General features: G+C 65.6%; 51 protein-coding genes and 2 pseudogenes (2 of these 53 only partly in view). 28 read left to right on the plus strand and 25 right to left on the minus strand.

The window, feature by feature from the left end; all coding sequences use genetic code 11:
- The 3 genes in view from ACFWAY_RS07315 to ACFWAY_RS07325 are tightly spaced (at most 5 nt apart) and all read left to right on the plus strand, a layout consistent with a single transcriptional unit that may run on beyond the window.
- A protein-coding gene (locus ACFWAY_RS07315) for an enolase C-terminal domain-like protein (protein WP_378510303.1) crosses the window boundary here: on the plus strand, positions 1-820 show its 3' portion. The gene continues 518 nt to the left of window position 1, outside the view; the window shows 820 of its 1,338 coding nt (coding positions 519-1,338); the start codon falls outside the window, past its left edge; it ends in the stop codon at positions 818-820.
- Positions 817-2,280, plus strand: coding sequence for an aldehyde dehydrogenase (NADP(+)) (locus tag ACFWAY_RS07320; protein ID WP_378510304.1), 1,464 nt, complete (start codon positions 817-819; stop codon positions 2,278-2,280). Before ACFWAY_RS07315 ends, ACFWAY_RS07320 begins: the two co-directional genes overlap by 4 nt.
- Before the next feature lie 5 nt (positions 2,281-2,285).
- Entirely contained in the window at positions 2,286-3,467 is a 1,182-nt protein-coding gene (locus ACFWAY_RS07325) for a fumarylacetoacetate hydrolase family protein (protein ID WP_378510305.1), read from the plus strand.
- Positions 3,468-3,557: 90 nt separating this feature from the next.
- Here ACFWAY_RS07325 and ACFWAY_RS07330 read toward each other — a convergent pair whose 3' ends face one another.
- Positions 3,558-3,845: a WhiB family transcriptional regulator gene (locus ACFWAY_RS07330; RefSeq protein ID WP_378510306.1), complete on the minus strand. Its 288-nt coding sequence runs from the start codon at positions 3,843-3,845 to the stop codon at positions 3,558-3,560.
- A gap of 77 nt (positions 3,846-3,922) precedes the next feature.
- Here ACFWAY_RS07330 and ACFWAY_RS07335 point away from each other — a divergent pair, with 77 nt between their 5' ends.
- Complete coding sequence (locus tag ACFWAY_RS07335; RefSeq protein ID WP_378510307.1) at positions 3,923-5,236, plus strand: IS256 family transposase; 1,314 nt, start codon at positions 3,923-3,925, stop codon at positions 5,234-5,236.
- Here the strand turns inward: ACFWAY_RS07335 and ACFWAY_RS07340 are convergent.
- The 5 genes from ACFWAY_RS07340 to ACFWAY_RS07360 form a co-directional block, all read right to left on the minus strand.
- Entirely contained in the window at positions 5,204-5,440 is a 237-nt protein-coding gene (locus ACFWAY_RS07340; protein WP_378510308.1) for a hypothetical protein, read from the minus strand. The genes ACFWAY_RS07335 and ACFWAY_RS07340 overlap by 33 nt on opposite strands.
- Before the next feature lie 172 nt (positions 5,441-5,612).
- Positions 5,613-7,124, minus strand: coding sequence for a gamma-aminobutyraldehyde dehydrogenase (locus tag ACFWAY_RS07345; protein WP_378510309.1), 1,512 nt, complete (start codon positions 7,122-7,124; stop codon positions 5,613-5,615).
- Between the two features lie 116 nt (positions 7,125-7,240).
- Entirely contained in the window at positions 7,241-8,728 is a 1,488-nt protein-coding gene (locus tag ACFWAY_RS07350) for an alanine/glycine:cation symporter family protein (protein ID WP_378510310.1), read from the minus strand.
- A gap of 3 nt (positions 8,729-8,731) precedes the next feature.
- Complete coding sequence (locus ACFWAY_RS07355; protein WP_378510311.1) at positions 8,732-9,625, minus strand: dihydrodipicolinate synthase family protein; 894 nt, start codon at positions 9,623-9,625, stop codon at positions 8,732-8,734.
- Between the two features lie 45 nt (positions 9,626-9,670).
- On the minus strand, positions 9,671-11,065 hold the full coding sequence (locus ACFWAY_RS07360; protein WP_378510312.1) for a protoporphyrinogen/coproporphyrinogen oxidase: 1,395 nt from the start codon (positions 11,063-11,065) through the stop codon (positions 9,671-9,673).
- Between the two features lie 294 nt (positions 11,066-11,359).
- On the opposite strand from ACFWAY_RS07360, the gene ACFWAY_RS07365 reads away from it, so the two are divergent.
- Entirely contained in the window at positions 11,360-12,148 is a 789-nt protein-coding gene (locus tag ACFWAY_RS07365) for a GntR family transcriptional regulator (protein ID WP_378510313.1), read from the plus strand.
- Between the two features lie 3 nt (positions 12,149-12,151).
- On the opposite strand, the gene ACFWAY_RS07370 is transcribed toward ACFWAY_RS07365, so the two are convergent.
- Positions 12,152-13,513 carry an MFS transporter gene (locus ACFWAY_RS07370; protein ID WP_378510314.1) on the minus strand — a complete coding sequence of 454 codons (1,362 nt, stop codon included), beginning with the start codon at positions 13,511-13,513 and terminating at the stop codon, positions 12,152-12,154.
- Between the two features lie 830 nt (positions 13,514-14,343).
- On the opposite strand from ACFWAY_RS07370, the gene yddG reads away from it, so the two are divergent.
- The 4 genes from yddG to ACFWAY_RS07390 all read left to right on the plus strand — a co-directional run bounded on the left by yddG (position 14,344) and on the right by ACFWAY_RS07390 (position 19,699).
- Positions 14,344-15,435, plus strand: coding sequence for an aromatic amino acid DMT transporter YddG (gene yddG / locus ACFWAY_RS07375; protein WP_378510315.1), 1,092 nt, complete (start codon positions 14,344-14,346; stop codon positions 15,433-15,435).
- Positions 15,436-15,652: 217 nt separating this feature from the next.
- Positions 15,653-16,891, plus strand: coding sequence for an acyl-CoA dehydrogenase family protein (locus ACFWAY_RS07380; RefSeq protein ID WP_378510316.1), 1,239 nt, complete (start codon positions 15,653-15,655; stop codon positions 16,889-16,891).
- Complete coding sequence (locus ACFWAY_RS07385; RefSeq protein WP_378450612.1) at positions 16,888-18,303, plus strand: LLM class flavin-dependent oxidoreductase; 1,416 nt, start codon at positions 16,888-16,890, stop codon at positions 18,301-18,303. The genes ACFWAY_RS07380 and ACFWAY_RS07385 overlap by 4 nt, the downstream gene beginning before the upstream one ends.
- A gap of 28 nt (positions 18,304-18,331) precedes the next feature.
- Positions 18,332-19,699 (plus strand): styrene monooxygenase/indole monooxygenase family protein, encoded by a 1,368-nt coding sequence (locus tag ACFWAY_RS07390; RefSeq protein ID WP_378510317.1) that lies wholly within the window; start codon positions 18,332-18,334, stop codon positions 19,697-19,699.
- Positions 19,700-19,975: 276 nt separating this feature from the next.
- On the opposite strand, the gene ACFWAY_RS07395 is transcribed toward ACFWAY_RS07390, so the two are convergent.
- On the minus strand, positions 19,976-20,905 hold the full coding sequence (locus ACFWAY_RS07395; protein WP_378510318.1) for a LysR family transcriptional regulator: 930 nt from the start codon (positions 20,903-20,905) through the stop codon (positions 19,976-19,978).
- A gap of 123 nt (positions 20,906-21,028) precedes the next feature.
- Here ACFWAY_RS07395 and ACFWAY_RS07400 point away from each other — a divergent pair, with 123 nt between their 5' ends.
- The gene (locus tag ACFWAY_RS07400; protein WP_378510319.1) at positions 21,029-22,399 is read left to right on the plus strand and encodes an MFS transporter; all 1,371 of its coding nucleotides are present in this window, start codon (positions 21,029-21,031) and stop codon (positions 22,397-22,399) included.
- Between the two features lie 33 nt (positions 22,400-22,432).
- A complete protein-coding gene (locus ACFWAY_RS07405; protein ID WP_378510320.1) occupies positions 22,433-24,049 on the plus strand; it encodes an amidohydrolase in 1,617 nt (538 codons plus the stop codon).
- A 317-nt stretch (positions 24,050-24,366) separates the two neighbouring features.
- On the opposite strand, the gene ACFWAY_RS07410 is transcribed toward ACFWAY_RS07405, so the two are convergent.
- The 3 genes from ACFWAY_RS07410 to ACFWAY_RS07420 form a co-directional block, all read right to left on the minus strand.
- Positions 24,367-24,645 (minus strand): YciI family protein, encoded by a 279-nt coding sequence (locus ACFWAY_RS07410; RefSeq protein WP_378510321.1) that lies wholly within the window; start codon positions 24,643-24,645, stop codon positions 24,367-24,369.
- Between the two features lie 112 nt (positions 24,646-24,757).
- Positions 24,758-25,933 carry an Nramp family divalent metal transporter gene (locus ACFWAY_RS07415; protein ID WP_378450640.1) on the minus strand — a complete coding sequence of 392 codons (1,176 nt, stop codon included), beginning with the start codon at positions 25,931-25,933 and terminating at the stop codon, positions 24,758-24,760.
- Between the two features lie 364 nt (positions 25,934-26,297).
- Complete coding sequence (locus tag ACFWAY_RS07420) at positions 26,298-27,236, minus strand: dihydrodipicolinate synthase family protein (protein ID WP_378450618.1); 939 nt, start codon at positions 27,234-27,236, stop codon at positions 26,298-26,300.
- 176 nt (positions 27,237-27,412) lie between these two features.
- Between ACFWAY_RS07420 and ACFWAY_RS07425 the strand changes: the two genes are divergently transcribed.
- On the plus strand, positions 27,413-28,471 hold the full coding sequence (locus tag ACFWAY_RS07425; protein WP_378450619.1) for a LacI family DNA-binding transcriptional regulator: 1,059 nt from the start codon (positions 27,413-27,415) through the stop codon (positions 28,469-28,471).
- A gap of 360 nt (positions 28,472-28,831) precedes the next feature.
- Positions 28,832-29,509 carry a GntR family transcriptional regulator gene (locus ACFWAY_RS07430; RefSeq protein WP_378450620.1) on the plus strand — a complete coding sequence of 226 codons (678 nt, stop codon included), beginning with the start codon at positions 28,832-28,834 and terminating at the stop codon, positions 29,507-29,509.
- A 123-nt stretch (positions 29,510-29,632) separates the two neighbouring features.
- Here ACFWAY_RS07430 and ACFWAY_RS07435 read toward each other — a convergent pair whose 3' ends face one another.
- The 5 genes from ACFWAY_RS07435 to ACFWAY_RS07455 all read right to left on the minus strand — a co-directional run bounded on the left by ACFWAY_RS07435 (position 29,633) and on the right by ACFWAY_RS07455 (position 35,764).
- On the minus strand, positions 29,633-30,466 hold the full coding sequence (locus tag ACFWAY_RS07435; protein ID WP_378450621.1) for a fumarylacetoacetate hydrolase family protein: 834 nt from the start codon (positions 30,464-30,466) through the stop codon (positions 29,633-29,635).
- A gap of 40 nt (positions 30,467-30,506) precedes the next feature.
- A complete protein-coding gene (locus tag ACFWAY_RS07440) occupies positions 30,507-31,430 on the minus strand; it encodes a VOC family protein (RefSeq protein ID WP_378450622.1) in 924 nt (307 codons plus the stop codon).
- An 8-nt stretch (positions 31,431-31,438) separates the two neighbouring features.
- A complete protein-coding gene (locus tag ACFWAY_RS07445; RefSeq protein ID WP_378450623.1) occupies positions 31,439-33,442 on the minus strand; it encodes an acetoacetate--CoA ligase in 2,004 nt (667 codons plus the stop codon).
- Between the two features lie 45 nt (positions 33,443-33,487).
- Positions 33,488-35,266 carry an FAD-dependent monooxygenase gene (locus ACFWAY_RS07450; protein ID WP_378510322.1) on the minus strand — a complete coding sequence of 593 codons (1,779 nt, stop codon included), beginning with the start codon at positions 35,264-35,266 and terminating at the stop codon, positions 33,488-33,490.
- 159 nt (positions 35,267-35,425) lie between these two features.
- Entirely contained in the window at positions 35,426-35,764 is a 339-nt protein-coding gene (locus ACFWAY_RS07455) for an FCD domain-containing protein (protein WP_378510323.1), read from the minus strand.
- A 211-nt stretch (positions 35,765-35,975) separates the two neighbouring features.
- On the opposite strand from ACFWAY_RS07455, the gene ACFWAY_RS07460 reads away from it, so the two are divergent.
- The 7 genes and pseudogenes from ACFWAY_RS07460 (at position 35,976) to ACFWAY_RS07490 (ending at position 39,132) form a co-directional block, all read left to right on the plus strand.
- Positions 35,976-36,278 carry an acyl-CoA dehydrogenase family protein gene (locus ACFWAY_RS07460; protein WP_378510324.1) on the plus strand — a complete coding sequence of 101 codons (303 nt, stop codon included), beginning with the start codon at positions 35,976-35,978 and terminating at the stop codon, positions 36,276-36,278.
- Positions 36,279-36,353: 75 nt separating this feature from the next.
- Entirely contained in the window at positions 36,354-36,518 is a 165-nt protein-coding gene (locus tag ACFWAY_RS07465) for a hypothetical protein (protein ID WP_378510325.1), read from the plus strand.
- Between the two features lie 42 nt (positions 36,519-36,560).
- Positions 36,561-37,208, plus strand: coding sequence for a 3,4-dihydroxy-2-butanone-4-phosphate synthase (locus tag ACFWAY_RS07470; protein WP_378510326.1), 648 nt, complete (start codon positions 36,561-36,563; stop codon positions 37,206-37,208).
- Between the two features lie 116 nt (positions 37,209-37,324).
- Positions 37,325-37,552, plus strand: a pseudogene (locus tag ACFWAY_RS07475) (flavin reductase family protein); the annotation flags it as partial.
- Between the two features lie 58 nt (positions 37,553-37,610).
- Positions 37,611-37,859, plus strand: a complete 249-nt coding sequence (locus tag ACFWAY_RS07480) for a flavin reductase family protein (RefSeq protein WP_378510397.1) — start codon at positions 37,611-37,613, stop codon at positions 37,857-37,859.
- Positions 37,856-38,542: an amidohydrolase family protein gene (locus ACFWAY_RS07485; RefSeq protein WP_378510327.1), complete on the plus strand. Its 687-nt coding sequence runs from the start codon at positions 37,856-37,858 to the stop codon at positions 38,540-38,542. Before ACFWAY_RS07480 ends, ACFWAY_RS07485 begins: the two co-directional genes overlap by 4 nt.
- A gap of 314 nt (positions 38,543-38,856) precedes the next feature.
- Positions 38,857-39,132, plus strand: a complete 276-nt coding sequence (locus ACFWAY_RS07490) for a hypothetical protein (RefSeq protein ID WP_378453735.1) — start codon at positions 38,857-38,859, stop codon at positions 39,130-39,132.
- Between the two features lie 23 nt (positions 39,133-39,155).
- On the opposite strand, the gene ACFWAY_RS07495 is transcribed toward ACFWAY_RS07490, so the two are convergent.
- Entirely contained in the window at positions 39,156-39,800 is a 645-nt protein-coding gene (locus ACFWAY_RS07495) for a PAS and ANTAR domain-containing protein (RefSeq protein WP_378453736.1), read from the minus strand.
- Between the two features lie 409 nt (positions 39,801-40,209).
- On the opposite strand from ACFWAY_RS07495, the gene ACFWAY_RS07500 reads away from it, so the two are divergent.
- A complete protein-coding gene (locus ACFWAY_RS07500) occupies positions 40,210-40,587 on the plus strand; it encodes a hypothetical protein (protein WP_378510328.1) in 378 nt (125 codons plus the stop codon).
- Between the two features lie 321 nt (positions 40,588-40,908).
- Here ACFWAY_RS07500 and ACFWAY_RS07505 read toward each other — a convergent pair whose 3' ends face one another.
- The 5 genes and pseudogenes from ACFWAY_RS07505 to ACFWAY_RS07525 form a co-directional block, all read right to left on the minus strand.
- A complete protein-coding gene (locus ACFWAY_RS07505; protein WP_378510329.1) occupies positions 40,909-41,055 on the minus strand; it encodes a hypothetical protein in 147 nt (48 codons plus the stop codon).
- Between the two features lie 102 nt (positions 41,056-41,157).
- On the minus strand, positions 41,158-41,802 hold the full coding sequence (locus tag ACFWAY_RS07510; RefSeq protein WP_378510330.1) for a ScbR family autoregulator-binding transcription factor: 645 nt from the start codon (positions 41,800-41,802) through the stop codon (positions 41,158-41,160).
- 168 nt (positions 41,803-41,970) lie between these two features.
- Positions 41,971-42,378, minus strand: coding sequence for a lipopolysaccharide assembly protein LapA domain-containing protein (locus ACFWAY_RS07515; RefSeq protein WP_378453740.1), 408 nt, complete (start codon positions 42,376-42,378; stop codon positions 41,971-41,973).
- A gap of 314 nt (positions 42,379-42,692) precedes the next feature.
- A complete protein-coding gene (locus ACFWAY_RS07520) occupies positions 42,693-43,301 on the minus strand; it encodes a hypothetical protein (RefSeq protein ID WP_378453741.1) in 609 nt (202 codons plus the stop codon).
- Positions 43,302-44,051: 750 nt separating this feature from the next.
- Positions 44,052-44,460: pseudogene (locus ACFWAY_RS07525) on the minus strand (ANTAR domain-containing protein); the annotation flags it as partial.
- Positions 44,461-44,752: 292 nt separating this feature from the next.
- Between ACFWAY_RS07525 and ACFWAY_RS07530 the strand changes: the two are divergent.
- Positions 44,753-45,343, plus strand: a complete 591-nt coding sequence (locus ACFWAY_RS07530; protein ID WP_378510331.1) for a histone-like nucleoid-structuring protein Lsr2 — start codon at positions 44,753-44,755, stop codon at positions 45,341-45,343.
- A 137-nt stretch (positions 45,344-45,480) separates the two neighbouring features.
- On the opposite strand, the gene ACFWAY_RS07535 is transcribed toward ACFWAY_RS07530, so the two are convergent.
- The gene (locus ACFWAY_RS07535; protein ID WP_378453743.1) at positions 45,481-45,933 is read right to left on the minus strand and encodes a hypothetical protein; all 453 of its coding nucleotides are present in this window, start codon (positions 45,931-45,933) and stop codon (positions 45,481-45,483) included.
- A gap of 254 nt (positions 45,934-46,187) precedes the next feature.
- On the opposite strand from ACFWAY_RS07535, the gene gvpJ (ACFWAY_RS07540) reads away from it, so the two are divergent.
- Both gvpJ (ACFWAY_RS07540) and gvpJ (ACFWAY_RS07545) read left to right on the plus strand, forming a co-directional pair.
- Complete coding sequence (gene gvpJ / locus ACFWAY_RS07540) at positions 46,188-46,550, plus strand: gas vesicle protein GvpJ (RefSeq protein WP_378453744.1); 363 nt, start codon at positions 46,188-46,190, stop codon at positions 46,548-46,550.
- A gap of 479 nt (positions 46,551-47,029) precedes the next feature.
- Positions 47,030-47,434, plus strand: coding sequence for a gas vesicle protein GvpJ (gvpJ, locus tag ACFWAY_RS07545; RefSeq protein ID WP_378453745.1), 405 nt, complete (start codon positions 47,030-47,032; stop codon positions 47,432-47,434).
- Between the two features lie 280 nt (positions 47,435-47,714).
- On the opposite strand, the gene ACFWAY_RS07550 is transcribed toward gvpJ (ACFWAY_RS07545), so the two are convergent.
- Entirely contained in the window at positions 47,715-48,011 is a 297-nt protein-coding gene (locus ACFWAY_RS07550; RefSeq protein WP_378453746.1) for a hypothetical protein, read from the minus strand.
- A gap of 465 nt (positions 48,012-48,476) precedes the next feature.
- Here ACFWAY_RS07550 and ACFWAY_RS07555 point away from each other — a divergent pair, with 465 nt between their 5' ends.
- Entirely contained in the window at positions 48,477-51,779 is a 3,303-nt protein-coding gene (locus ACFWAY_RS07555) for a protein kinase (RefSeq protein ID WP_378510332.1), read from the plus strand.
- 419 nt (positions 51,780-52,198) lie between these two features.
- A complete protein-coding gene (locus ACFWAY_RS07560) occupies positions 52,199-54,142 on the plus strand; it encodes a potassium transporter Kup (RefSeq protein WP_378510333.1) in 1,944 nt (647 codons plus the stop codon).
- Positions 54,143-54,489: 347 nt separating this feature from the next.
- On the opposite strand, the gene ACFWAY_RS07565 is transcribed toward ACFWAY_RS07560, so the two are convergent.
- A complete protein-coding gene (locus tag ACFWAY_RS07565; RefSeq protein WP_378453749.1) occupies positions 54,490-55,170 on the minus strand; it encodes a TetR family transcriptional regulator in 681 nt (226 codons plus the stop codon).
- Positions 55,171-55,904: 734 nt separating this feature from the next.
- On the opposite strand from ACFWAY_RS07565, the gene ACFWAY_RS07570 reads away from it, so the two are divergent.
- Together ACFWAY_RS07570 and ACFWAY_RS07575 are read left to right on the plus strand one after the other, a co-directional pair.
- Complete coding sequence (locus ACFWAY_RS07570; RefSeq protein ID WP_378510395.1) at positions 55,905-56,180, plus strand: hypothetical protein; 276 nt, start codon at positions 55,905-55,907, stop codon at positions 56,178-56,180.
- Positions 56,181-56,338: 158 nt separating this feature from the next.
- Positions 56,339-56,453 carry the 5' end (the start) of a TetR/AcrR family transcriptional regulator gene (locus ACFWAY_RS07575; protein ID WP_378453750.1) on the plus strand. 569 nt of this gene lie beyond the right edge of the window, so 115 of the gene's 684 nt are visible here — the first part of the coding sequence; its start codon is at positions 56,339-56,341; its stop codon lies off the right edge, out of view.

The raw sequence follows: 56,453 nt of genomic DNA on the forward strand, positions 1-56,453 counted from the left end.
CCGCATCGCCGCGCTGCAGGCCGGCGGATACCCCGCCTACACGACCTCCCCCGGATGGCTGGGCTACAGCGACGAGAAGCTGGTCCGTCTGAGCAAAGAGGCCGCGGCCGAGGGCTTCTCGATGATCAAGCTCAAGGTCGGCGGCAGCGTCGAGGACGATCTCCGCCGCCTGGCCCTCGCCCGCGAGGCGGTCGGCGATCTGCCCATCGCGATCGACGCCAACCAGCGATGGGAGGTTGAGGAGGCCATCGAATGGGTCAACCGGCTCGCCCAGTTCGAGCCGTATTGGATCGAGGAACCGACCAGCACCGACGACATCCTCGGCCACGCGGACATCCGCAAGGGCGTCTCACCGACCCGGGTTGCCACCGGCGAAGCCGTCGCAAACCGGATCGTCTTCAAGCAACTGCTGCAGGCCCAGGCGATCGACGTCCTTCAGCTCGATTCGACGCGGGTCGCGGGCGTGAACGAGAACATCGCCACGATGCTGCTGGCCGCCCGCTTCGGGGTGCCGGTGTGCCCGCACGCCGGCGGTGTCGGGCTGTGCGAACTCGTCCAGCACTTCTCGTTCTTCGATTACGCGGCCATCAGCGGCTCACAGGAGGGACGCATGATCGAGTACGTCGACCACCTGCACGAGCACTTCGCCGAACCCGTCCGCATCGTCGGGGGCCGCTACGCCGCACCGACGCGTCCCGGGATCGGAGCGGAAATGTTGCCGGACTCGCGCGCACGCTGGGCGTTCCCCACCGGAGCAGGCTGGCGCGAGGTCAACGGCCGCACCGCAACCACCGACACCGCCGCGGAGGTGGCGTTGTGAGCACGACCGTCGAGGACCTGAATGCGATAGTCGAAGCGGCCCAGGCCGCGTTCGACAAGGCGAGGGCTGCATCACCGGGAACCCGCGCGGCCTGGCTCGAATCCATCGCCGACGCATTGGAAGCGGACGCACCGGGATTGGTGGACATCGCCGTCCGCGAAACCCATTTGGCTGTTCCCCGGCTGCAGGGCGAACTGCGGCGCAGCACCTTCCAGCTGCGGCTGTTCGCCGACGAGATCCGCCGCGGCGAGCACCTCGACGCCACCATCGACCACGCCGACGACGCATGGGGGATGGGACCGCGTCCGGACATCCGCCGCGTCAATGTGCCCTTGGGTGTCGTCGGTGTCTTCGGAGCGTCGAACTTCCCGTTCGCGTTCAGCGTGATCGGCGGTGACAGCGCCTCGGCGCTGGCCGCCGGCTGTGCCGTCGTCCACAAGGCTCACGACGGGCACCTCGAGCTCGCCGCACGCACGGCCGATGTCGTGGTCGCGGCCCTCGACGCGGCCGGAGCGCCCACCGGGCTCTTCGCGCTCGTCACCGGCCGACCGGCGGCGGAGGCGCTGGTGGATCATCGGCTGGTGAAGGCGATCGGATTCACCGGGTCCACCACCGGCGGCCGCGCCCTGTTCGACCGCGCGGCGGCACGCCCCGAACCCATTCCCTTCTACGGCGAACTCGGCGGCATCAACGCAGTCTTCGTCACCGAGAACGCGTGGAACGACCGCCGCGACGACATTCTCGCCGGTTTCGCGCAGTCCTTCACCCTCGGGATGGGACAGTTCTGCACCAAACCCGGACTGTTGTTCCTGCCGGCAGGCCATGCGGAGGAGGTAGCAGCGACTCTTCGGGAACTTCTCGAGGGTTTCGAGCCGAGCAGGCTACTCAGCGAACGGCTGCACGAGGGATATCGCCATGCGGTCGGCCGGCTTCAGGAGAACCCTGCGGTCGACGTCTTGGTGGAAGGAGATTTCGCGCCGACACCATCACCGACCGTGCTGCACACCACCGCAGACGTAGTGCGCAGGAATCCAGAACTCCTGGGGCAGGAGATGTTCGGTCCCGCGAGCATCATCGTCGAATATCGACACGAGTCCGAACTCGTGCCGCTCGCGCAGCTGCTGGAGGGACAGCTCACCACGACAGTGCAAGCCGAACCAGCGGACGACGTCGCCGAGCTGACCGGCCGTCTCGCCGACATCAGCGGACGCGTGCTGTGGAACGGCTGGCCCACCGGGGTGACAGTGACGTACGCCCAACATCACGGGGGGCCCTACCCGGCAACTACCTCGGGGACCACCTCGGTGGGAACTGCCGCCATTCGCCGATTTCTCCGGCCGGTTGCGTACCAGTCCTTCCCACGGTCGCGTCTGCCTGAGCCTTTGCAGGACGCGAACCCTTGGGGGATCGCGCAGAGGGTCGATGGCAGCTGGATCCGGTCAGTCAGGACGGGGAAGTAGCGACGATGGCGATGGAAGACGTGTTGCCTGTTGACGCTGACCGTGCTGTGCTGATCGGCCGCGTATGGGATGTCGAGACCGAAGGGCCCCGTGTCGTCGCTGTACGCGAAGGGGACGTCTTCGACATCCAGGCAGTCGCCGGGACGGTGTCCGACCTACTCGAGTCACCCTCGGCGCTTGCAGACATCGACGAAGCGATGGTCGAGCCGCGTTGGCGGACAGCTGAATTGATCGACGACTCCCTCACCCAGGATACGACCAGGCCCCGGCTACTCGCCCCGGTGGATCTGCAGGTCGTCAAAGCTTGCGGGGTCACCTTCGTGGACAGCATGATCGAGCGGGTCATCGAGGAACGTACCGCCGGAGATCCGCGCCGTGCCGCCGAGGTTCGCGCACTCATCGGCCGAGCCCTCGGAGGCAGCATTGCCACCCTGCGGCCGGGATCTGCCGAAGCCGAGGAAACCAAACGTGTCCTCCTCTCCGAGGGTCTGTGGTCGCAGTATCTGGAAGTGGGCATCGGTCCCGACCCCGAGGTCTTCACGAAAGCACCCGTGCTGGCGTCGGTCGGTCTGGGCACAAAGATCGGAATCCCTTCCTTCTCCTCATGGAACAACCCCGAGCCCGAGCTGGTCTTGGTGGTGAACTCGACCGGCGCCGTCGTCGGAGCCACGCTCGGCAACGACGTCAACCTGCGCGACGTCGAAGGCCGCAGCGCGCTGTTGCTGGGCAAGGCCAAGGACAACAACGCCTCCAGCGCGCTGGGACCGTTCATCCGACTCTTCGACGGCCACTTCACTCTCGAGACGCTCCGCAACGAAACAATCACACTCCGCGTTGACGATGCGCAGGGCCACGTTCTCGACGGACACAACAATGTAGGGCGTATCAGTCGACCATTCGAAGAACTCGTACGAGCCACCTTCGGGACACACCACCAGTATCCGGACGGTTTCGCCCTCTACACCGGCACGTTGTTCGCCCCAACCCAGGACCGGGACGAGGAGGGACAAGGATTCACCCACAAAATGGGCGACATCGTCACCATCCACAGCGATCACCTGGGCACCCTGATCAACGAAGTCGGTGCAACCGAGAACCTCCCCGAATGGTCCTTCGGACTCCGTCAGCTATTCGACTACCTCCACAAGACCACCGCTTCGGTCGTCCTCGCCGCCCGGACTGGGTGACGTCGCCCACCGCAACGCCGTAGACGCAACGGCTGCGGAGTTACAGAATCACCGCCAGATGTTGTACTACCGACTCAGTCGCATCAGAGATCATCGGACCGTCGACGCCTGCGGGTGACGTCTTCCCGGCCCGGGGTGCCTGCCAGAGACCGTCAGCCGCCCTGCGGCCGGGCGGGTTGTGCGCCCACCAGCGGCGGCGTCCGCCTTCACCGATCCAGGCCTGAGGTCGCCACCGTACCGGCGCTCGGACTCCGTGGTGCCACCCCAGATCCCGAACGGCTCGCGCACTGTCTGCGCGTGAGTGCGGCATTCTTCGAGGACCGGGCAGGTCTGGCAGATGAGGAATGATCGAAACCTGTGGATCCCGGGAGGACGCACCTTCCCGGATGATGATCTGTACGCGAACAGGATTCTGATCAAGACCAGCGCGCCAACGCTGGCGGGAAGGTACGCCCGTGCTCACGATAGTGGACCACGACGACGACTCCAACGAGACCCACGATGCAGCGCGTGTGGGCGGGTCGTTGCTCGACGAGATCGTCCGCGACGGCGCCCGGCAGATGCTCGCCGCGGCGTTGCAGGCTGAGGTCGCCGACTACATCGCCCGGCATGCCGGTGAGATCGACGACAACGGTCACCGACTGGTGGTTCGCAATGGCTACCACGCCGACCGGGAGGTGGTCACCGCCGCCGGCGCGGTGGCGGTGAAGGCGCCGCGGGTCAATGACAAGCGCATCGACCCCGATACCGGTGAACGCAAGCGGTTCTCCTCGGCGATCCTGCCGGCATGGGCCCGTAAATCCGCGCAGGTGTCCGAGGTACTGCCGCTGCTCTACCTGCACGGGCTGTCGACCAGCGACTTCGGGCCCGCCCTCGAACAGTTCCTCGGCACCGGTGCCGGCCTGTCGGCCAGCTCGATCACCCGGCTCACCGCTCAGTGGCAGGACGAGGCGAACGCCTTCGCCCGGCGGGATCTCTCGCAGGCGGATTACGTCTACCTCTGGGTCGATGGTATCCACCTGAAAGTGCGGCTCGAGCAGGAGAAACTTTGCCTGTTGGTGATGATCGGGGTCCGCGCCGACGGCCGCAAGGAGCTCGTCGCCCTCTCCGACGGGTATCGGGAGTCGACCGAGTCGTGGGCGGACCTGCTGCGGGACTGCCGGCGGCGCGGGATGCGGGCCCCGGTGCTGGCGGTCGGGGACGGTGCCTTGGGGTTCTGGCGGGCCCTGCGCGAGGTGTTCCCGGAAACCCGGGAGCAGCGCTGCTGGTTTCACAAACAGGCAAATGTACTTGCTGCGCTACCGAAGTCGGCTCATCCCGGTGCGTTGGCGGCGATGAAGGAAATCTACCTCGCCGAGGACATCGACAAGGCCCACGTGGCGATCAAGGCCTTCGAACTCGACTACGGCGCGAAGTACCCGAAGGCGGTGAAGAAGATCACCGACGACGCCGACGTGCTGCTCGAGTTCTTCCGGTATCCGGCCGAGCACTGGATACATCTACGCACCACCAATCCCATCGAATCAACCTTTGCGACAGTGCGATTGAGAACCAAGGTGACCAAGGGGCCGGGTTCGCGGGCCGCGGGGATGGCGATGGCCTACAAGCTGATCGAGGCCGCCCAGACCCGGTGGCGGGTCGTGAACGCACCGCACCTGGTGGCGCTGGTGCGGGCCGGTGCGCTGTTCCACAAGGGCAAGCTCCTCGAACGGCCCGTCGAGATCACCCCGGAACCGTCACCGGACACGCCGGTATCCGAGGTCGCCTGACACACCCCGATCCACAGGATTTGACGATTCCTCCTGGCAGATACGGGTAGCGAAGTCTTCCCGGTATCTGCGGGCCTGCCGCGTCTCGCCCTCAGGGGAGAAGAACAGATCGGTTCCCATGCTCCGGCACGTGGCGTTCATCTGCCAATCCCACAGATCGGTCGACGGCGCGTAGAGGTGTGTGGTCAGAGCGGTGGTCTTCATGACTACTCCGATTGTGTCCAGATGGTGTGAGCGGCAGCAATGTCGACGGATGGTCTTCGGCCCCCTCTTGGTGGACTACGCCGGGCATACGGCTGCGGCGCCCGCCCCACGGAGAGAACAGGGCGGGCGCCGCAGGACGATCGACGCCGGGCAGGACGGGCCACAGTGTGAATTATCGACCGTGGTTGTGCATGACGTGCTTGGTTCGCGAGTAGTCGTCGAGTGCATAGATCGACAGGTCGCGTCCGTAACCGGATCCCTTGAACCCACCCCACGGAACTTCGTTGGCCAGCACGAGATGGGAGTTGACCCACACCGTTCCGGCGTCGATCCGCGCGGCGACTTCGTGGCTGCGCCTGGCGTTCTCGGTCCAGACCGATGCCGAGAGGCCGAACGGGACGTCGTTCGCGCGGCGGATCGCCTCGTCCTCGTCGGTGAACGTCTCGACGGTGACCACCGGCCCGAAGATCTCCTCGCGAGCGCATTCGGCGCCATCGGGGACGTTGACGAGCACGGTCGGTGCGACGAAGTACCCGGGTCCGTCCAGTGCAGCTCCACCGATTGCGGCGGTGATTCCCTGCTGCGCAGCACGTTCCAGATATGCGGTGACCCGCTCGAAGTGCGCCTTCGATACCAGGGGCCCGATTTCCACGTTGTCGCCTGCTCCTGGCTCGCCGACCACGAACGTGCTCACCTGTTCGACCAGCTTCCGGGTGAACTCCTCGGCGACCGACTCGTGTACGAGGATCCGGCATGCTGCGCCACATTCCTGGCCCGAGTTCCAGTAGCTCGCCGCACGCAGCGAAACCGCGGCGTCGTCGAGATCGGCGTCGGCGAAGATCACCACGGGTGCTTTGCCGCCCAGTTCGAGATGGACGCGCTTGAGCGTGTCTGCGGCCCCGCGTGCGACGGCTTTGCCGCTGCCGACGGATCCGGTCAGGGCGATCATGTCGACGTCGGGATGCTCGGTCAGCCGCGCTCCCACGGTCGGTCCGAGTCCGGACACCACATTGAACACGCCCGCGGGAAGCAGGTCGCCGACGAGCTCGGCGAATTTGAGTGTCGTCAAGGGGGTCTGCTCGGACGGTTTGATCACCACCGTGTTTCCGGCCGCGAGGATCGGAGCGATCTTCCACGCCGCCATCAGCAGTGGATAGTTCCACGGGGTAACGACGCCGACCACACCGATCGGTTCACGCAGGATGACCGACAGGTGGTTTTCGGCGTAGTCTCCGGCAGCCATCGACGTGGTCGCACGCAGTGCGCCTGCCATGAACCGGAAGGTGTCGACGGTGCCTGCGACGTCGTCGTTCGATATTTCGAAAGGTTTCCCGGTGTTGGCGGATTCGAGCCGCGCAAGCACCTCGGCGTTCTGCTCGATTCTGTCCGCGATGCGGTGAAGCAGAAGGGAGCGTTCCTTGGGAACGAGTCTGGCCCAGTCGTTCTTGGCTGCGACCGCGACTGCGACTGCTCGGTCGACGTCGGCCGCGGTCCCTTGGGGTACCGCGGCGATGACCTGTTCGGTACTCGGGTCGACGATGTCGGTGCGGGCACCGAAGTTGTCGACGGCGTCGAACGCTCCTGCGATGTAGTGCTGGGTCGGGGGCAGGTCGTCCCGGACGTTCAGGGAACCACCGGGTGCTCGGCTGACGGCGACATGTCCGGTGAGGGTGGTGTTGGGCATCTGGATGATCCTCCAAAATCGACTGGGTAGTAGCGGGGCGGCGCGAGAAGCGCCGGCCCGCACCGGGGTTGCGCTGGGTAGTCAGCTTTCGCGTGACGGACAGTTGCGGAACCGCCTCAACGAGAGACGCTGTGTCCGGTGACGGTGTTCGATTCCCAGAACTCGGCTCCGTCGATGCCGAGCGCTGTGGGATCGAAGGTGGGGTCGAGTCCACGCTTCTTCTGTTGTTCGTAATCGCGGTAGACCCGGTAGACGAGCGGGAAGAGCAATACCAGGCACGTGAGGTTGACCCAGGCGATGAGCCCGAGCCCGATATCGCCGATCGCCCAGACAAGTCCTGCGTTCACGACGGAGCCTACGAACACGATCGCGAGCGTGCCGAGTTTGAGGACCAGCTTGGATACCGGCCCCTTCCGCCCGTTCAGCAGGAACAACAGGTTCGAGTTGGCCACGTAGAAGTACACGATGAGGCAGGTGAAACCGAACAGGAACACGGCTACCGCGATGAACGCTGCGCCCCACCCGGGCACCAAGGTGTCGATGGCCTTCTGGACCCAGTTCGGACCGGCCTCCACCCCCGGAAGATTCTGGACGAGGTAACCGCCCGAACCATCGGAGACGTTGTACTGCCCGGACACCACCATCATCAGCCCTGTTGCCATGCAGATCAGCAGCACGTCGATGTAGATGCTGAACGTCTGGACGAGACCCTGCTTGCCGGGGTGAGACGTCCGTGCCGCCGCCGCGGCGAACGTCGCCTCACCGATTCCGTTCGCCGATGCGAAGACTGCCCGGCGCACGCCCCATGCAACTGCAGCGCCCGCGATGCCGCCCAGCACGGGGTCGATACCGAACGCCGAGTTCACGATGAGCGTGATCGTCTCCGGCACGTTTTCGATGTTCGCGGCGATCACCGCCAACGCCAACGTCAGGTATCCGATTGCGAGAATCGGTACGAGAGTCTGTGTGACCTTGACGATGCGTGTGGTGCCTCCGAAGATCACCAGAGCGATCAGCACGGTGATGAGCACTGCCGGCACCCACGTCGGTGTTCCGAATGCCAGCTCCGCGCTCGAGGCAATGGTGCTGACCTGGAATCCGGGGAACATGAAGCCGTAGCCGACCAGGCCGAGGAACGCGACGAGGCCCGCGACCTTGGGAAGCTTCAGTCCGTACTTGATGTAGTACGGCATGCCGCCGATGTCCTCGTTGGCCTTCTTCCGGTCCTCGTCCTCGACCTGACGTTTGAACACCTGCGCAAGGGTTGCCTCGGCGTACCCGACGGTGCAGCCGACCAGACCTGTCACGGCCATCCACAGCAGGGCACCCGGTCCACCACCGCCGACTGCTGTTGCGACACCGGCGATGCTCCCGACACCCACACGGCTGGCGAGCGCGAGGACAAGCGCCTGGAAGGAGGACAGTCCGCCTTCGCCTTCGCTGGTTTCCCTCAGCTGCCGGATCATGTCCGGGATGCGTCGGAACTGAATGCCTCTGGTGGCGACGGTGTACGCCACCCCGAGGCCGAGGACCACGTAGGCCATCGGTCCCCAGATGGCGTCCGCCACAGTCGTGAGCATCTCGGCCCAGTCCAGGCCTGCCATGATTTACGCAGTCCCCTCTGCGAGCCCCTTCAGTGCCTGTCCGATCTTCTCGACCTGCTCTGCGGGGAGTTCTGCGGTGGGCCGGCGGGGCGCTCCTACCGGTTCTCCCTGCAGAGCGAGACCAGCCTTGACGGCGGAGATGAAGGGAACGGAGATCATCGCGTCGATCACCGGGTACAGGTCGCGCCACTTGGCGAGCGCCCCGTGCAGGTCGCCCTCGCCGATGAGCCGGTTCACTGCGACGATCTCGTCCGGAACGACATTTGCGGCACCCGCCATGACCCCGGCAGCGCCCTCGACCAGGGCGCTGTAGATGTAGGAGTCCCAGCCGATGAAGGTGCCGATCACGTCGCTGTGGTGGTGGATCAGCTGCAGTGCCTGTTCCCAGTTCGCGCTCGAGTCCTTGATGTACCGAATGTTGTCGACCTCTTCGGCGAGGGAGCGAACGGTGCCGGGATCGAGGTTCACACCCGTGACCGCGGGGATGTTGTACAGCATGACCGGCAGCTCCACGGCGGACGCGACGTCCTTGATGTACGCCACCGTCTCTTCGGTCGAGAGCGGCTCGTAGAACGGTGTGATCAGCATGAGCACGTCGGCGCCCGACTTTTCGGCGGCGCGAGAGAGCCGGATGGCCTCTGCGGTCGTCGTGGCACCGGTCTGGGCGATGACGGGTACTCGGCCGTCGGTGTGCTCGATGACCGTGTCGACGAGACGCCGGCGCTCGTCCGACGACAGCGCCCCGACCTCACCGGTCGATCCTGCCGCGACGACTCCGTCGACGCCTGCCTTGATCGAGCGGTCCACCACGAGCTTCAGCTTGTCCGTGTCGATGAGCTCGTCGGCGTCGAACGGGGTGGTCAATGCTGTGAGGACACCGCTGAGTTGCTTGGACATGAAATGACTCCTAGATCGTTGACAAGTGTTCTGGTGGTGGGAATGTCAGGCGCTGGCGGGGTGCACGGTGAGCAGCTCGGGTTGACGGGTCTGACGGTGGGTGGCAAGCACGCTGACGACCTCTTGAGCGGCGGAGAACCCTGAGGTGACCGAGGTTTCCGTGTAGAGCGTTCCGAGATAGTCGCCGGCCAGGAAGACTCGGCCGGCTCCGCGTGTCAGCGTGGGCTGAAGCTTTGCGCGACCGGGGAAGCTGTACGGTGACGCGTTCTTCCACCGTGCGGCCTTGGCTTCCACGACGGTGTCGGAGAACCCGGGCCCGAGGATCTGCTCGAGGTCGGCGAGGTGAGTGTTCACCACTTCGTCGTCGCTCTTGTCGAGCAGTGCGCTGCCCAGCGCCGCAGGCGAGAACGTCATGAAGCTGCCGCCGGGCTGCCGGACGGACTCGGTGCCGCGCACGATACTTGCCTGGTTGAGCGCGATGGCGAACGAACGCTTGGGGGCGGCGATGGCATAGATGTCGTCCCACGGACGCTTCGTCGTTTCGTCGGTGAGAAACGCCGAGCTGACGTGGGGGCCGTACTTGATCTGAGCGAGCGCGTCGCGCAGCTCCTGCGGCAGATCGACACCGACCCGGTGGGACACGTCCGCGGTCGTGGCCAGCACGACCGTTCGCGCCTCGACTTCGTGGTCGCGTCTGTTCTGGCGGTAACGAACGATCACCGAGTCCTTCTTGTGCACGACCTCCTGCACCGCGGCACCCAACTGGACGCGCTCGCCCAGCGACGCGGCGAGGGCTTCGGTGAGGGTGGACGGCCCGCCGACGATGCCGCGGCTGAGGCCCTGTCCGAAGCCGAGCACCAGGCTGAAGTATCCGATGCCTGCGCCCGCCGAGATCTGGTCCATGTTTCCAGCGGACCGGGTGACGGTGGTCTTGAACAGCGCGGCCGCGTCCTCCGGCAGGTCCCCGACGAAGTCGAGGAAGGATTCGTCGTTCGCGAAGTCGTAGATCCGCTGCTGGCGCATCGCTCCGGACTCACCGGCGCGCTTGCGTACCACTCCGGTGTACTTTCCGACGCCCGCAACGATCTTCATGCCGGCGCGCATGGTCGCCACCCGAGCCGACAGCGACATCGGGATCCGGAACGGATAGGTGGCGATGTGTCCCTTGCGAAGGAACTTCCCGTTCATCGAGAGGGCCTGCAGCGACCCGGGGATGTCGACCGACATCACCCCGGCCTCGTTGAGCAGGGCTTCGGTGGACGATCCACCGCCGGCGAAAACGTGGCCACCCCAGTTCAGCCAATACGACCCGCGACGTTCGGAACGGATACGTCCACCGACGCGCTCATCGGACTCCAAGACAAGTGTGTCCCAGTGACGCAACCGCCAGCCCGCCGACAGACCGGCCAGGCCGGCACCGACTACAACTACATCTCGCACTTCGATATCTCCTTCACTGGGGCCATGTCTCGCGCCGGGAGTGGTGGCGGTTCGTGGCAAGTTCGTGATTCGGGACGCGCACTCCTGCCGTGCAGTGGTTGCGTGGGAAACACGCAGTCCGGACGCGTCGTTGTCAGGGATAAAACAGTGATGCCGGTCATACCCGCTCCAATGAGGATAAAGTGTGATCACAGATCACACAAGCGCTGATGTGATCGGAGGCGCATCTTGTTCGGGAGCCCGACAGCAGTGGTCGGGGGCTACGTCGAGATCAGGGCGAAGGGCGAGAGCCATATGACTGGGATGGAACCGGCTACTCGTGAGGGCGACCGCGCTGCGATCCGTTCCACCCAGCATTCGGGAGAGCCCTGCTCAGGCCCCGCTAGGATCGCAGCCGTGACCGTTCCGCAGAAAGTCGAGCCGACTCTCCTGACGGATCAGGTGTACGCGATGATCCATCAATCGATCATGAATGGCGATATGCCTGCCGGGACGAGATTGCGCATCCGCGACCTCGCGGCCCAGGTCGGCACGAGTGTCATGCCGGTTCGAGAGGCCATCCGCCGGCTCGAGGAGGCAGGTCTCGCGGAGCGGGTCCCGCACCGGGGTGCTGTCGTGAAGGGACTGAGCTTCGCAGAGCTGGTCCATGTCTACGACGTCCGACTGTTGTTGGAGGTCGAGGCTGCCCGACTCGGGGCCACTCGAATCACCCGCGCCGACGCCGAGCGAATGAAAACCGAATTCGAGGCGATGAGGGTCGCGATCGTCGAGGGCCGCGTCGTCGAATTGTTGGAACACGACGAGGAACTGCTGTCGATTCTCTATCGTGCGAGTGATAACCCGGTGCTCGTCAACACGATTCGCAATCTGTGGCACCACTGCAGGGCATACAAGATCGTCGGTGCCCGGGGCACCCTGGACTCAGGGAACGTCGAGTCGTTGTCGGTCTTCCAAGAGCGCTTGGTCGAGGCTGCGCTTCGAGGGGACGACGTCGCGGCTGCGAGCGTCAACCACGATTCGCTCGTCAATGCGACGGATCGAATCCGGGCTCTCCTCGAAGCGCAGCACCGAGAGCAGGCGTAGAGGTTACGACTGGGACGCTCGTGCGGGCGATACCGGTGAGCTGGTGATCCCGAGCGAGGCGCTCTCGGTCAAGGACAGTCCTCGGGTCTCCGGTGCCCAGAAGTGGGACAGAACCGCTCCGAGCAAGGTGATCACGGCTGCGATGAGCATGGTCGCGCCGATGCCCAGGCCGCTGAGGGACAGTGGTACGAGGAATGTTCCGACAGCTGCACCGATGCGGCTCAGAGATGAGGCCATGCCTACCGCGGTGCCACGGATCTCGGTGGGGAAGAGCTCGTTCGGGTAGACCCACTGCAGGATCTGCGTGCCGCCGATCAGTACGGCGTATGCGGCGAAGAGAACCATGATGATCGTGGTAGGTGCCTCGGGGAACGCTCCCATCAGCAGTAGTGCCAGACCGGCCCACAGGAAGCTGTGAATGAGGAGGGGACGGCGTCCCATGCGGTTGACGAGGAACAGGGCGATGATGCATCCGACCAGGAACAGGATCGTGATGACGGCGGAACCGATATGCGCCGCGTCCTCTTCCAGTTCGAGAGCGCCGAGAATGGCAGGTGCAAAAGCGTAGACGGCAAACAGGGGGACGATCGAGCAGGTCCAGAACAGCGTGATGAACGCCATCCGCTTTCCGTATCCGGAACGGACGAGCTCCTTGACGCTGACGCTGTTCTCATCCTCCGCGGGGAGGTCGGCGACGGAGACGCCGGGGCCGAACACCTTGCGCAGCACCTTGTTGGCTTCGTCGATCCTGCCCTTGCTTACCAACCAACGCGGTGACTCGGGAGTACCTACGCGGGCCACGACGATCAGCACTGCTGGCACCGTGGCGCTGGCAAGCATCCAGCGCCAGGCGTTGTCGTTTCCTGTTTCGGCAAGTATCTGGCCCACTACGTACGCTGCTGCAGCGCCGACGAACCACATGGCGACGAATGCGCCGAGGAACGGGCCGCGGTACTTGCGAGGGGTGAACTCCGTCAGCAGCGACGTGGCGATCGGGTAGTCCGCGCCGACGGCCATGCCGATGAGAAGGCGAAGCACGATCAGCCAGATCACGTCCTGGACGAAGAACTGTGCGACCGAAAACGCGGCGATCGCGATCAAATCGACGGTGAACAAGACTTCTCGCCCGAAACGGTCGGTCAACCAACCGCCGGCGAATGCACCGAGGAGAATACCGATCAGCGACGATGCGCCGACCAGTCCCTGCTCCACGGCTGACAGGCCCCACTGATCCGCGATCTGGATCATCGCGACACCGATGATGGACAAGACGAATCCGTCCAGGAACGGTCCTCCCGACGAGAACACGGCAAGCTTCTTGTGAAACCTGGACAGTGGCGCGTCGTCCAGTGGATTGGTGGCCATATCGAGCTCCTCGTTGACGTTTCTAGTCGGTCCTGGCTTGACGTGAGACCCCTGTAGGACAGCTGTGTTCGGGGTGTTCGGTGTGAGAAGAGATGAGTCGAGCCTCGAACGCGGCGGTCCTGCGCTGGCGGCGTCTGCACCGCGAGACGCGATGAGGATCGAACTCCCTCCAAGCCTGCGATCGTGGTTCGGAATTACACACCGATGCGATGTGCGTCTCGTCACACAGAATAGGATGAGATCACAGATCACACAACCCCCTGATGTGATATTTGTACTCGGGGTCCGCCGCTTTTGGCCTCTCTACCTCGCACGATGCTGGTACTCATGTACGATGCGACTGATATATCAACATTTGAGGATCGAGATGAGCCGGGCCTATATGAAGGCCCAGTCCATGACGCCTGCCGCCGGCTGCGCGGACGCGCCTTCGGCAATCGCCACTCTTGCCCGCCCGGATTCAAGGGCGCCAGGCCGCACCGCCAAGCGGTCGACAGGGCAGTCGGGCAGGTGGGGGTCCACTGCGCACCGCGTGAGATCGGATCTCGACCAGTGGTTTTCGGGCACTCGAGGGTGAAATCTGTGCGAGTTCAAGCGGTCTGAACGTCCCGTATCCCCGACAGTGGTATGTCTCACTCGACGAAGACCTTGTCCAATATGTGATCACAGATTACATTTGTGTTACCGCAGTGTTAGCGGGCGGGTGCCGTTGACGTGCCACCACGACCTGCGGTTGCGGTGGTGGTTCATGTCCCGGCGGCTGGCGAAAACGCCCGAAACTCGATGGTTTCACCGAAAGTTCACGAGCACGTAAAAGGAGGAGTGTTGTTGTGAGAGTGACCAAGTCGAGCCGAAGTGCCACCGCGGCGGGGCTGTTGGCGATTGTGTTGTGGAGTTCGATGGTCGGAATGATCCGACTGGTCACCGATAGCCTGGGGGCGATCGGGGGCGCGGCGATGATCTACTCGTGCTGTGCGATTCTGCTGTCGGTGACTGTCGGATGGCCCAAGTTCAAAGACTTCAGTCGGACGTATCTCGTCACCGGTGCCGTGATGTTCGCCGCGTATGAGGTGTGCTTTGCCCTCGCAATCGGACTGGCGGACACTCCGAGGCAGGCAATCGAAGTCGGAATCGTGAACTACCTGTGGCCGAGCCTGACGGTGGTGTTCGCGATCGTGTTCGCCGGACAGAAGGCTTCGCGCCTGACCCTGCCAGGCATCGTGCTATCGGTAGTCGGCATTGCCGTCGTTCTCGGCGGTGACGCCGGACTGGACGTCGCAGGCACTGTCGACAACGTGCGCTCGAATCCTCTGAGCTACGCGCTCGCGTTCGCCGGCGCAGTGATCTGGGCGGGCTACTGCACGGTCACCAAGCTGTTCGCAAACGGGAACAACGGCATTACTCCGTTCTTCGTGCTGACGGCCGTGTCGTTCTGGTGCATGTACCTGTTGTCCGGTCGCGAGCCGATGCACCTCAGCTTCACCGCGATCGCGGCGACGTTGGTGGCGGCGTGTGCGATCGGCTTCGGCTACGCCCTGTGGAATGTCGGAATCCTGCGCGGAAACATGACCTTGCTCGCCGCTGCCTCGTACTTCACGCCTGTACTGTCCGCCGCATTCTCATCGTTGATGTTGGCCACGGCACTCGGTCTCACGTTCTGGGTGGGAACTGCTGTGGTGTGCCTCGGGGCAATCCTGTGCTGGTTGGCGACGCGCGAACCGAAGGCAACCGTCGGAGTTCCCGAAGAGGACGGTTCGCTCGACGAGCAGAGCATCGACGAGGAGACTCTCGACGAAGAGAGTATGGAAGAGCCCACCGTCGTTCGTTCACTTCTCGGCACGCGAGTGGAATGCGTGGTAACCATCGCCAGTGATCACCGTTCGGCACCTCGGGTGCCGATCGACGTCGGGTCGGGAAGCTAGCGAAGCTGCGGATATTGCCTCTGCTCCAGCCGATTTCACCGGGAGTACCGATTCCTCTTTCGATGATCGGTTGGCTCGAAGTGCGCGGTGCGGGTAGAGCGGCACCGTAGACCTCGCGTGCCGAGCGTTCGACTCTGCGCGATCGTAAGTAGTGCCCCCATGCGGTTGGATCGCCCATCGTGGTGTCGACATCGTCGACGCACCGAGGAGCAGGCACGTGAGCAGTTCAACGATCGAGGCCGAGGCAGTGACCGACCGCGAACTCGAAGATCGGTTCCATCCGATCTTCGACCGGATCGCCGAGGGCGCGCTGGGGCGGGAACGGGATCGCCGGTTGCCGTTCGACGAGGTGGGTCTCCTTCGCGACGCGCGGTTCGGTGCCCTGCGCGTCCCCGTCGAGTTCGGCGGGTTCGGCGCGTCGGTCCGACAGCTGTTCGGCCTGCTGGTCGATCTGGCTGCCGCGGAATCCAATCTGCCCCAGGCGCTTCGGGTGCACTGGAGCTTCGTCGAGGACCAGCGTCTCGTCGCCCCGACTGACAACCGCGAGCGGTGGCTGCGTGCGGCCGCGGAGGGAACACTGGTCGGCAACGCCATCACCGAACCCGGGGTAGGAGCCGCCGACCGGTACCAGACGACGCTGCGCCGCGGCGACGACGGCACCTGGGTCCTGGACGGCGTGAAGTACTACAGCACGGGCAGTCTTTACGCCGATCACATCCTCGTCGCGGCCGACCGCGACGGCGAGCGGGTGTCGGTGCTGGTGGACGCGGACGCTCCGGGCGTGACCCAGACCGACGACTGGGACGGTTTCGGACAGCGGCTCACCGCAAGCGGTACGACCACGTTCTCGGGGGTCGTGGTGCCCGAGGAACGGATCCTCGGGCCCGGATACGGCGCGCCCGGCCGCACCTACGCGACGTCCTACCTGCAACTCGTGCAATTGGCCGTTCTCGCCGGGATCGCCCGCCGCGCGGAGACGGACACGGCGGAGTGGGTTCGGGCCCGCACCCGCACGTTCACCCACGCGGCTGCCGACCTGCCTCGGCACGACCCGCTCGTGCAGCAGGTGATCGGCAAGCTGTCCGCCGCCGCGTACGGCGCCCGCGCGACCGTGCTCGCCGTCGCCGACGAACTCGACCGCCTGCTCGACGCCGGCGGTGAGGACCCTGAACTCCTGGACCGCGCCGAGGCCGCCGCAGCCCGCGCGCAGTCCGTGGTGATCGGCCTCGTCCTCGACGCGACCGCGCAGTTGTTTGAGGTGGGGGGCGCGTCCGTCACCTCGTCGGAACTCGGTCTCGACCGGCACTGGCGCAACGCACGCACGATTTCGGCACACAACCCTCTGATCTACAAGCAGCAGTCGGTGGGGGCGTACGTCCTGAACGGTGATCCGCTGCCGTACGCCTGGAGCGCCGGGCAGCGGCAGAGCGTGCGCGACGCGGACGCGCCGGCATGACCCGGCAGATCCGCTTCAACGCGTTCGACATGAACTGCGTCGCCCACCAGTCGCCGGGACTGTGGCGGCACCCGGCCGACCAGTCGCACCGCTACACCGACCTCGGCTACTGGACCGACCTCGCCCGGCTCCTTGAACGCGGGCTGTTCGACGGCCTGTTCATCGCCGACGTGCTCGGCACCTACGACGTCTACGGCGGCACCGACGAGGCCGCGCTACGGCAGGGCGCCCAGATCCCGGTCGCAGACCCGTTGCTGCTCGTCTCGGCCATGGCAGCGGTCACCGAACACCTTGGTTTCGGCATCACCACGGGGACGGGATTCGAGCACCCGTATCCGTTCGCGCGCCGGCTCTCGACCCTCGACCACCTCACCCGGGGACGGATCGGGTGGAACGTCGTGACGGGTTACCTGCCGTCCGCGGCCCGGAACTTTGGTGACGCCGACCAACTCGACCACGACACCCGGTACGACCAGGCCGACGAGTACCTCGAGGTGCTCTACAAGCTGTGGGAAGGCTCGTGGGAGGATGACGCCGTTGTGCGCGACACCGAGCGCGGCGTGTACGTCGATCCGGAGAAGGTGCACCACATCGGCCACCGCGGAACGCATTTCACGGTCCCGGGCATCCACCTGTCGGAACCGTCGCCGCAGCGGTCGCCGGTGATCTACCAGGCGGGGGCATCGCCGCGCGGTATCCGGTTCGCCGCCGAGAACGCCGAGGCGATCTTCGTGGGGCCGCCGTCGAAGCGGGTGCTGAAGGACACCGTCGCACGGATCCGGCAGGCACTCGTGGACGCCGGCCGCGACCCCTATTCGGCGCGGATCTACGCGCTGTCCACCGTCATCACAGACAGCACCGACGCGGCCGCGGCCGCGAAGCAGGAGGAGTACCGGCGATACGCCGACCTCGAGGGCGCGCTGGTCTTCACGTCCGGCTGGATGGGGATCGACCTGTCGCGGTACGACCTCGACGACCCGATCGGAAACGTCGAGAGCAATGCCATACAGTCGGCCGTTGCCGCATTCCAGGAGGCCGCGGACGACGGCCGCGAGTGGACCGTCCGCGACATCGCGGAGTGGGCGAGCATCGGCGGCCTCGGGCCGCGGTTCGTCGGCTCCGGCGAGACCGTCGCGACGCAGTTGCAGGAGTGGGTGGCCGACACCGACGTCGACGGGTTCAACCTGGCGTACGCGATCACGCCGGGATCGTTCGAGGACGTCGTCACCCACGTCGTGCCGGCGCTGCAGGCCCGCGGTGCCTACCCGACCGGTTACACCGACGGGACCCTGCGCCACAAGCTGTTCGGAAAGGGCGACCGGCTTCCCACCGACCACCGGGGTGCGCGGTACCGCCTCGGCGGTGACCTCTCGACGCGGACCGACCGCTACCGCGCGTACACGAACTCCTGAACGACCACCACAACCACCGGGAGCACCCATGAGCACACCCCGCACCGCCGCCGCCGCCGCCGTCGTCGGAGCCGGACTGGCCGGCACCACCGCCGCGCTCGGCCTCGTCGACGCCGGTTTCACCGTCACCCTCTACAGTGACCGCGACCGCGACGCCTTGCGCAACGACGTCCCGGCCACCGGCACCGCCGTCTACTTCGGCAAGTCCCGCGAGGCCGACGCCCGCATCATCGAGGACCTCTACGCCGACGGTCCGCACTCGACCGGGATGAGCACCCGTCTGCACACGGGGGAGGGCGACACCCGCGCCGATGTCCTCGAGTTCGACCCCGACTTCCGGTACGTCGCGCAGGGCGTCGACGTGCGGTTGCGGGCCGACGACCGGCTCGGCCGCTTCCTGGACCGCGGCGGCCGCTTCGAGGTCCGGGCGGTGAACCCCGACGACCTCGATGCGATTGCCGCCGACCACGACCTGACACTCGTGGCGACCGGAAAGGGCGGGCTGTCCACGTTGTTCCCGGTCGACACCGAACGGACCGTGTACAGCGAACCGCAGCGCCGACTGCTGCTGGTGACGTTGCAGGGCCTGGGACACGGCCCGGACACCTTCGGCTACCGGTCCGCTGCGGGCGGCGCGCACAATCTCTTCAACCTGCACACCGATTTCGGTGAGGCCTGGCTCGGCCCGTACCTGCACAAGGACGCCGGCGCCACGTGGAGCTTCCTCGGCTTCGCGAAGCCGGGCAGTCCGTGGGAGGAGCGGTTCGCCGCGGTCACCGACGTGCACTCCGCGCGGCAGACCGTCGTCGACTTCTACCGCGACTATTTCCCGCACGACGCCCCCGAGATCGAGCAGTTGCAGGTGATCGAGTCCGACCCGCATTCGTGGCTGAAAGGGGCGGTCACCCCGACGGTGCGGCGCGCGGTCGGGACGACCAGGAGCGGCCACGTGGTCGCGGCGATCGGCGACACCGCGATCGCGTTCGATCCCCTCGCCGGGCAGGGGGCCCAGAACACCGCCGTGCAGGTGGCTGCGCTCGTCGACGCGGCACGCGGGCACGACGGCGAGTTCACCGCCGACTGGCTGTCCGAGCAGTTCGAGAAGCACTGGCACACACGGGGTCACGCGGCCGCCGAGGTCACCCGCCTGTTCCTCGGCGACCCGAAGTACGCGGTCCACGCCGAATTGCTGTTCCCGGCGGCGACCGTCAGCGAACCCGTCGCCGCGGCCCTGTTCGGTTTCCTCTCCGAACCCGACACGCTGATCGGTATCGACACCCGGGAGGACATTCTCGCGTTCATCGCCGCCGTGGCCGGAGAACCTGCGGAGGACGTGCTGGCACGGTTCGCGCCGAGCGACGGATTCACCGCATCTCCCGCGGCGGCCCGAGCCTAGGCAGCTCCTGTCTGTTCCCACACGATGGCCGCGGCGCCAGTGGTGGTGGTCAGCTGCTGACCGCCACCACCGGTCACCGAACGGCCAGGTTAGCCAGGGGCCCCTGCGTCGGATCGACATCGACTTCCTCACCGTTCGTTCGCCGACGATCTCGCGCGCCGCATCCCTGCGCGCGAGCGACGCTCGTTCCCGGCGCCGGGCACCCCCCCCACCGAGGACGAGCCCGCCCTCGTGGCGCAGGCTCTCGCTGACTTTCTCGCGCTGTGAGAGCCGGTGTCATGGTCGGTCGGGAGGGTGCAGTAGGTCGGCGATGGTGATTTCCGCCGTCGGCGTCAGGACGTTTCGGTGATAGTCGGAGATCGAATCGACGAGTGCCGACACTGCGGGCGCGGCGAAGTGTTCGGGATCCCAGCCCGCATAGAGGGTGACGGCGAGGATGCCTTCGGGGACTCGGATCGGCACACGGATGAGGTTGAAGAGGGGTTGGTCGGTCAGTACGGCAACCCCCTGGCCCGATGCGGCGAGTGCTCTGGCCACAGATGTCACCGATACAACTCGGGGGTCGACGTAGGCGAGGCCTTGGCGGGCGGTGGCGGTATCGAATGCGAGTCGGGCGGCGTTGTTGCGGTGCATCAGGATGAGCGATTCTTGAACGAGGTCGGCTAAGGGGACTTGGGTCTGTCCGGCCAGGGGGTGTTCCGGTGATGCCAGTGCGCACACCGGGGCGCGGCCGATGACACGGGTCTCCATCGACCCGGGTGGAGGGAACGTCGAGATGCCGATGTCGGCATCTCCGCGCTGGACCACGTCGTACACGGTGCGGGTATCCCGCTCGATGATGTCGTTCAGTCCTGACCGCAGGTATCGACCAGCGAGATACGGTCCGAGGACGTCGGCGATGGTGGTCGCCGGCGCCGCGATCGTCAGCGGGATGTCGTCGCCTCGGGCGAGGTGCCTGAGTACCGAGCTCGCTTGGTCGGCCCGTGCCACGAGGTCGCGCGCGAGCGGCAGGAAACGTTCGCCTGCGACACTCAGACGCAAAGCGCCCGGTCCGCGGCGAAACAACTCGACACCCAGCTTCTGCTGCAAATTGTGGAGTTGCCGGGAGAGCGAGGGTTGCGCCACTCTCACCGCGCGGGCGGCCGCCGTAACCGACCCGTGGTCGACGACGGCAAGGAAATATCGAAGTACACGAATCTCCACCATGCCTCCTAGGCATTGGCCTGCTGCGAAATGGATATTGGACGGTTATAGCAGCACTCTTCACACTTATCTCCACGCACGTGATTGTGAGCCGGCTCATGGCTCCATTTCTTTCGAGGAGAAGGCATGAACGCTACATCCGGCCCGGGTTCCGAGGCCGTCCCGAACCTTCGCGGGGCTCGGAGAGCAGGCTTCGGCGCGTTGATCGGCACCACGGTGGAGTGGTACGACTTCTTCATCTTCGGTACCGCGGCCGCACTCGCTTTCGGGCAGGTGTTCTTCCCGTCGGCATCGCCAACCGTGGGACTGCTCGCCTCGTTCGCGACGTTCTGGTCGGGTTTTCTGGCTCGCCCCCTCGGGGGTGTGATCTTCGGCCATCTCGGCGATCGGATCGGCCGGAAGAAGACGCTGATCACCACCCTCGTCCTGATGGGTCTGTCCAGTACCGCCATCGGACTATTGCCCGGCTATGCGTCGATCGGCATCGCCGCCCCCGTTCTGCTCATCCTGCTCCGGATGGTTCAAGGACTCGCGTTGGGCGGCGAGTGGGGTGGTGCGGTGTTGATCGCCGCCGAGCACGCGCCGCCCGGCCGACGCATGCTGTTCGGTGCTTTCGCGCAGCAGGGATCGCCCGTCGGCAACATCTTGGCGACCCTGGCCTTTCTGGGCGTCAGCACACTCCCGGCGGACGATTTCGCCGCCTGGGGTTGGCGGATCCCATTCCTCTTCTCGGCTGTACTGCTTCTGGTCGGGTTGATCATTCGAATCGGTGTGGAGGAATCGCCGGAGTTCCTTGCGGCGAGGGAAAATGGGGAGATTTCCGAGGCGCCGGCACTCGAAACCATCCGAACCGCTCCCGTCCCGCTCCTTCTCGGAATCGGAGCCGCGGCGATCGGTGTCGGTGGGGCCTACTTCATGGGCACGTTCATGGTTGCGTGGACGACCACCGACCTGGGTGTCAGCCGATCGACGATCTTGTCGGCCTTGCTGCTGGCAACGATCGTGCAGTTCTTCGTCCAACCCATCGGCGCACTCCTGGCGGATCGCTTCGGGGGTACTCGAATCATGGTGACGGCGCTGGTCGCCACGGTGATTTTGACTCCACTTGTCTATGCGCTGGTCAGCACAGGGGAGATTGCTCTGATCTACGTCGGCCTCGCTCTCGGTGCTCTGACGAGTCCGGCCTACTTTGCGGTGTTGGCCGGCTTCCTCGCGCAAGCGTTCGACGCCCGGATCCGCTATACCGGTATCTCTTTGGCCTACCAATTGTCGGCAACGTTGATCGGCGGAATGGTGCCGTTCATCGCTCAGTGGCTCCTCGCCGGCAGTGGCATCGCCATGGTGGCGGGGTACCACGTGGCCCTCACCTTGCTCACCTTGGCGTGTGTGGTCCTGCTCGCCCGGCGAATGCGAACTCGGCCGGCCCCTCACTCGGAGCGCACAGATGTCAGCCTCAACGTCTCGGCCGACCGTCATGTCGTTGCGGAAGTCGACTGAACACCACCACCATCACGAGCTAAGGACCATCTCATGGACACACCCGCACGACCGCGCATCGTTCGCGGACGTCGAATCCTCACCTCCGCTGCGGAATCCGCCAACGCGATCGCGATGATCGGTGACCGCATCGTTGCGCTCGGCGACACCAACGAACTGCTCCGACAATTCCCCACCGCCTGGGTCGATGACAGGGGAGACACCGTAATCTCACCCGGATTTCACGACGCACACCTGCACCTCGCTATGGCCGCCGAGAACGAACTGAAGCTCGACGTGTCACCCTCGCAGGCATCCACGCTCACGCAGCTACTCGATAAAATCGGTGCTGCGGCCAAGGACGACCCTGGACAAGGCTGGGTCCGCGCGGTGGGCTACGACGATGCAAAGATGCCCGAAGGTCGCGTTCTGACCCGCTGGGACCTGGACACCGTCACCGGGAACGTTCCCACGATCGTCCTCCACGTCGCCTGTCATTGGGGAGTGGTCAACTCCGCAGCGCTTGCCGCGGGAGGCATCACGGACAACTCGGAGCCGCCCAGCGGAGGTGACTTCGGACGGGACGGAACTGGTCGGCTCAACGGCATTCTCTATGAGCGTGCTCTCACCGATTTCGCCTACGCCCAGGGTGATGTGGACGGGAGGACGGTCGTACCAGAGTTAGGATTCGACGAACGGATAACAGCGCTAGGGAATGTGATTCGGCGTTGGCACGCAGCAGGGTTGACATCGGTCTGCGACGCATTTTCCGGGCCCGCGGACATTCGTCTGTTCGAGGCCGCTCGCGAGCAGGGCCTGCTGACGATGCGTGTCGGATTCCTTCTCGCCGCCGAGCACTACGACTCGGTACACCGGCTCGGCCTACGCTCGGGGTTCGGCGACGACCACCTGCGCTTTGTCGGAGTGAAGGCGCTCGTCGACGGTGCTGTCGGCGGACGAACCCTCCTTCTGGAAGAGCCGGACCGCGACACCGGGCATCACGGCATCCAGGTGCTCACCCGTGAGGAGCTCGCCGAGGTGGTCCAGAAGGTGCACGGTGACGGCAACCGAGTCTGCGTCCATGCCAACGGCGACCGCGCCATCCGGCTCGTCCTCGACGAATTCGAAACCGCGCAAAAGAAAATGCCGCGACCCGGACTGCGGCACCGCATCGAACACTGCAGTGTGGTGGACGAGGACATCTTGCGACGCATGAACGAGCTTTCCGCGATCGCGGTCCCCTTCGGCAACTACGTCCACCAACATGGCGGCCATCTCATCGACTGGTACGGCGAGGACCGGGTAGAGCGGATGTTTGCACACCGGGCGTTCCTCGATGCCGGAGTAGCCGTGGCGGGGTCCTCCGACTTCCCCTGTGGAGCAGTCGAACCCCTCCTGGCGATGCAGAGCATGGTGACTCGAACCGGGTGGGACGGTGCCCTCGTCGGGTCATCGCAACGTGTCTCGCCGACCGAAGCCCTCGCGATTTACACAGCAGGATCAGCGGTTGCCACCGGCGAGGAAGACCGCAAGGGCACACTCGCCGCCGGCCGGCTCGCTGACTTCGTTGTTCTGGAAGAGGATCCGCTGGAAGTCCCGCACGACCAGATCTCGAAGATCGGTGTCCAATCAACGTTTGTCGGGGGCGTGGAGGTGTACACGCGAGACTGAGACGACGCGCCGGCGGGGTGAGTTGACCATTGCGCTCACTTGCCCCACCGGTCTGGTCGGGGATCGGTACCGGAGTGGGCATGTTGTTGCTGTTCCGTGGACTGCGTCGTGGGGCGATGAGCGTGGTGGCTCCGATCGGAGACGTGCGGCATGGCGTTGCCCGCTTGCATCGGCACTCACGCCGGACCCGCGCCGACTGCGGCCTGCTCTCGATGGCCTCATCGCAGCGTCCGGCATTGCTGTGCACTATATTTCGCTGAATCAGGCGGGGCGCGGTCAGGATTGTGCCCCGTCGCCGCTGGCCGCCAATCGTCGTTCTACAGACGACCCATCACCGGCGTCCATTCGACGATTCGATGTTCGGGTACGAGGCCGTGGATGACGAAGGGATCGTGCGTGAAGAGTTGTGCGACCGCGTCGGGTGTGTCGGACTCCACGAGGATGAAGGCACCGCTGTCATCGGCGTAGGGGCCGCAGGTGATGACGGTCCGGTGCACGACCAATTCGGCGAGCCATGCTCGGTGTGCGGATCGGTACGTGTCACGGCCAGCAGCGGTTTCGGCTGAGTAGGTGTAGTCGACGACGAAGTGTGGCATGGTTTCTGATTCCTCGGGGGTGGATGCAGCAGTCGGTGCGCAGGACCTGAGTCTCCTTGCACGGGACGACGGCGGCACACTGCGGTGGGCAGTGTGCCGCCCCATGTCGGTGTCAGCCGAGCAGTTCGTAGATCAGCAGGCCGGACAGGGACAGGATCGAGATGAATCCCAGGGCGCCGATGATGTTTTTCCACCAGGTGTTGCGGAGATTGCCCATCAGCTGGGAGTTGTTGCTCATCACGAGGAGCAGGAGCCCGAGGAACGGTGCGATCAGGACGGTCAATGCCTGGGCGAAGATGATCAGCTGGACAGGGGATTTCGTGAACAGGATCGTGATCAGGAGTCCGAAGGCGAGGATTACGGCGCTGGTGCGTTTGGCTGTCAGCGTGCTGGGCGACGGTCCTTTGCCGAGCGCGTCGGAGAGCATGGTGCCTCCGGCGGTGGCGTTGGCGACCATGGCGGAGAACGCGGCACCGGAGAGACCGAGCGCGAAGATTGTCGATCCGATCGGGCCGGCGATGGGTTCGAAGATCTTGGCCAGGCCTGCGAGGGTGGTTGCTTCGGTGTTCTGTTGGCCGAGGACGGCCGCGGCGACGATGATCACGAGGGAAGTCATGATACCGGGTGCCACGATGCCCGGGATGGTGTCGGCGATGGTGGTTTGCCGGTATTCGGCTGCAGTGCGCTTGCGTTCGTGGGTGCCGTACGAGGTGAAGAAAGCTGCGTTGAGGGAGAAGTTTGTGCCGACGAGGGCCACGACGAGGAGCTGCCCTCCCGGCGGAATGCTGGGAACCACCCCGTTGAGTGCCTCGTACCAGTCCGGTTTGGCGATGATGGCACTGAAGACGAAGGTGGCCGCGAGGAGGGCGACGATCACCAGCAGGACGCGTTCGACGGTGCGGTAGACGTTGCGGAACAACAGGATCAGTCCGACGAAGACTGTGCAGACGGCGGACCACACTATCGGGGACCCGCCGAAGACCATCGACAGTCCCAGTCCGGATCCGACGGCGTTGCCCACGGAGAAACACAGGGTGATGATGAAGACTCCGATGCCGGCGCCGACGCCGACGCGTCGGCCCAGGACGTCTTTGACCGAGCTGATCATCGATACTGGGGTACGGATGCCGAGGCGGACACTCATGTCGGCGTAGACCAGCATGAAGATCGTCGAGACGGCGATCACCCAGATCAGGGAGTAGCTGTATTCACTGCCGGCTTGGACGGCACTGGCGAGGTTGCCGGGCCCGAACTGCCACGCTCCGGCGATGAATGCGGGACCGGCCATGGCCAGAGTCCGAACCCAGTACCGCCGCTGCGGCCGGACGCGACCTCCGGGCGGCGGAGGGGTGTCTGCGACCACTGAATCGCCTCCGACGGGATCGGCTGATGTGCGAGATGGCTGACTCATCGATGAGCCTACTTTCTGGTGTTCGAACCGCAGACGAGGAGTGTGGCGCAACTGACGATGGTCATCCGACGCTGCCGGCTCGGAAGGGGCGAACGGAACCTGCGGCCAGAAGTGGGCCGGGTCTGTTGCGGGCGGTGCCGGCCGGCCCGGGGTGTCCGGGCCGGGCGGCGGTACCGGCACGTGGCGCGGTGGCACCGCGTGCGGCGGATTCCGTGAATCCGAAGTGACGGTTCGAGCGAGGTCAGGCGTGGGCGACGACCGAGGTCAGCCCGGCCGACTGCAGCGCGGCGGCGATTTCGGCACCTGCGCCCTCGGCCAGCGGCAACAACGGTGAGCGCACGGTGGCGTGTTCGAGGATTCCGCGGGCGACGAGGCCTTCCTTGAGGGCGACGGTGCCTTCCATGTGCGAGCCGCGGTGGTAGACGTTCGCCGTCACCGGCAGGAGGCGGTCGTGGATGGCCCGTGCCGCGGGGTAGTCCTTGGCCTTGCCTGCTGCGATGAGTTCGACCAGCGGCTCGGGCGCGAGTCCGCCGTAGCCGACCAGCAGGCCGTCGACGTCGAACATGGTGTGCAGCAGATACTCGTCATGGCAGCTCAGGATCTGCAGGTCGGGGTTCTCGCGGCGCAGGACCGGGATCTCACGGTCCCAGCGGCGCATGTTCCGCACACCGTTCTTTGTGGCGAACACACCGGGCTGGGCGGCGATCTCGAGCTGGGTGTCCAGGTTGTACGTGGCCTTGGTGGCGTCGGGGTACTGGAACAGGATCAACGGCAGGCCGGACCCTTCGTGAATCGCCTTGTACCGATCCTGCGGGGCGCCGTCCTGGTAACCGAACCGCAGCCATCCGTGGGAGGGGTAGACCAGGCCGGCCGAGGCGCCGGCGTCGACTGCGCGGCGGGCCTCCTCAACGGAGACGGCGGTGCCTTCGCCAGTGATGCCGGCAATGATCGGCAGCCGGCCGTCGACGGAGTCCTTGAAAGCGGCGATGACGCGAACCTGCTCGTCCTGGGTGAGGAAGGTGCCCTCGCCGGCGTGGCCGAGTACGACCAGGCCTTTGACACCGTCGACACTGCCGAGCCACGAGCCGAGGCGCTGGATGGCGTCGTAGTCGACGGCGCCGTCACGGGTGAAGGGTGTCACCGGCGCCGGTGTGAGGCCGCGGAGGTCGAGTGTGCTCATGGTTGCTCTTTTCCATCGGAGGATCTGCGTTGTGCAAACGTTCCCGGGAACGTTCCCGTGAACGTTTTCATCGTGCGATACGATCGGGGCTGTGTCAAGGGTCACGTGCTGAATCGGATGTGATCAGGCCTTCCTCACGCGCTGAGGACCGGGCCGAGGCGGTAGAGAGGAAGACCATGGAAGCCAATGGGAGCGCGCCCCAGCGGGCGCGGGACGGTAAGCACGTCGTGACGCTGCGTGAAGTGGCGGAGGCGGCAGGTGTGAGCACCTCGACCGTCAGCCGCGTGCTCGACGACCGCGTGCCGCCGTCCCGCTCCGCGACCGCCGAACGAGTGCGGGCGGTCGCCGATCAATTGGGCTACCGGCGCAACACCTTCGCATCGAGCCTGCGCCGCGGGCAGACCGCGACGATCGGCGTCCTCGTCCCACGGTTGAGCGACACCGTCATGGCCTTGATGTACGAGGCGATCAGCCGGGCCGCGACCCGCCTCGGCTACTTCACGGTCGTCGCCACCACGGGGGACAACCCCGCCGACGAGTCCGACGCGGCGAGGACGCTGCTCGCCCGGAACGTCGACGGCCTGATCGTCGCCTCGAGCCGGCGAGACGATCCCTTGCCGGGTGAACTGCGGGAGCGCGGCGTGCCCCACGCGCTTGTGCTTCGTACGGACGGCATCAGTCCGTCCTCGGTCGGCGACGACGAGGCCGGTGGCTATCTCGCCACCCGCCATCTGATCGACCTCGGGCACACCGACATCGCCGTCCTGTCGGGCCCGTTGTTCGCGTCCACCGCCGTCGGTCGTCTGGCCGGGGCGCGAAAGGCGCTCCGGGAAGCGGGAATCGCGGAAGTGCCCGAGTGGATCGTCGAAACGACGTTCGGCATCGAGGACGGCGAGGAGGCCGGGAACCGGCTCTTCCGCTCCGCGTCCCGTCCGACGGCCGTCTTCGCCGCCAACGACAACCTCGCACTCGGAGTCGTCGCCGCCGCGCACCGATGCTTGTTGACCGTCGGCGACGACGTCGCCCTGGTCGGCTACAACGACATCCCACTGTCGCAACGTCTTCCGGTCCCTCTCACCTCGGTGCGCACCCCGTTCGACCAGATTGCGGCCACCGCGCTCGATCTGATGCTCGCCACCAGCCCCGTCGACGAACCGATCCGGCGTGCGATGCCCACCCTGATTCCGCGTCGCTCGTCCGGATCGCACCGGGCGAGAAATGAAGCACGCTCGTAAGGACCGAAGCTTGGCGTATTGACGCAGACCGACGGCAAGCCCCGACGGTCACCCCGTCATCGAAGAGAGCTTCTGGTTCAGCAGCATCGTGTTCGACGAGGTTGCCCGCGCCGGTGTCTCGTTCGGCTCGTACACCGTTCACTGTTGTCTGATCCTGCCGTATCAAGCAGCTCGGCTCAGTAGCCCTGTTGAACGGCCGACCGATTCGGCGCATGGGTCACCTAGGCTGGATTACGGGGATGCGCTCCCTCGAGCAAGCGTGCGTGCGGTCGCCCTGGTCTCTGCCCGTCGGGCCCCGTTGGCCGTCAGTAAAGTCGATCTTTCAGCAAAAAATCGTCAAAATAGCGTAATGTTTGGAATATGGCTGATCGGGTGAAGACCACGCGGACCGAGGTGGTGTATGACGAAGTTCGGGCCGAGATCCTCAATGGCGAGGTCAGCCCCGGGGTTCGGCTGAAGATCGCTGATCTCGGCGCACGTTTCGGGGTCAGCCTGTCCGTGGTCCGGGAGGCGTTGACACGGCTGGGTGAGCAGGGGCTGGTGGTGGCGAATCCGCAGCGAGGATTCAACGTCGTGGACGTGTCTCCGGAAGATCTGAAGGACATCACGTATGTGCGGATTCAGATCGAGACGATGGCCCTGAAGGATTCCATCGAGCACGGCGGGCTGGCGTGGGAGTCGCTGGTGGTGTCGACCCATCACACCCTCGAGCGGACACCGGTGCATCTGCCCGATGGCCGTATCAATTGTCAGTGGCTGCAGGTGCACCGCGACTTCCATCAGGCCCTCCTCGCGGGCTGCGGCAGCCCCCGGTTGCAGTCGATTGCCAATTCGCTTCGGGACGGTGCCGAGCTGTACCGGGTCTGGTCGGACACTCTCGCCCACGACCGGAGGGATCTCGCGGGGGAGCACCGAGCCATCATGGAGGCTGCGCTGTCGGGCGATGTGGAGAATGCTCAACGTCTGCTCACCGAACACATCGCCCGAACAACCGACGCGTTGCTCGGCTGTTCGCAGCTCGGGGTGCCGTCCGAGTAGTGTGCAGATCTCGTCCGCGAAAAGCGCGTACCGTGGCTGTGCGGGTACGTGCTGTCGGGAGGCGGCCCGGGTGGGCGCCGCCTCCCGAAAACACTTGATTCTGCCGTGATGTCGGCTGTCGGATCAGATCAGCGGGTTGCGCAGCTCCCCGATGCCTTCGATGTAGCTGACCAGGGTCCCCCCGCGGGGGAGGAACCGCTTCGGTGAGCGTGCGCCGCCGACGCCGGCGGGTGTTCCGGTGAAGATGATGTCGCCGGGCAGCAGCGGACAGATCGCGGAGATTCGCGCTACCAGTTCGGGGATGGAAAAGATCAGGTCGCTGGTGCGGCCCTTCTGCAGCACTTCGTCGTCGAGGGAGCATCCGATCTCGAGGTCGTCGACGTTGGGCAGTTCGTCGACCGAGACGACGGCGGGACCGATCGGCCCGAATCCGGGAAAGGACTTCCCCAACCCGAATTGCGGTGCCGGCCCGGCGAGCTGGATCGCTCGTTCGGAAATGTCCTGACCGACAGTCAATCCGGCGATGTGTTCCCACCCGCGGTCCTCGGAGACGCGCTCGGCCTTCTTGCCGATGACGGCGACCAGTTCGACTTCCCAGTCGACGTTGTCGGAGGGCAGCGCGATCGGCGCCGTCGGGCCGGTGATGCAGGTGGGGAATTTGGTGAACACCAGCGGCGCGTCCGGTTCGTCGAGACCTGATTCGGCGGCGTGATCGCGGTAGTTCAATCCGATCGCGAACACCTGCCGGGGCATCGCGACCGGTGCGCCGATTGCCGCACGGTCGAACGGCCGGTAGTTGTCCGCGGAAAGGGAGTGCGCCCAGTCGGTGAGCTCGTTCCAGCGTTCGTAGATGTCGAATCCGGAGGCGGCGAAGCGGCCATTGCTGGCGTGTTCGATGTCGAGTGCGACGTCGCCGTCGATGACGTGAAAACGGTTGTTCACGCTGCTGATGCGCATGTGGCGTCCTAGTTTCGGTGTGGAGATGAGTAAGCGTGGGTTAGCCGGCGGAATGGGAGCCGGTCATGAGTGCGGCGAGGTCTTCGGGTGCCAGGAACGAGGGCGGGGGTGGCGGGCCCCAGTTGTAGAGGCCTTTCGCGCCTTCGATGACCTCCGGTTTCCACAGCTGTTCGTCGACGATGCAGTCGAGGTCGCTGTAGTACTCGGCGAAATTGCCGGCCGGGTCCTTGAGGTACCAGAAGAAGTTGGACCCGATGTGGTGGCGGCCGAGGCCCCAGACATGCCGGTCGGGGTGGCCTTCGAGCATGGCCGTCGCTCCCCGTCCGACCTCGTCGACATCCTCGACTTCCCACGCGGTGTGGTGCAGGAAGTTCAGCGGTGCCTGCTGGATCAACACGTTGTGGTGATCTTCCGAGCAGCGCATGAAACTGGCCAGTCCCGGCACCCGGTCGCTCGTCTTGAAACCGAGACCTTCGGCGAAGAACCGTTGGCTGGCGTCCTGGTCGAGGGAGCCGATGACGATGTGCCCGAGTTTGCGCGGTCGTACCGGTCCGGTGCGGCTGATCGCGGAGGCGCGCTCGTCGGTCCGGTCGTGGCGGCCCGGTCCGTTGGTGAGTGGTGCCGGGGCGGGCTTCTGCTTCACCTCGGGGGCGATCTCGACGACGACGGTCAGGGAGGAGTTCGGGTCCTCGACGGTGAGTGAGCCTTCCTCTGCCTTGTAGGCGATGGCGAGGCGGTCGAGTTGGGATCCGATGCGGGCGAGGTCGTCGCTGTCGTGCACTCCGATGCCGAGTTCGAGCAGCCGTCGTTGCGGCGCCGACGCCAGGCGCAGTTGTTCCCCGCCGTCGACGGTGCCGAATCGGTGCTCGCCCAGGTCGGTGAGGCCGAAGTCGCGGTAGTAGTCGGCGGTGGCCCCGGGGTCGGGGACTCCGATGGTGATGGTGGTCAATCGATGCAGACTCATCGTTTCTCCTATGCGGGGGTCGTGGACCGGGCTGCGGTGGCGTCCCGGTGCGGGTTGTCGGGGGCGGTGCGTGCGGCGGCGAACTGGATGTACCAGTCGAGGAGTTCGGGCGCATCGACGGTCGCCGGATCGACCACTGCCGCAGGCGAAGCGCCCTGCATGAGCCGTTTGAGAGGGATCTCGAGCTTCTTTCCCGTCCGCGTGTGCGGGACCCCGGGTGCGGCGATGATGTCGTCCGGCACGTGCCGGGGGGAGGCGCTGGCCCGGATGGTGTCGACGATCCGGTGCCGGAGTTCGTCGTCGAGGTGGATCCCCGGGACGAGGACGACGAACAGCGGCATCCAGTACCCGCCGTCGGAGTCTTCGACACCGAGGACGAGCGCTTCCTGTATCTCGGGCAACTGCTCGACGGCGTCGTAGATGTCGGCGCTGCCCATACGCACACCGTGCCGGTTCAACGTCGAGTCCGAGCGACCGTGGATCACGACGCTGCCGCGGTCGGTGATGGTGATCCAGTCTCCCTGGCGCCACACCCCGGGATACATCGAGTAGTACGTCTCCCGATATCGGTCCCCGTCGGGATCGTTCCAGAACCGGATCGGCATCGAGGGCATCGGTTCGGTGATGACCAGTTCGCCCACGTCCCCGGTCACCGAGTGGCCGCCGGGGTCGAAGGCATCGACGGCCACCGCGAGACACGGTCCGGAGATCTCTCCGGACCAGACCGCCAGGGTGGGTGCACTGCCGACGAATCCGGTGACCACGTCGGTGCCGCCGCTCGTGGAGGCGATGCGAACCCGGGGCCCGAGTTGGTGGGCCAACCATTCGGCTGTGCTGGCCGGTAGCGCGGCTCCGGTCACTCCGACGCCCCGCAGCATGTCGAGGGCGCGTGGCCCGCGTAGATCGGAAGGGGAGTCCTTCATGCACCCGAGGAGGTAGCCGGGACTTGTGCCGAGAAGGGTGACACCGAACCGGTCGGCCATGTCCCACAACGCGTCCACCGCGGGGAACGTGGGGCTGCCGTCGTAACACACGATGGTCGCCCCCACCAGCAAGCCACCGACGAGGCTGTTCCACATCATCCAGCTCGGTGTGGTGAACCAGAAGAAGGTATCTCGCTCGCCCAGATCGAAGTGCAGCGCAGTGATTTTGAGTTGTTCGAGCAGCACCCCGCCATGGCCGTGGACGATGCCTTTCGGCACCCCGGTGGTGCCCGAGGAGAACACCACCCACAGCGGGTGATCGAACGGAACCGGCAGTGGTTCGAGGGGGTATTCTCCGTCGGTCGCGTCCGACCACGCGGTCATCCCTGCCACGCCGGCGCCGACGCGGTCGACCGCGATCGCCAGTCGAACGGTCGGGAGCAGGGACCGCAACTCGGCTGCGGCGTCGGCCCGGTCGCGGACTTGTCCGTTGAAGCGGTACCCGTCGGCGGTGATCAAGGCCGCCGGCTCGAGTTGCCCGAGCCGGGCGTGCGCCGCGGGTACCGCGTAGTCCTGCCCACACGATGCCCAGATCGCGCCGAGCGTCGCGGTGGCCAGGAACGCGACGACCGCCTCGGCGATGTTGGGCAGATAGCCGACCACCCGGTCACCGGGTCCGATTCCGTTGCTGCGCAGGGTGTGTGCCAGCGCTCCTACCTGCCTGCGCAACTCCCGCCGGGTGAGGGTCGTGGTGTGGGCGCCGGGCTCGGCGGCATCGATGATCGCCACCGAGTCCGGGTTGCCCTGTCGCAGGAGGTGTTCGGCGTAGTTGAGTTGTGATCCGGCGAACCAGGTTGCACCCGGCATGGCCGATGTGGTCAAGGCGGGGCCCGGCGTGGTCGTCGAATGGACATCGAAATGGTCCCAGACCGCCTGCCAGAAATCGCCGAGGTTCTCGACGGACCAGCGATGCAGGTCACCGTAGGTCGGCAACGTCAGGTGATGGCGTTGTTCGGCGAACCTGGTGAAACGCGTGATCTGCGCGGCGTGGACGTCACCGGGGGTCGGTTCCCAGATCGGCTGAGCCATCTCGGTCTCCTGTCGACTCGTAGAGGGTGGGATGCGCGGCACCTGTCAGGGTGTCGGGGTGAGGAGCTGATCGAATACCCGCTGCAAATCGGTGTACGGATCCTCGCCGGCGCCGAGCGAACGCCAGGCGATGAAGCGGTCGGGGCGCACCAGCACGGCGCCATGGGACCCGATGGCGCGGTTCTTCAACCATGCGCAGCGAATGTCGATGTAGTCCCCGGTGAGCACACCGACCCGGATCGCGTCGAGCGGAATGTCGCGTTCGAGGGCCAGTTTGGCGGCGGCCTCGCACCACGCCTGTCCGTCTTCGCCGGCGATCAGGAGGAATTTGCCGTCGCCGGCCAGTTCGGCGAGGGAGAGGCGGTCACCTTCGCGTTCGACGAAGGCGTGCGGCAGCGGATGCCCGGCCCGGGTGGAGGGCTCGTAGAGCCGGATCGCGTCGAGCGGTTCCGGTTCGGCGGTGCCGTCCGAGACGATCGCCCCGACGGGGTAGGTGTAACCGAATTCGACGTGGTGATGCCGGAATTCCATGGTCTGCGAACCGATGGCGGTATTGAGAGCGTGCCGCTTCTCGGCCGAGCCCGGCATGTCCGTCCACATCGGACGCAGCAGCGCCCAGTTCTCCTCGGCCGTCAAGTCCGGCGACAACCCGATCGCCTGATCGATGGTGAAGTGGTTCAACGCGTTTTCCATCGCGCGTTGGGCGTTGTAGGCGTCGACGGGCTTGCGTTCGCTCTCGTAGGTGTCGAGCAGCGTCTCGCCGGCCGCGCCGGTGAGGACGGCGGCGATCTTCCAGGCCAGGTTGTGTGCATCGTGCACCGCGCTGTTGAGCCCCAGTCCGCCGGTCGGTGGGTGACGGTGCGCGGCGTCGCCGATCAGGAATACCCGGCCGACCCGGAACTTATCGGCCACCAGGGCCTCCATGATCCATTGGCTGATGTTGTGGACCTCGGGCTCGCAGTCGGGCAGACCCAGGGTGGCGCGCATCCGGTCGAGGACTTTGGTGCGATCGAGTGCGGCGGCGTCGTCGACCGCGTACTGCATGTGGAAGACCCATTCCTCCGATGCCGGGCCCCAATGATCCGGGCCCATCGGCACCAGAACGCCACTGAAGGAACCCCCGAAGTCGGGGTTGACCAGCCACCGGATCAGCACCTCGGGATCGCGAGCCCATTGCGACAGGTCGGCAGTCATGTGCACCGACACCATCCGCATCACATCGCGGGTGCCCTCCATCTGCACCCCGAGCTGCTTGCCGACGGCGCGTCCGCCGTCGCACCCGAGCACGTACTGGGCATGCACGGTGTAGTGCTCACCGGTGTCCTTGTTCAGGATCCGGGCCTCCACACCGTCGGAATCCTGTTCCAGAGAGACGAATTCGTGATTGAACCGGATCTTCTCCGCTCCCGCGAGGGACTCGGCGTGCGCGCGGAGAATGGGTTCGAGCCGGATCTGCGGAAGGTTGCTGGTACGGCACGAGCTGGCCGCGACATAGTCGGGATCGGTGTAGCCGGCACCCCACACCTCGAGGCGGCCGAGCTCACGGCCGTAACCGTCATGCGGTCCGGTCAAACCCGTGTACCACCCGGTGGCCTGCATGTTTTCCGGCGGCGTCCCGCGGTCGTAGACCGCATCCGCGACACCGACCTCCCGGAAGATCTCCATCGTCCTCTGGTTGAGTACATGCGCCTTGGGCAGCACCGACGTCGTGGGATAGGCCGAGACGAGCAGTGAGTCCACCCCCAGCCGCGACAGCAGCATGGACGAGGTCAAACCGGCGCCGCCGCCGCCGACGATCAACACAGGTACCTGCACGTCACTCATGATTTCGCTCCAACTTCTCGGTCACGACCGGGTCTCGCATCAACAGGGCCGGGGAGTGGGCCACGTCACAAGCATTGCAGATAACGACGATTATCGCAATAAAAATCGATTTTCTTTGAAGGTGGCGACGACCGCCTCCGCACATCACGGTGATCCGTGTCAGGGGGCGGTGGGCTCGCGGAGGATCATGGTCGGGTCGGTGCGGCGGAGGGCGTCGATCGCCCCGGCTGTGTCGCGGCTTTCGAGGGCGTTGACGAGGTCTTCCATGACCTCGGCGAGGGGGTTCAGATGCACGGCGGGTGCCGTCGCTTCGAGCACCGCCCGCAGGTAGGACACCCCGACGTCCATGATGCTCAGGTACAGGGTGTCGAGCAGCAGTCCCTTACCGATCCCGGCCAAGTAGGCGTGCAGTTCCCAGCAGGCCCAGACGAAGTCCGACACCGCCTGGGAGTTGCGGGTGCGGCGCACCTCCCAGATCAACTGCGCGAAGGCTTTCAACTGTTGTCGATATTTCTAACACTAATTAATAGGTTCTGACATTGTCTGCCGGTGTGAATGGTGAGGCCGCGGAATGCTGGGGATGTCGGTGGTTGGGCTGTGCAGGGCGGAGGGGAGGGCCGGTGGCCTTCTCGGCGCATGATTTATTCGCGACCTGGTGCACTCGGGTTCGCCGGCTTTCCCATCCGGATCATCGACCGAAGGATTCACCATGACCCTCACCGACACGGCCGCCCTCTCGACCTCGGCGGTCACCGAACGCGAACGCCTCGTCGCGGCTGCCCGCGACCTCTCACCTCCGCTGCGGTCGAACGCCGCGCGCGCCGAGGAGGACCGCCGCGTTCCGCAGGAAAACATCGATGCCCTGCGGAATGCCGGCCTGTTCGACATCATCAAACCGGCCCGCTTCGGTGGCTCCGAGGAGGGTTTCCGCACCTTCCTCGAGGTGGCGCTGGAAATCGGCCGCTCCTGCGCCTCCACGGCCTGGGTGACCACCCTGTCCAGATGCCGATGATCGAACGGGCGCGGGCGAGGATGGATTCCGCCCACGCGGCCCAGCGTTGCCGCGAGGCGGTCGAGACCCTGCTCAATGTGGGAGGCGCGGGCCAGTTTCGCGCAAGTCAACCCGCTGCAGCGGATCTGGCGCGACCTCGAGACCAGTTCCCGGCACGCGTTCGTCAACGTGAACATCAACCAGGAGATCTACGGCCGCGCCCTGCTCGAAATCGAGGAGCAGGTCTCCCCTTTCGTCTGAGCGCCCGCGGACGACAACAGCGAGACGGCAGGAGCAACTCCCATGACATTGACAGCCCCGGAGCGCGACATCGACGACACACGGTTGGCGTGGCCGGACTCCCTGTCCGGCCCTGAGCAGCAAGGGTATTCGGGCAGCGATGTGACCCGGCATCTTGCGGCGGGACGACCCGTCGTCGTGTCCCGCCCCCACCGGCACGGATTCGTCGTCGTCGCCGCACACGATGCGTCGACAACTGCGGCGGCCTTCGTGATCCGTCACTCGTCGGGATTCGTTCAGATCGCACTCCCACGCCGGCGCTGTGAGGAGTTGCTGTTGCCGCCGATGAACCCGTTCGACACCGGCGGAGCCCGGATGTGCGTCGGGGTGGACGCCGTACGAGGGACAGGTACCGGTATCTCCGCCGCCGACCGGGCCACCACTGCCCGCGCCCTGGTGGATCCGGTAACCGTGCCGGGGGATCTCACCCGGCCCGGCCACCTCGTCCCGGTCTGCGTCGACCACCGCGATACCGATATGCGGGACAGTGCGGCGGCAATCGCGCTGGATCTGACCCGGCGAACGGGACTGCCGCCCGGCGCCCTGTTCGCCGACTTGGTCGGGATGGCCGATCCCACCCGAATGATGAATCACACCGAGTGCGTGGTGTTCTCCGGAACCCACAACCTGCCGCTCGTCACCGTTCTCTAGCGTCCACGCCAGTCGCCGAGCCCATACCGGCCCCCGAGCCGGGGCACGGACGGCCTGGACGAGGACCACACATGGAGGCAGAGGAAACAATGGACGCACAACTGTTCAAAGAAGCGATGGCGCGAGTGACCGGACCGGTCGCCATCGTCACCGCCAACGACAACGGAACGCCACACGGCACGACGGTCAGCTCGCTCGCGTCCCTGAGCCTGACGCCGGCCATGATCTCGGTCGCCCTCGACAACGCCTCGACGCTGTTGAGCATCGTCCGCCGGACCGGTGCCTTCGGTATCAACATCCTCTCCGCCGGGCAACACGAGGCGGCGATGCGCTTCGCGAGCCGCCGCGAGGGCAGATTTGCCACTGCAACATGGGAATTCGAGGAAGGCCTACCATCGCCTGATGGGCAGCACAGCCTGGTTGCAGTGCAACGTCGCGGCCGAGATCCCCGGAGGGGATCACACCCTGCTCCTCGGCGCGGTGCGGGGCTGCTCGACCACCGACCGCACCCCCCCTGGTGTACAGCCGGCGCAGCTTCGGCACGCACACCGTGCTGCCCTCGATCACTGCAACCGCATCGTGAACGAGAAAGGAAGGGCGACCGGCCCCGCCGGACCGGCCACCGGTCATCGTGAAGGGCAGGGACAATGAGCACGGCCGCCGAATCGCTCATCGATGTGCACGCGCACTTCGTCACCGACCGGTACGTGAACGCAGCGAAAACTGCCGGGCACCAGCACCCCGACGGGATGCCTGGCTGGCCCACCTGGAAGGCGGCCGACCATCTCGCTCTGATCGACGAAGGCGGGATCGACACCGCCATGGTGTCGGTGTCCTCGCCCGGTACACACTTCGGTGACGACGGGGCCGCCCGCGCGCTCGCCCGGGAAGTCAACGAGTTCGCCGCCGAACTGGTGCGGGAGCATCCGGGGCGCTTCGGTCATTTCGCCAACCTGCCTCTACCGGATGTAGACGGTTCTCTGCGGGAAATTGCCTACTCCCTCGATGTTCTCGGCAGCGACGGCGTCGCCGTGGAAACCAACGCGCACGGACGTTATCTCGGCGACGCCCTGTTCGAACCGGTGTGGACCGAACTTGATCGCCGCCGTGCCGTCGTCTTCGTGCATCCGACGTCGCCGCCAGGTCACGAGGCCGTTTCACTGGGTCGGCCGCGACCGATGTTGGAGTTCTTGTTCGACTCCGCCCGCACCGTCAGCGACCTGGTCTTCGCCGGCGTCTTCCTGCGGTATCCCGACATCTCGTGGGTCTTCACGCACGGCGGCGGCGCAGCGACTACTGCTGGACTCCCGCACCCGCGACCGCACGCCAGATAGCATCCATCGATTCCGCAGAACAACCTCATGGTGACACTTGGCGCGCCCTGACCACCCGCAACGCGCATCGACTCTTCCCTCGCCTGAAGGCCACCGCAGATGAACCCCAGGCGCCTTCCTGCGATGACACCGCATAGGCGCCGGCGCCGCATCGTCTGTTCGGTTACCGCGATGCAGGGATCACGGCGAGGTCTGAAACGCTGCTGACACGGTTCCCTGGACTAGTTGGCATCGTGGGTGCGGTTGCGGCGCCATTGCAGTGGAGGGGTCATGCTTATGCTCCGGGAACACCGCGAGCAGGAGGTTCGATACGCATGCCCGAGAAAAGTGACAAGAAACCGGAGCCTCGAACCGTGACCGTGGGTACCCGGGTGCTGGTCCAACGACAGTTCGGACAAGCCGCGACCGGCGTGATCATCGAGGACTACTCCGAACTGACCGATACGGCCGAACGCGGACACGAGTGGGCGCCCGTGCATCGGTGGGCGGTCGCCCTGGACGACGGGCGGCTGGTCTTCGCCGATACCGCCGACCTCACCATCGAGCCCGGCAGCCCGAGATCCGGTCCGGGGGCCGACGCAACCGTCTGAGCCGCCGCCAGCGGAACCGTTACCTATGGGTGCCGGACCTTTTCGTGGGATGTAAGCAGTAGGTGATCGAACCAGGTGCGCAGACCGGAGTTTGGTTCACACTCGGCGAGGCCGGCGACGATCTGTTCGGCGATGGTGCGGAGTCGGGTGTTGGTTTCTTGTGAGCGCCAGGTGAGGATGCCGAAGGCACGGTCGGCGGGGATGCCGTAGACCAGCATCAGGGCGCCCTTGGCCTGTTCGATCACGGCCCGGGATTCGGTGAGTTCGGCGACCGCTTCGTCGACGGAGTCTTTGACGTCGTCGCGGTGGGACTCGGTGATGTCGATGTAGAACCCGGCGGTGCCGATCACCTGGCCGGTGTCGTCGTGCAGGCGGTCGCCGACGACCACGACCTGTCGGATTTTTCCGGTGGTGTCGATGATGCGGTGTTTGCTGCTGAAGGGTTCGGCGTCGTTGATCATCCGGTCGAGGGCCCGGGCGACGTGGGGGTGGTCTTCGGGGTGTTTGTGGGAGAGCAGCAGTTCGGTGGTCGGCGTGACTTCGCCGGGCCGGTGCCCGTGCATCTGGGCGACGGTATCGGACCATTCCCACCGCTGTCCGTCCAGGACGAACCGGAAACTGCCTACCCGCTGCGGCTCGCCGCCACCGAATACCTGCTCTGAATCCACGCCCTATTTTCTAGCAAATCGATAGCTGGGGAGTTGCGCGGGCTGTTCGGTCGTGCCCAAGCTCACATAGCAATGCGCGATCCTTCGGGTGCCCGGCCGCATCGCATGGACCGGCAGGGCCGGTGGCCCTCGATGACCTCACCGTCGATCCGTCTCCTGAAGCTTCGAGGTCGAAAGGGGACGAGGGCGTAAGCAGTCCGCTGTCGACTGCCTGTCGACGTCAGGCCTCCACGGGGCACCAGAAAAAGTCGTGTAACAAAGCGGGCCGGCCGTTCGGTGTACCTATCGCCTCACCGGTCGCGTCAGTCGTGTTTCGCGCCGGTGAGGCCCGCGCGTGACAGTCGGTGGCCGTCCAGGGAATCGACGATCTTCATGGCCTCAACGCTGACTGCGGCTCAGAAGTCGATTAGTGGGCGTGGTCTTCGCCTCCTGCTCGGTGAGCGGTGCATCGGAGCGGCCCACGGTGCTCTGCCGACGATCGTCGGGTCCTGGTCTGGTCGTCGAGCCGTGCTGCCCGGGCATTCTCGTGGCCGACTATTGCCTCCTGCCAGCCCTGATCGGTCACGGCGACGTGATCGCGGGCGGCTGGGGGTGGTACGCCGAGCTGTGCGGCGATCTGCGCCCACGACATGCACGCCGCCGTCGCGTCGCTGGCGAAATCGACGGCATCCTCGACCGGGCAATCCCGCCTTCACGCTGCATCTCTGCGATTCCCACCGGTGAAGCCTGCGGCGCTGCGGCTTCGGCGAACGCCTCCTCGGAATACCACCGGCTTGTCCGCTGTTGAAGAAGCTGACGGTGGCGCGCATACCCCGGGTACCACACCAGAAAAGTCGCTGCGAGCGACCACTTGCCGAGAGGCGATATGGCGTCACTGTCACCCTTGACCGGGTAAGACCTACATTGCGTAGCGTTCCCGGACGGGATGAGGAGCCGCTGACACCGGGGAAGGTGTCGGCGGCTTTCCTCTGCATCCGCCTACAGGTCCTCCACCCGCACCGATCGAGGATCGACATCGAATCGGCGGCCTTTCACGCTGGGATGGCGTAGCCTGCGACGTGGGCAAGGTTTGATCTGTTGCTCGCAGCCGACGGACTTCAGTGGTTCGCTACAAGACCTCGAGCAGTCGTTCGGCCAGTACGGCTGCCGACGCTGGGTTCTGCCCGGTGAACAGGTTGCGGTCGACGACCGTATAGGGCTTCCATATCTCATCCTTGGTGAAGTCGACGCTCAGGGCGATGAGTTCGTCCTCCACCAACCACCGGGCCTTCGGTCCGAGCCCGACCGCGTTCTCTTCCTCGTCGGTGAGCCTGCCCCTTGGACAGCTATCCGCTGGAGGTTCGCTGATCAATTCCCACTAGGCGGGCACGAGGACCGAGGACAGTCGGCGTGCGGCGAACTGGGAGAAGTATTCGACCTTCGCATTGGCGACCAGTCCGGGTAGGAAGACCTTCCATGCGGTAGTCATACGCTCGGACAACTCCGCCAATGTGGCGGTTGCGACTGCCACCAGGCGTGAGCCTAACGCCATCTCCAGCAGGAGACGGCCCGCCTCGTCCGGGTCCGTGCCCTCGCGGAAGTCGCCTTCCTCGACTGCCCGCGCCGCCAGTGCTCGAAAGGTCGAGGACCACTGGTCGAAGACCGCGGGCCCGGTGCCGCGGAAGTCGCCGATTTCGTTGAGCAGCCGGAACGCAGCCGAGATCAGGTCGTCGTTGTTGGCCGTGTCGACCATCACGTACGAGATTCCGATCAGCGTTTCCAGTGCCGGAGTGCGAGAGTCGAATTGCAAAGAACATACCGCGTTCAAACGTTCGCAGCCTTCGTCGATGACCGCCCGTGCCAGTTGCTCTTTCGAGCTGAAGTGGAAGTACAGTGAGCCCTTCGTCACGCCCGCAACGGCGATGATCTCGTGCAAGGCTGCTTCCGTGTAGCCCACGCGGTTGAACACTTTGGCCGCGGCGGTCAGCACAGTCTGCCGCGTGGCTATCGCTCTCTTCTGCAAGACACCGGCCCCTTCGTTCGACGTGTATGATGGTGTGAATCGTACTGGTCGGTATTGAGTTCGCCGGTTCTCGATCTGGGCGAGGGTTTCTTGTCGCTGATCGCGTTTCGCTTCGAAGGTGTATGTCCGGGGGCGTGCACCGGCCTCGACACGTATGACAGGTGGTTCTCACGGATCGGTGGTGAGCGCGCGTTGCCGGTTCGCGGCGTGGCGGATTTGCAGGATCCGCATACCACCGGCGACCGCGATGATGATGGCTCCGGCCACCGCGGCGAACAGCAGCGCCACACCCAGCGGCAGCGTGAAGTCCCACCCGAATAGTTCCAGGGTGATGCTGTCGAGGTTCTGCAGGATGAACACCAGTAGCAGCACCAGAATGAGCACTCCGGTGACCAGACCGGTCCAGAGCGCACCGGTACGGGTGTGTGTGATGCCCTTACGTCGGGCGGGGTCGGGATGCAGGTGGCTGGCAGCGTCCGGGTCCGGCGTCGTTCCCGCCGGGGGGACGCCGCTGCGCCGCGGCCCCGGTGAGAAGTCGGTGTTCGGATCGGCGGGGTTCCCAGAGGTGGTCGACATGCACGGTCGAGTACCCATGCGAGGTTCCGGCTACCCCGGCGCCCCGGCTCCGGGTTCGCGCGCTGTGTGGCGATCGAACCCTGGGCCGGGTCATCAGTGGTCAGCGGCAGCGTGCTCGTCGAGTACGAGCGCACCCGCCGCGCGTAATTTCCTGACGGAAGCAATGCAACCCGACCACAGCGGTGGCACGGCCCTCACGCTCGGGTCCTGGCGGCCGGTCGGCTGCTGCACTGGTCGTAAAGGCGTGAGTGACAGGGTCAATGTGAGAGGCGACTCCGAACGTATCCGGTGGTTCGGCCGCGCTGGTCTGGTTGTCAGTGGTGCTTGCCGGTCGGGGTTGTCCCGGTGCCCGGGGGTGGGGTCTCGGCGCGGGCGATTTCGGCTACGCGGTCGGCCAGCTCTCCGGTCAGTGTCGTGCCGGGTTCGGTGCTCGCGGCGTCCGTGAGCTGGGTTACGACGGTGGCGGTCGACGGGTCGACGGTGTCGATGCTCGGAGAGTGCTCGAGTTGGTGCGGCGCCTGGACTTTGAGGCGCTCGGCGAGCAAATCGGTGTCGAGTTGCTGCGCAGCCTTTTCGTTCAGCTCGGCGTGCTCGACGGTCGCGGATCGAGAGGTAGCTTCGACCTCAGCGTCAGTGACTTCCACTGCGCGTGCATCGTCATCCTTGACGGATGCACTGCCGGGGGCGGGGGCTACGCGGGGTGGGGCTGGGGCGTTGGCGGCGCGATGGGCACGGTCCTGGTGACCCAAAACGGTGCCGACGGCACCATCGAGCAGGCCGAGGCCACCCCGATACAGCCGTCGAGCCGGTGCTGATGGCGCCAGGTGTGAGATCACCCGGTCATCGATCACGTGGAGGGGGTAGCGCACGATCGTGTACTGCACGCGCAGCACGGCCAGGGGTAGTGCGGTGAGGATGTTCATGGAGCTTCCTTGTACGGGTGACAGGTCAGGATTAGGGGTGACGCTGCCGAGGGGCCTCGATCGGGTCGGGCCGGGGCGGCGGGTCGGCAGTGTTCTGTTCGTGCGGGGAACCTCCTACGGTGTGGTGTCCGAAGGCGGGCGGGCACCGGAACGGCCTGTCGAGCGCTCGCCGGGCATCGTTGCCTCACGCCGGGCACCGGCGGCTCACGGTGTTCGGCTACCATCGCACCAGCCTCGTGTCGCGGCTGGCAACCCGAAATATCCTGCCAGGCTGGGTGTCTGGCCCAATACATCGGATCCGAGGAACTCCCCGACAGCTGTCGACTCCGGATCCTTGTACGCCTCCGCGTTCGCGCGAGTACGTGCACGGGCGGCCGCCTCGATGATGCGCAGGGTGCGGTGTGATCCACTGCGCCCGGCGCGGTACGCGCGGTCGGGTGAGTCAAACGTTCCCCGAGGGTCCCTTCCTCCCGCGTTTCTTGTACAAGACATAGGCGATGACACCGACCAGAATGACGATTCCGATGATTTCCACAGGCAGCGGATACCCGATCGTTGCGTTCCCCACGCGGTGCGACCGTTCAGCAGCCTCGCGGCGTTCCGTGCCGCGGCTTTCGCGGTGACTGTTCGGGTGAGTTGAGAAGTTCGCGCAGTGCCCTGCCACTGGGCGTTCGCCGAGGTCTCACTCAGACCGGTCGAGTCATCCGGTCCAGGGTCTGCGGGTTGACAACCCAGCCCGCGGAACCTCCCTTACTTCGGTCGCCGGGCTCTTTCGTGTGCGGTGAGCAGCACATGATCGAACTGCGCGCAGACCGGAGTTTGGTTCACACTTGGCGAGGCCGGCGACGATCTGTTCGGCGATCGTGCGGAGCCGGGTGTTGGTCTCCTGCGAGCGCCAGGTCAGGACGTCGAAGGCGCGGGCGGCGGGGATGCCGTAGACCAGCATCAGTGCACCCTTGGCCTGCTCGATCACCGCCCGCGACTGCTCGAGTTCGTCGACCGCCTCGTTGACCGACCCTTTCACGTCACTGCGGTAGGAGTCGGTGATGTCGATGTAGAACCCCGTCGTGCCGATCACCGCTCCGGTGTCGTCGTACAGACGGTCGCCGACGACCACAACTTGGCGGACTTTGCCGACGGTGTCGATGATGCGGTGTTTCTAGCGGATCGGTAACCCGAGAGTTGTAGGGGTCGCGCGGACAGGACGCCCACAGTGGTCTTTGGTGCCGGCCAGAGATCGGGGTGGTCCACCGACGACGCTCGCCGATCCCCCATCGCCCGTGACAGCAGCTTCGGTGGCCCGCCGATGGGTGTTGTCTGATGATGATTAATCGCTCCCGCCTGGGGTAAGCACGGCTTACGCACCCCCGCCGGGCACGGTTCCATGCTGTATCTCGCCGCCCGCCGACGCCGAGGTGCGGGTGACGACTCGGCAACTGTGGGTGAGGGCAATGAAAATCAGAGGTCAATTGGCGGTGGCCGTCGGGGCGGGTTATCTGCTCAGGGGGTGGACCGCGAAGCTCGCTAGGTCCCCGGAGGTCGCCAAGCTCGGTGAGACTATTCGGGGAGAGCTGATGACCGCGGCGAAAGCTGCGGCGGTCACCGCGGTCAACACGCGTATCGAGTCGCTCAACAGCCGGCTCCAGTCGAGCGGCGAAGACCTGGCGGTGGGCGTGGGCGAGGTGGCCGGCACCAGGTCAGGCGAGATCCGCGACCACCACGTCGGCGAGCCGGAAGAGGGAAAGGAAGAGCCCCGCGAGCGGATCGAGTCCGCAGAAGGCGAACAGGTGCGGGAAGCCGGAGAGGTACCGGACGACGAAGGCGAGGAGCGGGCCGAGGAGACGGGCGAGACCGACGAGAGCGCAGAGACCGCGCAGCCCGAGCGGGAGAAACCGTCAAGGCGCCGTCCCCGCACCCGACGGACCCGGGACACAGGCACGGCCAAAGAAATCCGGGAGTGGGCCGTCCAGCAAGGCTACGAGATCTCCTCGCGCGGCCGCATACCCGCGGACATCGAGCAAACTTTCCGCGACGCCCACTGACAACCGAGCGGTAACCGGTGGTCGGCTAGTAGGCGCGGCGACGGCCGCCGAGAGAAGAACGCGCCACCACCGAGGGTCAGCAACCGAAGAAACATCGGCAGGGTGGCCGCTGCTGCCGCGATCACCCGGTCGCAGGTTCACGACGAACTGAAGATGGGCAGGACGACACCGACGACGGCGAAACCAAGGACGGCGATGCCGCCGATCAAGTGTGGGAACACCTGTTGGTAAATCTCGACCGGAGGGACCAGCATCATCGTCCCGGTGACGAAGATGCCGGGGTAGATCACCTCCTGGGTGTCCTCCACCCCCGAAAGTGCTGGAGCAACAGCGTGTCGCGGTAGCGTTGCCCGCGCACCCGCTCGTCTGTGCGCTCCGGAGTTACGGTTGAACAGTCCGGTGCGGACGACGCGGGCGCGGGCAACGCTACCGCGCGCTCGCAGTGCCCACCGACCCCGTCCGCAGATGATGATGTGGCCGGTCATCCGGCTGATGCGCAGTCCATTCGCCGTCGTTCCATGACGTTGCGCAGGGTGGCCTTCGATGAGCGCCTCCAGGAGGACGCCGAACATGTACAGCGCGGTGCCCACGCCTGCCAGGTCAGAACGATGGTGAACAACTGTCCGATTCCCGTGAGGGGTGCACTTCTCGGGTGCCGATCCTGGCTGATGTTCCGCTGGTTGAAGTCTCCCGAATCGGGGTAGTCGCAAAGACCGTACTCAGGGCCCGAGCAGAACCGGGCGGGACGAGTCCATCTACCGGTGTGTGCAGCCCGCGTTGCGCCGCTCCGTCGGTAACGAGCCGCCATGGCGGCCTCGGGCGGCCGAAAGCAAGGAGCACAGCAATGACCACAGGTGGACCGAGCTCGAGCAGCCTCGCCGATGTCATCGACACCATTTTGGACAAAGGCCTGGTCATCGACGCTTACGTGCGTGTCTCACTCGTCGGCATCGAACTACTTACGATCGACGCTCGCGTGGTGGTCGCCAGCGTCGACACGTACCTGCGATTCGCCGAAGCGGTGAACCGGCTCGAGATCGGGAGCGAACCGAAAGGTCTGACGGACCTGGTGTCGGACGTCAAGGGTGGCGGCAGTTCGAAGTCCAAGACCAAAGGTGTCCTCGAAGGGGTCGGCGAAACGCTCAGTGAACTCCTCGGCGGACAGGACACCGAGCGCGAACACGCGTCGAAGCGACGACAGAAGTGATTTCCGAGGGGACCAGGCAACCGATGCGCCGACCCGGAACCCCGGCGCGCACCCGCACCATCGGGACCAACGTGCCGCCGGATCGCGTGGGAACGCTAATACCCCGTCTCGGTACCGGCGAAGGAACTCTCGTCGGTCAGCTCGAGACCGCTGTTTGCGCTGGTGGTTGAGCCCTGACGAGGAGGGGTAGACGAACGACATAGGCGCACCCTCCGCGCACGGTCCTGCGACACATTTCACCGAGCTGGCTTCGAGCGCGCCGAGATCTCGCGACGAAGGGCTTCGACGATGACAACCAAAGCTCAACCGCCTTCGGCCGTCCGGGCGGGGAATCCGCCGGTAAGCGCGCACAGGATCACTGCGGCGGAGCTACTCGCGCCGACGTTCAGTGCGGCCGGCGACAGTATCGATATACCGGGCGACCAGTTTCGTTCGGGCGGAAGGGATCTCCTCTGCGGGTGCAAGCACGGAGCACCGGTATGACCACGGCGATACAACCCGCAGGCGGTGGAGGTGTCGCCGGTGGTCCCAGGTCGAGCAGCCTCGCCGACGTCATCGACACCATCCTCGACAAGGGCCTGGTCATCGATGCCTACGTGCGCGTCTCGCTCGTCGGCATCGAAATACTCACCATCGACGCCCGCGTCGTGGTCGCCAGCGTCGACACCTACCTGCGATTCGCTGAAGCCGTGAACCGGCTCGAGATCGGCAGCGAACCGGAAGGCCTATCCGACCTCGCGTCGGGCGGCACCGACAGCGACGCGGAATCGACGGCGCAGAGCTCGATCGAATCCGGTGACGACAAAGGTGATGGTCTGAGCGGCGGCGACGAAGAACCTGAACGCGAACGTGTGACGCGCAGGTCCACTCGGGAGGACAAGTGATGGCTACTCAGAGACGAGTTCGCTGCCGCGTTTGAAACAACTCGAGGGCAAGGCCCAGTGCGTCGTCAAAGGCCGCTACGACGAGGCGGCCATCCCGGGGAGGTGATCGGGGAGAGCGACCAGGCAGCGAGGAGGAGGCCGTGCACATCGCGGTCCTCCGACGTCGACCGGCAGGACGAACCCGAAACAGACAGTGGGTGAACTCGCCCGGGACTGGAACGGCCGAATCGAGATCCGCCTGAATCAGGTTATTTCGACGCAACTCCGGGTGCCGGCGGGCTCACCCGCGGGCATCGGTGCGGATATCGCGGGGGACGAGTTCGAACCAGGCGCTGGTGCCGCCGTGAATGTGCGGGTCCGGATAGCGCAAGGCCAAGCCCTGCTCGTCGAAGGCGGTGAACCAGTCGCGCCACGGCATGTGTTCGAGGACAGGCGTGCCGGCCTCGTGGAAATCGATGCGCAACACGGAGGCGTCAATGCCCGCAGTCTTGGCGATGCGTGCCGGTACGCCGTGATGGGACTGAGTCCAGCGGCGGATTTCGTCGTGATCGGTAGTGGTGTGCCGGGGTGATTTCATTCGAATCGGTCCTCGTTCGTGTCTTCCGTTTGTCGGATGTCGGTCCGGTGCATCCCGGGCATACCCAGTTCCGGCGTATTCATTCTGATGAGTAGAGCGAGCGAGTCGACGTCACCGAACATTGCCTTCCTCGCTCGCTACTCCGGTGCTACGCACCGCAGATCCGCCGCCGGGGTACGGGCGGCGGAGTGAACCGGCCCCGACCCGCAGCGGCCGCTCATGCCAGATGACCCATCGCACGCAACCCGGAGGAGGCTCATCTCTGCTGTGTTTTGGTCAGGGTGCCGTTTGAGACGAATGTGTACCCTCACCGCGCCGCCGGCCGGCCGGGCGACGCCGAAATCCTTCGCGGGACGAGGTCCGGGGTGCCGGGTGGTGGATATCCTTGGGTGCACAGTTTTCGAGCTGAGTAAGCGCGGGTGTCGATCGTCGATGCCACGAACAGGATGAATCGCTGGGTGGCCGATGGTCAGAGACGATGATCCACTGGTCACGCAGCGTGACATTGGACCGGCGGTCGCTGCGGAGTTGGCGGCGGTCGGTTTTGGGGACGCGGAGGAGATCGGCCGTGGCGGCTTCGGTGTTGTCTTCCGCTGTACGCAGCCCGACGTGGACCGGATCGTGGCCGTGAAGGTCCTCACCGCAGACCTGGACAAGGTGAATCGGGCGCGGTTCTTGCGGGAGCAGCGGGCAATGGGCCGGCTGAGCGGGCACCCGAACATCGTCAATGTCCTGGAGGTCGGTGACACCGAAGGCGGGCGCCCGTACATCGTGATGCAGTACCACGCGCAGGATTCGCTGGAGGCGCGGATCCGCCGACACGGTCCGCTGCCGTTGGACCACGCGTTGCGGACGGGGGTGAAGATCGCCGGGGCGGTGGAGACCGCGCATCGACTCGGAATTTTGCATCGCGATATCAAGCCCGCCAACATTCTGTTCACCGACTACGGGGAGCCGGCGCTGACAGATTTCGGAATCGCGCACATCTCCGGTGGCTTCGAGACCGGCACCGGAACGGTGACTGGGTCGCCGGCATTCACCGCCCCGGAGGTGCTCAGGGGTGATCCACCGAGCACCGCGTCGGACGTCTACGGCCTCGGGACCGTCTTGTTCAGTGCCCTGACTGGCCACGCGGCCTTCGAGCGCCGCACCGGTGAGCAGGTGGTGGCCCAATTCCTGCGGATCACCACCGCACCGGTGCCCGACTTGCACGGCCTCGGCATCGACGACGACGTGTCCGCGGAGATCGCCCGAGCGATGGCCGCGAACCCGCAGGATCGGCCGTCCGCCGCCGAGCTCGGTGACGAACTGCGGCGGATCGAGGCCCGCAACGGATTCCCGGTCGATGAGATGGCGTTGCATGCCGGACCGGATGCGCTGCCGGGAGAGCCGAACCCCACCCGCCCGGTCGTCGATCCCGAGGGCGCTGCGGTCGTGCGCGATTCGGCGGCCCCGGATCGTGTGCGGGGCACCGCGGGGAATCTTCCCGTCGAGCTGACCAGCTTCGTCGGTCGCCGTAATGAACTCACCGTGACCAGGGAGATGCTCTCCCGCTCACCGTTGGTGACATTGACCGGGATCGGCGGTGTCGGCAAGACACGCCTGGCATTGCGGGTGGCCGCGAATATGCAACGCGATTTCCCTGACGGGGTATGGCTGGTGGAGTTGGGAGAACTATCAGACGAGTCGCTGCTGACCGATGTGGTGGCCGCAGCGCTGGGGCTGAGGAACTACTCGGCGCGGCCACTGCGTGAGGTGCTCGTCGAGTTCGTGGCCGAGCGGGTGCTGTTGGTGATACTGGACAACTGCGAGCGGGTGGTCGACGCCGTGGCGGACCTCGCCGAAACATTGTTGCGAGGCTGCCCGGGGCTGCGGATCCTCGCCACCAGTCGTGAGCTTCTGGGCATCGGTGGGGAGGAGGCGCTTCGGGTGCCACCGCTGCCGGTACCCGATCCGGATCGGCAGTCGTCGTTGTCCGGGCTTCCCAGTTATGACGCGGTCACGTTGTTCGCCGAGCGCGCCGCCACGGCCGTCCCGGGGTTCGAACTGACCGAGGACAACAAGACTGCGGTGGCCCAGATCTGTCACCGACTGGACGGGTTGCCGTTGCCGATCGAATTGGCGGCAGCTCGGCTGCGAGCGATGTCGCCGGAACAAATCCTGACTCGGCTCACCGACCGATATGCGTTGCTGACCCAGGGCAGCCGGGGCGCACCGTCGCGGCAGCAGACCCTGCGACTCAGCTTCGACTGGAGCTATGAGTTGTGCACACCGGTGGAGCAACGAGTGTGGGCGCGGGTGGCGGTGTTCGCGGGCAGTTTCGAGCTCGAGGCCGCCGAGGTGGTGTGCGGAGCCGGGCTCGATGCCGTCGAGCTACTCGACACGATGGCCTCCCTGGTGGACAAGTCGATCCTGATCCGCGAGGAATCCGGCACCGCGGTGCGGTTCCGGCTTCTGGAAACACTGCGCGACTACGGCCGCGAGACGCTGCACGAGACGGGCGGCATCACGGAGCTGTGCCGGCGCCACCGCGACTATTACCAGAAGTTTGTGCTCGCCGGGGAGGCCGACTGGATCAGTTCCCGACAGCTCGAATGGATCACCCGGCTCGATCGGGAGCAATCGAATCTCCGGGAGGCACTGGAATTCTGCTCGTCCGACAGCCCGAACACAGGTCTCCGGATCGCCGCCGCCCTGTTCCCGTTCTGGAGTGCCAGTGGACTACTCAGCGAAGGCCGCCGGTGGCTCGCCCGCCTCCTCGCCCGAACCCCCGGGGAGCCGAGCGTCGACCGGGCCAAGGCGCTGCACGCGGCCAGCGTGTTGGCCGAGGTGCAGGGTGACCTCGAGGCGGGCGCCGCACTTGTGGACGAGGGACTCGCGCTCGCCGAACAGTCGACCGACCCGATGATCCAAGCCCTCATCGCCTACGCCGACGGCATCCTGGCGATCTTCGGTGGTGACCTGGCCCGTGCGTGTTCGCGCTTGGAAAGCGCGATCGAGACGTTCGGTCGGCGGGAGGACCGCACGCTCCAGACCGGTGCGACGAACATGCTCGGGCTGGCCAACACACTGCGCGGCGAGACGAAACGAGCCATCGAGTGCTATGAGCAGGTGCTCACGCTCACGCAGGCACGCGGGGAGGTCGTGTATCGGTCGTATGCACTGTGGGCGATGGGCGTTGCGTTGTGGCGGCAGGGGGATGCAGATCGGGCGGTGGGGCTGCTCGAACAGTCGTTGCGCCTGGCCCGAGAGGTGAACAACCGGCGCACCGCCGCGTCGGGTCTCGAGGCGCTGGCCTGGATCGCCGCCGGGGAGCAGACAGCACGTCGCGCCGCCGTGCTGCTGGGATCGGCCGAGGAGCTGGGTCGGTCGGTCGGCAGCGACGCGGTCGTGTTTCCGACGATGCTCGTCGACCACGAGGAGTGCGAACGGACGTGTCGTCGGGTACTCGGTGAGCGAGGATTCGAGGAGGCCGGCCGGGAGGGCCGGCGGCTGGGGTTCGATGCCGCCGTCGCCTACGCCCTCGGCGAGCGGACCCCGGATTCCCCGCCGGCCGCGGCCGCGGCGTTGCCGAAATTGACCAAACGGGAAGGGCAGGTCGCCGACCTGGTCGCGGAGGGCCTGACCAACAAGGAGATCGCCGCTCGACTCGTGATCTCGCCCCGCACCGCCCAGGGGCATGTGGAGCACGTGCTGGCCAAACTTGGCTTCACCTCCCGCGCACAGATCGCCGCGTGGGTAGTGGAACAGGCAAGAACCAAGCACTGAACGACGCGCAATCCGCCGTCGCCAGTCGCACACCCGGGCGTCGTCGACGTCTACTCTGGCCCATCCTGGGCTGGGGGGGTGATGGTCACGCACGCCACACCGCCGGTCGCATCATCGTCAAACATCGCCTGCGCGCCAGCCACGCGGGCCCGCCGTCCGCGCCCGCGTGGCGGAAAGGGGTGGTCTGCACTCACCGGCCTCATTCGAATGAGCCAATCCTGCTGAGGTGACAAGGAAGTCGGCCCTCTTTCGGATAAACGGTGCTTGTTCTCGCCCACCGGCGCTGGTGCAGGTGACGCTGAGGGCCCGCCCGGTGGTGGGTGGGGTTCCTCGACCCACAGCGAGAAACTCGACTTCCGCGGTCAGCACGTACAGGAAGACAGACAATGGGATCCGGTCCTGCAGACGAGGAGCACGCCATGGACACAGAGCCTGGAGTCGGTCCGCCGAGTCGCGTGGAGGGCGGCGGTCGAGAACCGGTGCGGGCCGCCGTCGTGGTCGGCGCACTGGGTGTGGTGTTCGGCGATATCGGGACCAGTCCGATCTACACCATCCAGACGGTGTTCAACCCGGCCGATCCGCACCCCGTGCCGATCAGCACGAACAACGTGTACGGCGTGGTGTCACTCATCTTCTGGTCGGTGATGCTCATCGTCACCTTCACCTACGTCCTGCTGGTGATGCGCGCCGACAACGACGGCGAGGGCGGGGTGATGGCGCTGATCACACTGCTGCGGCGCCTGGGTGCGGTGCGGGGCCGTCGCGTCGCCGTGGTGCTGGCCGGGCTCGGCATCTTCGGTGCCGCTTTGTTCTTCGGCGACAGCATGATCACCCCCGCGATCTCGGTGCTGTCCGCGGTGGAAGGCCTGAAGGTCGTCGAGCCGGGGTTGGCAGAGTGGATCGTGCCGATCACGGCGGTGATCATCGTGGGGTTGTTCTCCGTCCAACGCCGCGGCACGGCGGCGGTCGGGCGACTGTTCGGGCCGGTGATGATCGTCTGGTTCGTCTCGATCGGGGCCTGCGGCGTGAGCGGCATCGCCCGGCATCCGGCGATCCTCGAGGCGCTCTCGCCGACCTATGCGCTGAGCTTCCTGTTCGGGCACTTCGAAATTGCCTTCTTCGCGCTGGCCGCGGTCGTGCTGGCGGTCACCGGCGCGGAGGCGCTGTATGCCGACATGGGGCATTTCGGTCGGCGGGCGATCACCCGCGGCTGGCTGCTGCTCGTCCTGCCGGCGTGCGTGCTGAGTTACCTCGGCCAGGGGGCGCTGCTCCTCGGCGACGAGGGCGCGGTGAGCAGCCCGTTCTTCCTGTTGGCCCCCGACTGGGCGCGGTGGCCGATGGTGCTGGTGGCGACCGCTGCGACGGTGATCGCTTCCCAGGCGGTGATCACCGGCGCCTACTCGGTCGCGTCGCAAGCGGCGCAGCTCGGCTACCTGCCGAGATTGCGGGTGGCACACACCTCCGAGTCGACGATCGGCCAGATCTACGTCCCGTGGATCAACTGGGTGCTGATGGTGTCGGTGCTCACGCTGGTCTTCGCCTTCCGCAGTTCGGCGGCGTTGGCGTATGCGTTCGGAATGGCGGTGACCGGGACGATCACCATCACGACTCTGCTGTTCTTCTACATCGCCCGGACCCGGTGGGGCACGCCGTTGTGGCTGGTCGTGATCGGTGCCGGCTGTTTGTTGGCGGTCGACCTGCTGTTCCTGGCGGCGAACCTGACCAAACTCGTGCACGGAGCCTGGTTGCCGCTGCTGATCGCGCTCACGGCGTTCACCGTGATGACCACCTGGCAGCGTGGTCGCGCCATCGTCACCCGCGCACGGGAGCGAGCCGAGGGATCGTTACGGGAATTCGTCGACCAACTGCACGATTATCGGCCGCAGCTGGTGCGGGTCCCGGGCACCGCGGTGTTTCTCAACCGCGGTAAAAAGACGGCGCCGTTGGCGATGCGGGCCAATGTCGAGCACAACCGCGTGCTGCAGCAACACGTGGTGATCATGTCGATCAACACGCTGCCGGTGCCGCGCGTACCGGACACCGAGCGGACCGAGATCGATAAGCTCGGCTACGCCGAAGACGGGATCGTCCACGTCACAGCATTTTTCGGGTACATGGAATCACCGCACATCCCGGCCGTGTTGCGGCTGCTCGACCCCGCCGACACCGAGGGGCCGATCGCGATCGACGACGCCTCCTACTTCCTGTCGAAGATCGAACTGACCACGGGGACGGCACCGACGATGGCGCAATGGCGCAAGCACCTGTTCATCGCCACCTCCTACATCACGGCCGACGCTGCCGAGTACTTCGGCCTGCCAGGGGAGCGGACAGTGATCATGGGTTCCCGAATCGAGGTTTAGGGAAGTGGGTTCGCCTGCAGGACCATGTTTCCCAGCTTGGGGTTTCGTAGCGTGATCTGTTGAGGACTGTTCGCGACGACACACCACAGCCGGCCCGAGGGCACTATTTCCGGCCGGTCCGATCAGCGAGCGGACACCACACCAAGGTTTGGTCCCATGGGCAGGAGGTGTGCGGGAACGCCCTGCCTCGCCCGGTGCGCATCGTCGCAGCGTGATCAGGACACCTTCAGCGATGTCGAGAACCGGATGTTGCGTGCGTGCAAATCGTTGGTAGTCACCCCAGCATCGCACTGCACCGATCCTCCCGCCCACGACGGACCGGCGACTGGTGGACCGGATGACCGGGGTCAGGATCCACCCGGTGTGTCTCCGGTGGGCGTGGCGACTGGGGTGCGGCGTTGCGCGAAGCGCAGGAAGTACGTTCCGTCCACCGGGGTGGTCAGCGCGGGCAGCAGCACCCGCCAACTCTCATCCACCTGGCGGGCCCCCGCGTCGAGGATGCCGGTCGCCGTGGCGTGCAGTTGGGCGCCGTAGGCAACTGCGACGAGTACCTCGGCGACCTCACCCGGATCGAGGTCCGCCCGGATGTCTCCCTCGGCGATGGCTCGCTCCACCAAGCCGCGGTACGTCTCAGTCCAGGTATGGATGGTCGAGGTCGCGGTATGAAAGCGGCCGCTGCTGTCGCCCATCTCGCGGACCAGTCGGAACGCGGCCCGCACCATCGCCTCACCTCGTCCCATATCCGCCAGGGTGTAGGAGAGCTCAATGAGCGCTTCGACGGCACGAGTATGGCGGCGCATCTGCTGGGTACGGAGATGGTCCATTCGGTTCATGCCCTCGGAAATGACCGCGCCGGCGAGATCCGGTTTCGATGAGAAATGGTGGTACACGGCGCCTTTGCCGACGCCCGACTGCCCGATGATCATCTCCAACGTCGTGCGTACATATCCGTGCCGGTCGAATTCTTCGGCCGCACGTTGCAATACGCTGTTTCGGGTGCCACGAGATCGTTGTTGAATGACGATCACCGCTCCTTCTCCGCAGGGCCACTTTCGCCGGTAATGTACCGCGATATTGCAAGTGCCAGGCGAATATGCGCCGGGCAGCGGGCGCGCCGGGAATAATTCTTTGGTTTCGGTGATAAAGCGTTCCTCGTGGTGGTGGCTCGGCCCCCACCTGGTGAGTCGAGCCACCGCCGTTCCAGGGCGTATACGGCGATCAGCCGATGCCGATGCCGCCGCCGAATGTCACGCTGAGCCATTTCAGGAACGCATCGAATGCGACCGAAAAGTCTATACCTGCAGAACCCATGAACCCTTCACTCCTCTTACCTGTTGTCGTTTACGAGATCACCGATCCCGCTTACCTGCATATCGCATCGAGGTACCCTAGGCGTTTCACAAAACCTGAAATTAGACACCCTCTCAAACTGAACGAAAGACCAATTCGATTTGGACGACTGATCAAAATGTGAAATGGACGACTGATCAAAATGTGTGAAAATTCCCGGGGTGATTCAGGGCCGGGGGGAGGGGTCGATCCGGCGTGACGTGGCGTGGCGCCCCGGCGACTCGTGCCGCGCCGCAGCCGCCCGAGCACCACACCGTGGGGTGCCGGATCCGCTCCCGCGATCGGATGGGCCTTCGCCGCCGCGCAACAATATGCGCCCCCGCGGCGATACACCCGCGGGCGGGGCCCGTAGGGGGCACCGATCGCGTCAGCGGCGGACGCCCAGCAAACAAGGAAAGATCGAGTGCCCGGTATGAACATGTCCTGGATGGTCACGGTGCTGGCTGCCACACTGATCGTGGTCGCTGCGTCTTTCGCCGCGGCGGTCACCGCCGACGCGGCGTCGCGCAAGCAGATGGCGGACCAGGCCGATCAGGCTGCATCCGGCCCGCGGTCACAGGTGCTCACCGGCGAGCAGGTGCACAAGGGGCGGGATTGGCACCGGGTCGCGATACGGGTGTGGACGATCTGTGTCGCCGCCTCTCTCAGCGCGGTCGCGTTCATCGGGGTGCTGATCATCGTGGGATGAGGATCAGCTCGCGGCCCCACGTCCCGAGGGTTGAGATGGGCGGATCGGAAGCCGCACAGGTCGCCCGAACACCCCCGGGCCCCGAGTTCCACACATCCTTGCTCGGAATGCGGGCTCGCACACCCACCGGCCCACGGTCTAGCGCTTACGCTCAATCGATGGCGAAGAAGCTCCCCGCGGATGAGCGCCGCGCCCAGATCCTCGATGCGGCGTTGACGATCGCAGCCGAGCAGGGCGTCGCCGCGCTGACCATGCGCCCGCTCGCCACCGCCG

Source organism: Rhodococcus sp. NPDC059968 (genome assembly GCF_042738615.1).
GTDB lineage: Bacteria > Actinomycetota > Actinomycetes > Mycobacteriales > Mycobacteriaceae > Rhodococcus_F.

What these genes read in the sequence shown, in the direction of transcription:
- ACFWAY_RS07325 (WP_378510305.1), top strand. Translation starts at nt 2,286, where the DNA reads ATGGCGATGGAAGACGTGTTGCCTGTTGACGCTGACCGTGCTGTGCTG.
- ACFWAY_RS07340 (WP_378510308.1), bottom strand. Translation starts at nt 5,440, where the DNA reads ATGAAGACCACCGCTCTGACCACACACCTCTACGCGCCGTCGACCGAT.
- ACFWAY_RS07345 (WP_378510309.1), bottom strand. Translation starts at nt 7,124, where the DNA reads ATGCCCAACACCACCCTCACCGGACATGTCGCCGTCAGCCGAGCACCC.
- ACFWAY_RS07350 (WP_378510310.1), bottom strand. Translation starts at nt 8,728, where the DNA reads ATGGCAGGCCTGGACTGGGCCGAGATGCTCACGACTGTGGCGGACGCC.
- ACFWAY_RS07355 (WP_378510311.1), bottom strand. Translation starts at nt 9,625, where the DNA reads ATGTCCAAGCAACTCAGCGGTGTCCTCACAGCATTGACCACCCCGTTC.
- ACFWAY_RS07365 (WP_378510313.1), top strand. Translation starts at nt 11,360, where the DNA reads ATGACTGGGATGGAACCGGCTACTCGTGAGGGCGACCGCGCTGCGATC.
- ACFWAY_RS07370 (WP_378510314.1), bottom strand. Translation starts at nt 13,513, where the DNA reads ATGGCCACCAATCCACTGGACGACGCGCCACTGTCCAGGTTTCACAAG.
- ACFWAY_RS07385 (WP_378450612.1), top strand. Translation starts at nt 16,888, where the DNA reads ATGACCCGGCAGATCCGCTTCAACGCGTTCGACATGAACTGCGTCGCC.
- ACFWAY_RS07390 (WP_378510317.1), top strand. Translation starts at nt 18,332, where the DNA reads ATGAGCACACCCCGCACCGCCGCCGCCGCCGCCGTCGTCGGAGCCGGA.
- ACFWAY_RS07395 (WP_378510318.1), bottom strand. Translation starts at nt 20,905, where the DNA reads ATGGTGGAGATTCGTGTACTTCGATATTTCCTTGCCGTCGTCGACCAC.
- ACFWAY_RS07400 (WP_378510319.1), top strand. Translation starts at nt 21,029, where the DNA reads ATGAACGCTACATCCGGCCCGGGTTCCGAGGCCGTCCCGAACCTTCGC.
- ACFWAY_RS07405 (WP_378510320.1), top strand. Translation starts at nt 22,433, where the DNA reads ATGGACACACCCGCACGACCGCGCATCGTTCGCGGACGTCGAATCCTC.
- ACFWAY_RS07410 (WP_378510321.1), bottom strand. Translation starts at nt 24,645, where the DNA reads ATGCCACACTTCGTCGTCGACTACACCTACTCAGCCGAAACCGCTGCT.
- ACFWAY_RS07415 (WP_378450640.1), bottom strand. Translation starts at nt 25,933, where the DNA reads ATGGCCGGTCCCGCATTCATCGCCGGAGCGTGGCAGTTCGGGCCCGGC.
- ACFWAY_RS07420 (WP_378450618.1), bottom strand. Translation starts at nt 27,236, where the DNA reads ATGAGCACACTCGACCTCCGCGGCCTCACACCGGCGCCGGTGACACCC.
- ACFWAY_RS07425 (WP_378450619.1), top strand. Translation starts at nt 27,413, where the DNA reads ATGGAAGCCAATGGGAGCGCGCCCCAGCGGGCGCGGGACGGTAAGCAC.
- ACFWAY_RS07430 (WP_378450620.1), top strand. Translation starts at nt 28,832, where the DNA reads ATGGCTGATCGGGTGAAGACCACGCGGACCGAGGTGGTGTATGACGAA.
- ACFWAY_RS07435 (WP_378450621.1), bottom strand. Translation starts at nt 30,466, where the DNA reads ATGCGCATCAGCAGCGTGAACAACCGTTTTCACGTCATCGACGGCGAC.
- ACFWAY_RS07440 (WP_378450622.1), bottom strand. Translation starts at nt 31,430, where the DNA reads ATGAGTCTGCATCGATTGACCACCATCACCATCGGAGTCCCCGACCCC.
- ACFWAY_RS07445 (WP_378450623.1), bottom strand. Translation starts at nt 33,442, where the DNA reads ATGGCTCAGCCGATCTGGGAACCGACCCCCGGTGACGTCCACGCCGCG.
- ACFWAY_RS07450 (WP_378510322.1), bottom strand. Translation starts at nt 35,266, where the DNA reads ATGAGTGACGTGCAGGTACCTGTGTTGATCGTCGGCGGCGGCGGCGCC.
- ACFWAY_RS07460 (WP_378510324.1), top strand. Translation starts at nt 35,976, where the DNA reads ATGACCCTCACCGACACGGCCGCCCTCTCGACCTCGGCGGTCACCGAA.
- ACFWAY_RS07465 (WP_378510325.1), top strand. Translation starts at nt 36,354, where the DNA reads ATGTGGGAGGCGCGGGCCAGTTTCGCGCAAGTCAACCCGCTGCAGCGG.
- ACFWAY_RS07470 (WP_378510326.1), top strand. Translation starts at nt 36,561, where the DNA reads ATGACATTGACAGCCCCGGAGCGCGACATCGACGACACACGGTTGGCG.
- ACFWAY_RS07480 (WP_378510397.1), top strand. Translation starts at nt 37,611, where the DNA reads ATGGGCAGCACAGCCTGGTTGCAGTGCAACGTCGCGGCCGAGATCCCC.
- ACFWAY_RS07485 (WP_378510327.1), top strand. Translation starts at nt 37,856, where the DNA reads ATGAGCACGGCCGCCGAATCGCTCATCGATGTGCACGCGCACTTCGTC.
- ACFWAY_RS07490 (WP_378453735.1), top strand. Translation starts at nt 38,857, where the DNA reads ATGCCCGAGAAAAGTGACAAGAAACCGGAGCCTCGAACCGTGACCGTG.
- ACFWAY_RS07515 (WP_378453740.1), bottom strand. Translation starts at nt 42,378, where the DNA reads ATGTCGACCACCTCTGGGAACCCCGCCGATCCGAACACCGACTTCTCA.
- ACFWAY_RS07520 (WP_378453741.1), bottom strand. Translation starts at nt 43,301, where the DNA reads ATGAACATCCTCACCGCACTACCCCTGGCCGTGCTGCGCGTGCAGTAC.
- ACFWAY_RS07530 (WP_378510331.1), top strand. Translation starts at nt 44,753, where the DNA reads ATGAAAATCAGAGGTCAATTGGCGGTGGCCGTCGGGGCGGGTTATCTG.
- gvpJ (WP_378453744.1), top strand. Translation starts at nt 46,188, where the DNA reads ATGACCACAGGTGGACCGAGCTCGAGCAGCCTCGCCGATGTCATCGAC.
- gvpJ (WP_378453745.1), top strand. Translation starts at nt 47,030, where the DNA reads ATGACCACGGCGATACAACCCGCAGGCGGTGGAGGTGTCGCCGGTGGT.
- ACFWAY_RS07550 (WP_378453746.1), bottom strand. Translation starts at nt 48,011, where the DNA reads ATGAAATCACCCCGGCACACCACTACCGATCACGACGAAATCCGCCGC.
- ACFWAY_RS07555 (WP_378510332.1), top strand. Translation starts at nt 48,477, where the DNA reads ATGGTCAGAGACGATGATCCACTGGTCACGCAGCGTGACATTGGACCG.
- ACFWAY_RS07560 (WP_378510333.1), top strand. Translation starts at nt 52,199, where the DNA reads ATGGACACAGAGCCTGGAGTCGGTCCGCCGAGTCGCGTGGAGGGCGGC.
- ACFWAY_RS07570 (WP_378510395.1), top strand. Translation starts at nt 55,905, where the DNA reads ATGAACATGTCCTGGATGGTCACGGTGCTGGCTGCCACACTGATCGTG.